This window comes from Ruegeria sp. N10 (assembly GCF_056531545.1).
The window spans coordinates 1-45,093 of record NZ_JBQFLY010000021.1 but is presented as its reverse complement, the minus strand read 5'-3'; the positions used below and the strand labels follow the sequence as shown (position 1 = coordinate 45,093).

The window sequence follows — 45,093 nt, the reverse complement described above, 5'->3', positions numbered from 1 at the left end:
CGCCGAGCCAATGATCCCAAACGCATGCTCAATTCCATGCATCTGCAAAACCTTAACAAAGGCCTCTTCCGTCGTCATCTTCATAGGGGTGTTTCCTTATCTTCAGAACGCTAAAGCGTTGGTAAATTACAGTATTTCGTCTCTGAGGTAATAGCCGACATAGGCTATGCGCTGACCCAGACGGCGGAAGGGTGTCAGGATGCCGTGACTCGGCAGCGGGGACGTGAAGATCGGCAGGGCAAAGGCCTTGTCTTTCTTGCCCGCGATCAGCTGTGCCATACGACGCCCGGCCTGAGCCGAGTACATCACGCCGTTGCCACCATATCCCATCGCGTAGAACACGCGCTGTTGCGGGTCCGGCTGGAAGATACGCGGCATCATATCGTGGCTGACATCGACCCAGCCCCACCAGGAGTAATCGAGGTTGATATCCGTCAGCGCCGGGAACTTTCGGGCGAGGCCCTTTTTCAGAAGCTCCAGGTGTTTTTCGTTCTCGGCGTCTCGTCCTGTTACCGCGCTGCGGCTGCCGATCTGCATCCGGTTGTCAGGCAATAAACGATAATAATGGCGCAGGGTGCGCGTGTCCGTCAGGGGCGATTTGGTCTGAATGCCACACTCATCCAGTTCGGCCTGGGTTAGGGGCCGTGTCACCATCGAGTTGGACAGGATAGGCATCAGGCGGTGCTTTGTGCGCGTGTTCAGACCCGGCGGGGTATAGCCCGCGGTTGCCAAGGCCACCGTTTTGGCGCGGACGATGCCGCCCGGTGTGCGCAGGTGATGCACGCCGTTCTTCGTCTGCCATCCCATGACCGGGCTGCCGGTGTGAATTTTCACCCCCAGACGACGCGCCATGTTGACGTAGCCGAACGCCAGTTTACCCGCATGGATGCAGGTCCCGTCAGGTTCCCACATGGCACCTGCGGCCTCCATATCGCGCACGTGCTTTTCATGCAGCTCTTCCCGAGAGAGGATGCGCGAGCCGTAGCCGAACACATCGTTGAGCAGCTTGCTCTCTTTCTTGAGGGACGGCATGACCTTGTCGCGATGCGCGATGTAGTAGTGGCCACCCGGCTGGGGGTCGCAATCGATATCGTCGGACGCAATCAGATCGTTGAACAGCTGAAACGCTTCTGTGACCTCGGCATGCATGCGCTTGGCCACGTCCGTTCCCCACCGTTCGATCCATTGCGACCGCTTGAGCCGCCCGGATGAGATCTGGGCCTGCCCGCCATTGCGGGTGGAGCAGCCCCAGGAGACGGTATTTGCTTCTAAAACAACGGCTTGAATGCCGTGTTCCTTGGCAAGATGAATGGCGGTCGACAGACCGGTATACCCCGATCCGATCACCACCACATCCGCATCCATATCGCTGGACACAGGTCCATCATCGGCCGGAGGTGTTCCGGCCGTTCCAATCCAATACGTGGGCGCGTGGTCGCGATTGTGACCCGGACCCGCATCAATGATCGGGTCATATTTGGGGTCATAACTGGCCTTGGGCCAGTGACGCGGGATGCTGTTATCCACCACTCTTGTTTTTCTCCGAGGCTGCGCGCAGGGCGGCGGATCAGGCTTTGAACATTGGGCGCGCTTTGCGAAGCGCCTGTTTTACAATGATTTTACCGTCACGAACGGTGAACAGATCCGCACCTTCGGCTTCGATCCGCATTCCGTTTGCGTCGGTTCCCGAGAAGGTCCACTCGGATACGGCACGATCACCGTGGACAAAGTGGCTGTGATGATCCCAATGGGCGTCTTTCATGCCTGCCCAGACGCCCGAAAACGCGGCGGCGATGGCTTCGGCACCTTCAACCTTGTTGCCGTATTTCTCGTCACCGGCCACGGTGTAGAACACGCAGTCGTCGGCGAAGTGGGTCATCACGCCGTCGATGTCGTGGCGGTTGAACGCGTCGAACGTGTCCGCCAGGTCCTGCGCGGTCAGGGTTTTGTTCATTTTGTACTTCCTTGTCAGTGGGGTTGTTACATTTCGTCCGGGTTTGGAACGATCAGTGTCGGGATCCTGGAGCGCCGCAAAACGCGTTTTGCGACCGTGCCCAGGAAGGTGTGCGAAAAGCCGTGATCATGCGCGCCCAGCACGATCAGGTCGCAACCCAGTTCGACCGAGCGGCGCAGGATCACTTCTGCCGGATGGCCGTCAGTCACCTCGACCGAGGTGACCTGATCGCGAATTTTCCCGTCGTCGCCGTCGAACTGCGCCCAGAACTTGGCTTGCCGTTCGGCCAGAACCTTGCGCACCATCTCGTGACGACGCTCAATGGCGGTCTTGCGGGTCTCTTCGTTCATGATGAAGATTTCCATCGTGATCTTGGCGTCGTCCGACAGGGGTTCATTCACGTGCAACACGTGAATCTCCGCCCCGGTGGCCTGAGCGATGCTGGCGGCATGGCGCATGGCGTGACCCGAGTTTTCGGACAGGTCGGTGGCAAACAGGATGTTGGAGACCATCTGTTTCATGTCGTCATCCTTTCAGATCAGTAGCCAAACAGCCGTGGGAGCCACAGCGACAGTTCAGGGAAGAAGGCGATTATGAAGATCGCCACCGTGTTTGCCGCCGCAAAAGGCAGCGCGCGCAACGAGATCTGTTCGATCGAGATGTTCGAGATACCCGATGCGATGAACAGGTTTTCGCCCAGCGGCGGGGTCTGGAACCCGATGCCCAGCGTACAGACCATCACCACGCCAAAGTGGATCGGATCGATACCAACCGAATACGCTACCGGCAGCATTACCGGAACAAGGATCAGGATGGTGGCCAGTGTTTCCATGAACATGCCGACGAACAGCAGGAAGAAGATGATCAGCGCCCAGATTACATAGAGGTTGTCGGTGAAGCTGAGCATCGAATCTGCGATGATCGCCGGGATCTGGTTTTCCACCAAAAGACGTCCGAACACCGTAGCGGTGAACAGGATCAGCAGGACGCGACCGGTCAGCCATGTGGTGGCTTCAAGCGACTGGAACAGCGACTGCCAGGTCAGTTCGCGATAGATGACTACCCCCACGAACAGGGTATAGAAGATCGCGACGATTGCTGCCTCGGTCGGGGTGAAGAAGCCGGTATAGATACCACCCAAGATCACCAGCGGCGCCATCAAAGACCAGAACCCGCGATACATTTCGCAGCCCACATGGCGGATCGACCAGCCTTCGGCGACGCCTTTGTAGCCGCGCTTTTTCGACATGAAGTAGTTCAGGATCAAAAGGCTAGTGGCGATCAGGAAGGCGGGTACGAACCCGGCAATGAACAATTTCGAAATCGAAACCGACTGGAAGGTGCCGAATTTCTCGACCGCTTCGGGCGGCGGGGCCATACCGAGCGCGGCAATGCCGAAGATCACCATCGGGATGGAGGGAGGAATGATAATCCCGAGGCCGCCAGAGGACGCAGTGATCGCCGAGGCATAGCCGCGCTCATAGCCGCGGTCGATCATTGCCGGGATCATCAGCATCCCAACAGCCGCGGTTGTTGCCGGGCCCGAGCCCGAAATTGCACCAAAGAACAGACAGGCCATGACCGTTGCGGCCGAAATACCACCGGTGAAAGGACCGGCCAGACTTTCGGCAACGTTGATCAGGCGTTTTGAGATACCGGCAGCCTCCATCAGGGCCCCGGCGAGGATAAAGGCTGGCAGCGCCATCAGCGGGAACGAGCCCACGGATGTAAAGGCGATCTGCACGAATTTGATCGGGTTATCGCCCAGATAGAGAAACGAGATCAGCGACGCGACACCCAGCGCCACCGTGATCGGCGCGCCAATGAGCAGCAAGAACAGAAATGATCCAAACAGGACCGTGACGATTTCGGATTCCATGATTTAACCCCCTGCCCTTAGGATTTCTTTGCTGCTTCGGTCGCAGCTTTGATTTCGTCGAGGTCGATCTGATCGGGATCGTGAATGTCCTCGCCTTTGACAAGGCGGAGGTAATTCACCTGAATGATGCGGACGGTCATCAGCGCAAACGCGATGGGCAGCACCATGTAGATATACTTCATCTCGACACCCAGGGTCTGGGATTTCCAGAACTTGTTCATCTTGTTGAAGACAAAATCTGTCGCCAGATAGAGGAAGTAGACATTGAAGAAGAGCCAGAAGAGATCGGCGAAGGCTTCGATGTACTTGATCGCCCCCTCAGGCAGGAACTTGAACTGGAATGTCACGCGGTTATGCGCCCCTTTCAAGGCGGCGTAACTTGCGCCGAAATAGACGAACCATACGAACATGTAGACCGAGAGTTCTTCGATCCAGCTGACCGAAAAGCCGAAGACTTCGCGCGCGATGATCTGCACGAATAAAAGGCAGACAAAGCCGGATAAGAGTATCCGGCAGATGACACTTTCTATGTTGTCCAGAAATTTCCAGAACATGTGGTTTCACTCCTCCCTGAGATGAGAAGAGCGCCGTGGCGCTCTTCCCGGTATCGCTCTGCGGCGATTATTGCTGCACCGGCTCGCGGCCAATGGCTTCCAGAACGGTGTTCAGTTTTTCGACGCCACCGATGGAGTCGTAGAACTGGGGCCATACGGCACCTGTCGCCAGTTCGATGAACTCGGCTTCGTCGTTTTCGGGATCGATGATCTCCATACCTTTGGCGGTCAGCTCTTCCTTGATGGCGGCTTCGGAATCCCGCAGGAACTGTGCGGAAGCCAGGGTGGCTTCCTGTCCCGCTTCAAGGATAATTGCCTGATCTTCTGCGGACAGGTCCTGGAAGACCGCTTCTGAAACGATCAGCGGTTCGATCGAGAAGATGTAACGCAGGTTGGTGACGTGGTCCTGAACCTCGTAGAACTTCATCGCGTTGATGGTCAGGTATGGGTTGTCCTGCCCGTCAACCACCTTGGTTTGCAGTCCGGTGAAGGTTTCCGACCAGGCCATTGGCGTCGGGTTGATGCCCCATGCCTTGTAGGTTTCGATCATGATCTCGTTCTTGGGAACGCGGATGACCAGATCCTGAAGGTCAGCAACCGATTTGACCGGTTTTTTCGAGTTGGTCAGGCGGCGGAAACCGGTATAGGTCCAGCCGATGATGCGCACGCCGGCATCACGGATGGTGTTTTCGACCAGTTCCTGACCGATTGGGCCCTGAGTCAGCTTTTCGGCATCTTCCAGGCTGAGGATCACGTAAGGCAGCGTGAAAACACCGACCGAAGGCGAGAACGGCGTGATGTTGTTGATCGCCAGCAGCGACATATCCAGCGTTCCGATCGCTGCCTCGTTCACGGTGTCCTGTTCGGACCCCAGCTGACCGTTCAGAAACAGCGTTGCGGTGTGGGCACCGCCCGATTTCTCTTCCAGCGCCTTGACGAAGGCGATGCCCAGAGCTTCCTGTGCGCTTCCTGCGCTATCGCCCACCGCGATCTTGAAGTTCTTCGCATCAGCCGTGCCCGCAACCATCAGTGCAGCAACGGAAACGGCGGCGCTGATGGTGCCAAGCTTTTTGATAAATGACATGGATGTCCTCCCATTTGTCGTGTTTCGAGGTGCGCGATGGCCTGGGGAGAAGGTGGCCAGTCCGATTCTGCCTCGGCCACAAGAGGCTATCTTGCCAACATGGTTTCGTCGTTGTTAATATTTGCGTGAAAGGTTTCACAAATGTCGAACTTATAATATGAGACAAAACCCACTGGCCACCCGCATCGGGGACACGGACATTCGCCTTCTTCGGGTTTTCAAAACCGTTGCGGAAAGCGGAGGGTTTTCGGCAGCAGAAATTGAGCTCAACATCGGGAAATCAACAATCTCGAAACACATATCGGATCTGGAGCTTCGGCTGGATCTGAAGCTGTGCAACCGTGGCCCGGCGGGTTTTTCCCTGACTGAAGACGGCGAGAAAGTGCTGGCCGCGACAGAAGACCTGCTGATTTCGGTTTCGCAGTTCAGAACCGAAGTCAACGAGATCAAGCAGCAACTGGCAGGAAGTATCCGCGTGGCGCTGTTCGATCAATGCACCACGAACCCCGAAGCGCGCCTTGCCCGCGCCATTCACAGCTTCAACGAAGCCGCCCCTGCCATCCAGATCGAGTTGTCGATTGAACCGCCTAACGTCATTGAGACCATGGTTATCAGCGGGCAGCTGGATGTCGGGATCATCGCCCTGCACCGCCCCTCGGCAAGCCTGCATTATGCGCCGCTTTATGGGGAAAACATGTTTCTGTATTGCGGGCAGGCCAATCCGTTGTTCAGCCAGTCCGCTGACACGCTGAGCTTGCGGGACATTCAGGCGTTCAACTATGCGGGTCTGAACGTGAACTCGCCCAACCTGATCTACGGCCAGCAACTGGGGTTTCGGCGCGCCGCCAAAGTGCAGAACGAACAAGCCCTTGCAATACTTATTCTGTCGGGCAGCTATCTGGGCTTTCTTCCGGACCATCTGGCGCAGGAATTTGTTGATAAGGGGCTTATGAGGCAGGTGATGCCGCAGGAAATCAAATACAGAACGCGCTTTGCGGCGGTGACGCGGAAACAGCCGGATCCGACACGCGCGGCCAAACTGTTTCTGGAAACCCTGCTGAGCGTCCATTCCGAAGTGCCCTGAGCCCGGCCTCGTCGCCTGTTTGCGCGAGGGCACTCCGTTTATTAACTGAAGACATGCGCCAGCCGGGGGCGCACGGCCGCGCTTGTCGTGTCCACTAGGGCGATAGGCACGGGGAAAATTGGTCGAAAACGTCTGATTGAAAACAAATTTGACTTGGCAATTCCAGTTTGATTTCAATCGGCGAAGACCATCACCTCTTGCCCCCAGATAACCGGAGAACTGCATGTCATCCGACCCTGTTGCCGCCTTGCGCAATCAAACTGATCACGAGGCGCAATCATGAGCCGCGATGCCTTGCTGCAACCTTATCAGCTAAAGCACCTGACGCTGAAAAACCGGATCATGACAACCAGTCATGAACCCGCCTATCCCGAAGGTGGGATGCCGACGGAACGCTATCGTGCCTATCACGAGGTGCGGGCCAAAGCGGGGGTTGCGATGACCATGACGGCGGGGTCGGCCGTTGTCAGCCGCGACAGCCCGCCTGCGTTCAACAATATCCTGGCATACAAGGACGAGGTGGTCCGCTGGATGGCGGAGCTGACGGATGCCTGCCATGCCCATGGCTGTGCGGTGATGATCCAGCTGACCCATTTGGGGCGGCGCACGGGCTGGAACAAGGGTGACTGGCTGCCGTCCCTGTCGCCGTCGCACGACCGGGAACCAGCGCACCGGGCCTTTGCCAAGAAGATGGAAGATTTCGACATCGCGCGGATCGTGACCGATTACGCCGATGCCGCCGAACGGATGCAGGCCGCCGGGCTGGATGGAATTGAATTGCAGGCCTACGGTCATCTGATCGATCAGTTCTGGTCGCCGATGACCAATCGGATGGAGGCGCCCTTTGGGGGCAATCTGGACAACCGGATGCGCTTTGGTTTCATGGTTCTGGACGCAATCCGCGACCGCGTCGGGAGCGATTTCATCATAGGGGTCCGTTACACCGCCGATGAGGTGGAAAAGGGCGGCATAACTGAAGCGGAAGGGCTGGAGATTGCCCGAAGGCTGCGCGACAGCGGTCAGGTCGATTTCCTGAACATCATTCGCGGGCGTATTCATACCGACCCGGCCATGACGGACGTGATCCCGGTTCAGGGCATGAAAAGCGCACCCCATCTGGATTTTGCCGGGCGGGTTCGGGCCGAGGTTGGGATGCCGACCTTTCACGCCGCGCGCATTCCCGATGTGGCGACGGCGCGGCATGCGGTGGCCTCGGGCCTGCTGGACATGGTCGGCATGACCCGCGCGCATATGGCAGATCCGATGATCGTTGCCAAAATCCGGGCTGGACGGGAAGAGGACATCCGGCCCTGTGTCGGTGCCACTTACTGTCTTGACCGCATTTATCAGGCGGGTGAGGCGCTGTGTGTCCACAACCCGGCCACCGGGCGCGAATTGTCGATGCCGCATCTGATCCCCGCCGCTGAAACGCGCCGCCGCGCGGTGATTGTGGGCGCAGGCCCCGGCGGGCTTGAGGCGGCGCGGGTCGCGGCCGAGCGCGGGCATGACGTCACCGTTATTGAGGCCGCCCCCGCACCCGGCGGTCAGGTGCGGCTGACCGCGCAGTCCCCGCGCCGGGCCGAGATGATCGGGATCATCGACTGGCGCATGGCCCAATGCGCCGCACGCGACGTGACATTTTGTTTCAACACCTTTGCGGACGCCGATGCTGTAACTGCGCTTGCGCCGGACATGGTGGTGATCGCAACCGGCGGATTGCCCGAGGTGACGGTTCTGGAGGCGGGTAACGATCTGGCGGTTACTGCCTGGGATATCCTGACCGGTGATGTGCGCCCCGGCGACAATGTCCTTATCTATGACGATGCAGGGGATCACCCGGCCCTGATGGCGGCTGAGGCTATCGCGCAAGCGGGGGGGCGGGTAGAAATCATGACCCGAGACCGCAGTTTTGCCCCCGAAATCATGGGGATGAACCTGGTGCCCTACATGCGCGCCCTGCAAAAGACCGGTGCCGAGTTCACAGTCGCCCGGACGCTGAAATCATTGGTGCGATCAGGCAATCAGCTGGAGGCAGCCATTGGTACGGATTACTCGGACCTGATAGAAAAGCGCCTGTATGATCAGGTGGTTGTCAATCAGGGTGTTTTGCCGCTGGATGATCTGTACTTCGATCTGAAACCGCTGTCGCGAAACTTGGGCGCCGTGGATTATGAAGCGCTGGTCGGCGGGTCCGGCCCCGTGTTTCCGCAATCGGTCCCAGAGGCGGGGTTTGATCTGTACCGGATCGGCGATGCCATTTCATCACGCAACACGCATGCCGCCATTTATGATGCGCTGCGCTTGGGGCTTCGATGGTGAGGCCATTGAAAAACCCCCCGGCCAAGCACGCCACAAACAGCTTTTCACCTGACAGTCAGTCAAAGGACCGGACATGAGCAATACAGAGGTCATCGAAACCGTTTGGATTCCCATGCCGGACGGCGCTAAACTTGCGGCACGGCTTTGGCTGCCCGGCTCGGCCCGAGCAACGCCTGCTCCCTGTGTTTTGGAATACATCCCCTATCGCCGCCGGGATCGCACCCGGATGCGGGATGAAAGCATGCATCCGCATTTCGCCGCTGCAGGCTATGCGTCGATCCGGGTGGACATCCGCGGCTATGGCGACAGCGACGGGATCCCCGAGGATGAGTATTCGCATCAGGAGATTCAGGACGGGCACGACATCATCCAGTGGATTGCCGATCAGGACTGGTGCGACGGAAATGTCGGAATGTTTGGCAAAAGCTGGGGGGCGTATAACGCCTTTCAGGTGGCCGCTACCCGCCCGCCTGCGCTGAAGGCGATTGCTCCGGTGATGGGAACGGATGACCGCTGGCGCGAGGATATTCACTTTTACGGCGGCTGTCTGGCCAATGACAATTTCTGGTGGGGCTCGATCATGCAGCTGTACAATGCCATGCCGCCCGACCCCGAGATCGTGGGCGCGGATCGCTGGATCGACATGTGGCGTGCACGGTTGGAGGGGGCTGAATTCTGGCCCGCCATGTGGCTGGAACATCAGACCCATGACGACATATGGCGGCGCGGTTCGATCTGCGAAAACTACGCGGATGTCGATGTGCCGGTGTATTTCTTTGGCGGATGGATGGACCTGTATCGCGACACTCCTTTCCGCATCGCGGAACACCTGAGCGGGCCGGTCAAGATCCTGATGGGCCCCTGGGCGCATCTGTACCCGCAAGAAGGGGTGCCGGGGCCCCGGGTCGATTTCGTCGGCGAGGTGATCCGGTTCTGGGACCATTGGCTGAAGGGGATCGACACGGGCCTGATGGACGAGCCGCCCTTGCGGTTTTTCCTGCAGGACAGTGCCGCCCCGTCCGGAACACATGTGCACCGCGACGGGCAGTGGATCGAGGAGCCAAGCTGGCCATCGCCACATGTCAAGGACCAGCCCTTGTGGCTGAATGACGGAACGCTGGACGCCTCCGCCGGGTCGGGCGGGGAGATGTCGGTTTGTTCGCCGCAGAATTTCGGGGCCGCAGCGGGCGACATGTGTTCCTTTGCAATACCCGGAGATATGGCGGCAGATTGCCGGATCGAAGCCGCAGGGGCGCTGCAATTCAAAGCAGAGCCACTTGGAGAGCCGATCGATATTCTGGGCCAGCCCTCGGTAGACCTGACAGTTTCTGCCGATCGGGCGCAGGGTTTTGTTGCGGCCTTGCTGGTGGATGAGGCCCCGGATGGCGCGCAGACATTGATTGCACGCGGGTTCTGCAATCTGACGCACCGGATCAGCGACACTGAACCAACACCGATCACACCCGGCGAAGACATGCACGTGACTGTCCCGCTTTATGGAACCGGTTATCGGGTGTTGGCGGGTCATCGCATCGTTCTGCAAATCGCGTCCGCCTATTGGCCGGTCCTGTGGCCAGCGCCCGAGCCGGTTACGCTGACGATCCAACCCGGCACATCGCGGCTGATCCTGCCCGTGCGCAGCCAGCATGATGACGCGCCAGCCCCACGCCCCTTGCCCGAACCTCGGGGTCCCGACGTCGCCCCGCGGAAGACGAACGTTCGCTCCGGTTCGATGGAGCGTTCGGTCCACACCGATCTGACCAATGGCGAGGTGACACACAGGTATTTCCTTGACGGGGGTGTCTTTGGGCCGGTGGGCGATATTCGCCTCGACGATATCGGCACGGTGCTGAGCGATATGTCGGATCGACGCTATACCATCCAGCCGGATGATCCGTTGTCGGCAGTAGCCACAATGGAGCAAACCGCCGGTTTCGACCGCGAGGGGTGGTCCGCCAAGATCTGGACCTGTTCCGAACAAAGGGCGACTGCGACCGAATTTCACCTGACCGCTCGCCTAAAGGCGTGGTCGGGTGACGACCTGATCTTTGAGGAAGAACAGTCTTTTGTCATCCCCCGCAACGGGATGTAGGCGCAGAATGGTTTACAGACCTGCCGTCTTGTGATGCGTGGGCTGGTGTTCCCCTCGCGGGATCGAAATTGTTCAGGGCTCTCATCCGGGGGCAACGTGCATCAATCGGAACCTATCTTTGAGCGGGATTGCAAAACCATGTAGCAATGACGAAAGAAAGCAGGACGAAGGAGAGTTGCCTTGACGAGTTTTTTTGAGAACCTGCGCGCCCTGCGGCATGAGTTTCACCGCAACCCCGAGCTTGGCTTTCAGGAGGACTGGACCAAGGCCCGGATCGCCGATCACCTGAGAAGCCTTGGCATCGAAGTGCATGAGGGTGTCGGCGTTGTTGGTGTTCTGCGAGCGGGCCATGGCAACCGGTCCATCGGTCTGCGCGCGGATTTCGACGCCCTGCCCATTACCGAGGCCAACAACTTTGCCTACAAGTCTCAGAATCCGGGCGTGATGCACGCCTGCGGCCATGACGGCCATACGACCATGCTGCTGGGCGCGGCCGAGCTTTTGGCCAGGGATCAGGGCTTTGACGGCACCGTTGTCTTCCTGTTCCAGCCCAATGAGGAGCACGGGCTGGGTGCGCGGGCGATGATTGATGAAGGCGTCCTGCGGGATTTTCCGATTGACGAAGTCTATGGCGCGCACAATCTGCCGGGCGAACCCGTTGGGCGGGTTTCAACCCGCGCCGGTGTTGTTTGTTGCAGCGAAAGCCTATTCGAGATCACAATCACTGGTCAGGGCGGCCATGCCTCGATGCCCCATGTCGGGCGCGAGACACTTACGCCCGCAGCAGAGCTTGTTCTGGCCTTGCAAACCATCGTTTCGCGTAAGCTTGCCCCGGCGTCTGGCGCGGTCGTTTCCGTGACCGAGTTCATCACCGATGGGCAGCGCAACGTCCTGCCAAGCCGAACGGTGTTGAAAGGGGACGCACGGGCGATGTCCCCCGACGACCGCGCGCGGATTGAACATCACATGCGGCAGATTGCAGCAGGCGTGGCGGAAAGCCACGGTGTCGCGGTGACGGTGGAGTTCCAGACCGAATTCATCGAGGCAATCAACGATGCCGACGCCGCAACCCATGTGGTTTCAGCAGCAAAAACGCTGGGTTTGGAGGTTGACGGCGACCGGACCGCCATGTCGTTTTCCGAGGATTTCGCGGAATTTGCGGCAGCGGTTCCGGGGTGTTTTCTGCTGATCGGCAATGGAACCGAGGGGTCGAATGGCCGCCCCCTGCACGCGAATGACTATGATTTCAACGACGCGCTGCTGCCATTGGGAGCAAACCTGTGGGCCGAACTGGTGCGGCAACGCCTGCCTGTGACCACCTGACTGTGCAGGACGATCCATAGATTTTCCGGATCGCCCGCTCAGGTCGTGCTGAAAATTCGCTATCGGATGCCGGTCTTTTCCAGAATGATCAGCGTGCTGCTTCGGTGGGCGCGCATGCCGAACCCGACCATTCAGCGCCGGATGCGCCGGTCAGGAACCCGTCGCTTAGCCTTATACCGGGATCGGCGGCGCGCAGCGCATGTTCCAGATCGCCCCGGTCAAGTTGCCCATCCAGCCGCTGTCGGTAGAGCGCGCAGAGCCTTGGGAACCCCTGAGATTGCGGCGACAGGCGCAGGGCCGCGACGCCAGCACTTTGCAGCAACTCGATCTGATGATCCGTGCAGGCATAGCTGTCTGACAGGGTCTGCACACCGTTCATGGCCATGAACGGCTGTCCATCGCCGGTCAGCACTTCCAGCCCGTCGGGATCGTTTTCGCAGGCAAACTGGCAATTATCCTTGCTGCGCTCATGCAGGCGCGCGTGGTAACACCGGCCGGAGATGGCCAGCGGCAGGCGACCGTGGCCCCAAACCTCGACCGCGACACCCAAACTGGCGGCGGCTTGTGCCAGAACCCTGACCGAGGCGATTGGCAGTTCCGGCGGCAGGCATATGCGACGCGCCCCACGTGACGCCAGCCATGCCAATGTGCCTTCGTTATAGACATTGATCAGCGGTCCGACATCGAAATCGGTGTTTTCGGGCAGATGCGCCAGCGCAGTCAGATCGTTGATCTCGACCGTGACCCCCAGATCCGCCAGATCGGCGGTCAGCTTGCGTTCACGCTTGAGCGTCACCAGTGCAAGACTGGTCAGCGCAACCTGTTTGCCTGCCTCAACCAGCCGGGCAATCGCGTCGGGAATCCGGTCCTGATAAAACGGCAGGCGCTTGGAACAAACCAGCTCGCCCAGCACGATGCGGTCGACGGGGGTTTGGGCCAAATCCTCGTAAAAGGATGTCCAGCTATCGGCGGGCCAGAAAAACTGGTTGGGGCCAACGGTCAGTTCCATCGCGCTATCTCCAGGTTTTTTTGTATGCGCCGGTTGTCATGGCCTGCCCTTCGGACAAACGGGCCAGCATCCCCTCGGGCAGAGGGCGCCCGGCCTCAAGCGCGTCGACAGCGGCACGGAAGTTCCGAACCACCTGCGCAACGTAGGATTTCGAGCGCTGGCGCCCTTCGATTTTCAGCGCGGTGACACCGGCCTTCTGCAATTGCGGGATCAGCCGTTCCGCATTCAGGCTGACGGGGTCTTCGAACAAATGGCCCGTCTTTTCACCTGCGGAAAAGCACCCTTTGCACAATGTCGGATAGGGTGCAGGCTGATTTCGTTCGACCCGGTGGATCAGGTAACCGCCCAGGCGCGTGTTCAACGCGCCCTGATCGTTCTGGTATTCGACATGGCTGGCGGGCGAACAGACGCCGTTCATGTTCGGAGACAGCCCGGTGGCGTAAGAGGACAGTGAACAGCGACCTTCGGCCATCACGCAGAGCCCGCCGAACACAAATACCTCAGTCTCGACTTCTGTTTCGGCGTTGATGGCGGCGATTTCGGGAACCGACAGCACGCGCGGCAGGACCACACGTTTGACGCCGAAGGTTTCGGCATAGAAGTTGATCACATCGGCATTCGCCGCCGCGGCCTGCACGGACAGGTGCCTGCGCAGCCCCGGATGGTTGCGCGCGGCATAATCCAGCAGCCCGATATCGGCGAGGATCACGGCATCCGCGCCGCAGGTTTCCGCGTCGGCCACCGCGCGATGCCAGATTGCTTCGCTGCCGGCGCGGGGAAACGTGTTGATCGCAACCAGTACCTTGGCCCCGTGGTCATGGGCAAAGGCAACACCCGCGCGCATTTCGGCCCGGTCGAAGTTCAGGCCCGGAAAGTTGCGCGCGTTGGTTTCGTCATTGAAGCCGCAATAGACTGTATGCGCCCCGGCCTTGACGGCTGCGCGCAAGGCGGCGGGCGTTCCTGCCGGGCAGACGATTTCCATCACCATAGTACAGCATCTTCCGGTCGAGTCAGGTACAGGCCGGTTCGACGTTCCACCAACGCGATCAGCTGCTTCAGCGGGCGCGCAAGCGGGCCGGAGAGGGCTGCGGCCTCGTGCGCGAGGTCCAGTTCCGCGTCGTCTATTGCGTTGCGCAGGGCCAGCGCCGCGGCCGTATCGCCCTCGATCACCAGATCACGTGAGAAGAACAGTGCATCGCCGTCAAATGCACCGTGAACCAGCCCAAGAAGGGCCGCCAGAGGGCCGGAAATACGCGCAACCCCTGACCCGCTGCGCCGGGTCAGTGTCACCTTTGGGGCACCGCCATTCGGATCAAGCAGCAGGACAACAGGCAAATCCGTCGGATCAAGAACGAAAACTGATCTTCCGTATGCGCCAAGCCGTTGAAACATTTCCGGGTTTTTCTTTGCGACCCGGCGCGTGAAGACCGTCAGCGACAGCGACAAGGGGCCAAGCGGCACTATCCGAAACATGGCCGCCAAAGCCGCCGGGCAGCGCGGTATCGGGTTCTGAGGAACGGGCAATGAGACCTCCTGCTGTCTCAACATTATGACCTTGGATGCCTTCCTAGGGCGATCGCGGCTGGGGTGACTTGACGGTTGTCAATTCGACCCCTCGCTTTCGTTGCTAGAGGGTGGAAACCACCGTCGGAGCAGTCCCATTCGCACCCTGCCGCAATATCCCAGCCTTCAGCATTTTCTGAAATGGTGCGAAGACACCGGACAGTTCAGGCGCATCCCTGATCCGGTTTCCGTACGCCATCAGATGACCGCTGTTCACCGCGCCGTGCTTGAGGCGGGTGGGCCGGTTCTGCAATTTGACCACCCGACAGACGTGTCCACTGATCGGTTCGATACCCCCGTCGTCGTCAACCTGTTCGGAACAGCGGAACGGGTTGCTGCCGGGCTGGGTGTCACACCCGCCGGGCTGGACGATCTGGGGGCCTTTCTGGCCGCGCTGCGGTCCCCGACGCCGCCGGACGGAGTGCGGGACGCGCTGGCCAGATGGCCGATGCTGAAGGCGGCCCTGTCGACCCGACCGAAACTGGTCAGAACTGCCCCGGTGCAAAGCCTCTGCCACAGCGGAGCGGATGTGGATCTGACCGCGCTGCCAATCCAGACCCACTGGCCCGGCGATGCGGGGCCGCTGATCACGTGGCCCGTGGTTCTTACCCGGCCCTACGGCAGCGATGCAAACGCGGCGCAAGGCTATAACGCGGGGGTTTACCGTGTTCAGGTGCTGGACCGGAACCGTGTCATCATGCGCTGGCTGCCTCATCGCGGCGGCGCGGCGCATCACAGGAGCTGGGCGAGGTGCGCCGAAAAGATGCCCGTCGCCATTGTGCTGGGCGCAAACCCCGCGACTTTGTTATCGGCGGCCTTGCCCTTGCCAGAAACGGTATCCGAGCTGACATTTGCCGGTGCCCTGAACCAGAAGCGCCCACATCTGATCCCGGCCAGAACCATCCCCATGTTGGTCCCTGCTGACGCCGAGATTGTTCTGGAAGGTTGGGTTTCACCAAGCGAGACCGCCCCCGAGGGGCCTTTTGGGGATCACACCGGCTATTACAACCCGGCTGAACCCTTTCCGGTGATGCAGGTCAGCGCTGTCACCCATCGGGACGCGCCGCTGTATCTTTCGACCTATACCGGGCGGCCACCGGACGAACCGTCAATCATTGGCGAGGTGTTCAACCGCCTGGCCCTGCCGACCATCCGTGCGCAGATCCCCGAAATCCACGATCTTTGGCTGCCGCCCGCCGCCTGTTCCTATCGCATGGCAATCGTTGCCATCGACAAACGGTATCCGGGGCAGGCCCGGCGCGTGATGATGGCCCTGTGGGGAATGCTGCCGCAATTCAGCTATACGAAAATGATCATCGCGGTCGATGCCGATATCGATCCCCGAAACTGGGAGGATATTGCTTGGGCGCTTGCCACTCGCATGGACCCGGGCCGGGACGTGATGGTGCTGGACAGGACACCTATGGATTATCTGGATTTTGCATCACCCGAACCCGGTCTGGCCGGAAAAATCGGCATCGACGCGACGACGAAACTGGGCAGTGAAACGCTGCGGGAATGGGGGACTGTGATGCACACCGCGGATGGAGATCACGCCTTTGCGGAAGACCTTGTAAACCGATTGATGCCGGAGCTGAGAGCATGACAAACGCCCGTGTTGTTTTGGGGGTATCCGGTGCGTCAGGCGCGGCGTTGAGCCTTGCCGTGGCCCGGTGCCTGGCGTCATCGGATATCGAGGCCGATCTTGTGGTCAGCGCAGCCGGGATGCGGACACTTGCGCAGGAATGCGGCCCGGACGCTTTGCAAAACCTGCGGCAACTGGTGACGCGGCATCACCCGAGCGCCGATATCGGTGCCAGCATTGCGTCCGGGTCGGTTCCGGTATCCGGCATGATCGTTGCGCCCTGTTCCATGCGAACGCTTGCCGCGATTGCGCATGGGCTGGACGATAACCTGCTGACGCGCGCCGCCAGTGTTCAGCTCAAGGAACGCAGGCCGTTGGTTTTACTGACACGAGAAGCACCGCTGACCCTGGCCCATCTGCGCAACATGACGGCGGCGGCAGAAATGGGGGCCATCATCCTGCCCCCGGTTCCTGCGTTTTATCTGAAGCCTGACACCCTGATGGATATCGTGTCCCAGGTCGCTGCACGCGCGGTGGACTGCCTGCGCATTTGTGACCCGGTGGCGCAGCAATGGCGCCCGCAATGCGCAGGTGAGTGAGTTCGGACGCCTCCGGCGGGAGTATTTGGAAAAAGATGAAGTCGCCTGAAGTGCCGAGACGAGACATCTTTTGGAGCGTCTTATTGGCCTTGCCTGCCTGTAGACGGGTTTTGAGCGTTAACACCGCAGTCTGGCGCCTGTCGGGTCAAACGGTGCCTCGGCCAGTACGCGCGCCTTGTGCGGTTTGCCGATGACCTGAATGACAACCTCATCGCCCGGCAGCGCGGTGTTTGGGTTGCGGAACCCCAGCGCCAGCGATTTCCCGACCGAGTAACCGAACGCCCCCGAGGTGACACGACCCACGGGCGCGCCGTCGGGGGTAAAGATCGGCTCACCCCCGGTTGCGTCGGCATCTTCGGTCACATCCAGCTCGAAGACGGACAGCACCTCGCGCGCGGGGTTGTCCTTGACGGACAGATAGGCGTCTTTGTGCAGGAAATCCTTGTCCAGTTTGATCAGACCCGCCAGCCCGACCTCTTGCGGCCAGTATTCCTGAGAATACTCGCGCCCCCACGAGCCATAGCCCTTTTCGATCCGCAGCGCCCCCAGCGCGCGCGCGCCCACCGGACCGCCACCACAGTCTTTGGCGGCCTCAAGCAGGGCGGTGTAGAGCGCCACCTGATCCCCCTCGGCGCAGTGCAGTTCCCAGCCCAGATCGCCGGTAAAGCTGACCCGGATGGCCACGCATTCGACGCCAGCGACCGTGATTTTCTGCGACCGCATGAAGCGGAACGCCTCGTTCGACAGATCGGCATTGGTCAGGCGTGCCAACGCTTCGCGTGACCTGGGGCCTGCGATGTTGAACCCTGCGATGCGGTCGGTGGCGACCTCAAGCGTGGTGCCTTTGGGCATATCGACCATGTTGAAGAAGCGCTGATGATAGCGTTCGGCCATGCCGGACCCGATCATCATGTATTCATCCTTGGCCAGCTTGGTGATGGTGAAATCGCCCGCCACGCCACCGCGAACCGAGATCAGCGGCGTCAGGCAGCTGCGCCCCACTTCGGTGGGCACCCGATTGGCCGCCAGACGGTCCAGCCAGTCATGGGCACCGGGGCCCTTGATCACGTAATTGGCGAAGTTCGAAATGTCGATCACGCCCACGCTGTCGCGCAGCATCTGCACCTCACGGCCCACGGGCACCCACCAGTTCTGGCGGGTAAAGCCGGTGGTCTCTTCCACCTCGGGCTCATCGGCGAACCAGAGCGGATGTTCCCAGCCGCAATTGAGGCCAAAGACGCACCCCATCTGTTTCTGCATCTCATAGGCGGGGCGCAAACGGGCCGGGCGGCCTGCGCTGCGTTCCTCGTTGGGGAAATGGATCTTGAAGCGGTGGGTATAGGCATCCTGAACGCGGGCCTTGGTGAATTTCTTGTCGGCCCAGTCGCCAAAGCGGGCCAGATCCCAGGCGAACATGTCATATTGCGGCTCGCCCTCGATCATCCATTGCGCCGCCAGCAGACCCAACCCACCGGATTGCGAGAAACCGGGGATCAAACCACCGCAGAGGAAATAGTTCTTCAGCTCAGGCACCGGCCCCCAGAGCATGTTGGCGTCGGGCGACCAGATCATCGGCCCGTTGATCACGCGTTTCACCCCGGCTGTGGCAGCAACCGGCACGCGTTCGGTGGCGCGGATCACGTTTTCCATGATCCGGTCCAGATCGTCGGGGAACAGATCATGGGCAAAATCCAGCGGCGTGCCGTCTTCGGCCCAGAATTTCATGTCTTTCTCATAAGCCCCGATCAGCAGGCCGTTGCCTTCCTGCCGGAAGTAGTATTCGCCGTCGCGGTCAGCGATCGAGGGCAGACGGCGCACCAGGCTGGCGACCTCGTCGATGCTTTCGGTCACGAAATACTGATGCTCGGTCGGTTGCAGCGGCAGGGTCAGACCCGCCAGCGCCGCCACCTCACGCCCCCAGAGACCGGCGGCGTTGACAACCCACTGGGTGTGAATGTCGCCTTTGGGCGTGCGCACGATCCAGCTGCCGTCGGGTTGTTGTTCGGTTCCCGTCACCGGGCAGAACCGTTCAATGGTGGCCCCCATGGCGCGGGCCCCGGCGGCATAGGCGTGCGGCACGCCCGACGGGTCGACATTGCCGCCATCGGGTTCGTACATGATGCAGCGGATGTCATCGAACTGCGCCAGCGGATGCAGTTCCTTGGCTTCTTCACGGCTGACTTCGTAGAAGTTCAGACCATAGAACCGGGCCTTGGCCTCTTGCAGGCGCAGCTGGTGCTCACGCTCTTCGGTCTGGGCCAGATAGAGCGAGCCGGGCTGGAATACGCCGCAGCTTTGGCCGGTTTCCTGTTCCAGCTGTTTATACAGATTCATCGTATAGTGCTGGATGCGGGTGATGTTGTTGTTATCGTGCAGCCCGTGAATATTCGCCGCTGCGTGCCAGGTCGAACCGGAGGTCAACTCGTTCCGTTCCAGCAGGACAACGTCGGTCCAGCCAAGTTTGGCCAGATGGTACAGGATCGAACAGCCGGCAAGGCCCCCTCCGATCACGACAGCTTGTGCATGGGTTTTCATGAGTGCTTGTCCCTTGGTCCGCCGCAGCTCAGGCGGCGATTTCTTTCATGACAGCCAGAAATTTGGCGACTTCGCCGATTGAGTTGTAGTGGCACATCGAGACCCGGACGCAGGCGTCATAACCCAGCGGCGTCAATATGTTGCCAGAATAGTGGTCGGCCTTGCGCAAATGGGTGCGAATACCTTCATCGTTCAGCCGTTTGACGACATCCGCCGAGGCCACGCCCTGTACGCGCAGCGACACCAGCCCTTCGCGTGCGGGGTTGTCGGCACCGCCCAGAATGGTGACCTTCTCCATCTCGGCCAGACCGCTCAGGTTGCCGGTGCCGTGGATCATCGCGTCGGTCAGTGCCTTTTCCTGCGCGTGAATGGCGTCACCCGCTGCCAGAAATCTGGCACGCCGGTCGGTGGCGTCGCTGACCTGACTGCCAAGCCATTCGAAATAAGACACAACGTCGGACATGGTCGCATAAGCCCCGGTGTCGCGCGTGCCCATTTCCCAGTTATCTGCCGGGCCGTCCAACAGGGCATTGTGTTCAAGCCGCGTCAGCCGGTCGGAAATCCACGCCACGCCGTAGCCATGGCGCGAAAACACCTTGTAGGGCGAGATCACGTAGCCGTCGACGTCATACGCGCTGAGATCGATCCGGCCATGGGCGGCGTGCTGGATGCCATCGACAATTATGAAACAGTCTGGCGCCACGGCGCGGATCGCTTGTGAAACTGCGGCCACGTCGACGCCCATGCCCGTCACGGGTGAGGTGTGCAGGATTGTCGCCACTTTGGTGTCGGGTGTAACAGCTGCGGCATAGGCCCCGGCTGTCACGGTGCCGGTGTTGTCATCGTGGGGCACCAGCACATGGGTCTGCCCGGCAATACGGGCCCAGCGATCACAGGCTGAGCGTGTGGCGGGGTGTTCTAGTGTCGACCCCAGCACAATCCCCGGACCGGTTCCGAGACAGGCGTTCATGATCAGCCGGAACAGAAGTTCTGTGCCGCTTTCACCCACAAAGAACTGACCACCGGGTGCATTCATGAAATCCCGCATATCGGCCTTGGCCGCGTTGATCGTGGAAACCAGAGCATGAGACCCCGGATTGTCACGCCCCTGATTGTCGGGAATTGCGGCGTGACGCGCCGAGCTGTCCAGCACGGATTTCAGTGTCAAAGCCCCACCGGCGTTTTCGAAAAATATCCGCTCGCCCTGTTCGGGGCAGTGATCGATCTGGGCAAAACGGTTGCGGATCTGGTTCAGCAGGTTTTCCGAAATTTGACTCATGAAAAGCGGCACCTTTGTGTTTTGTGAACGTATGATGTTTCAGACAAGCCTAAGATGGTTTCCCCGCAGGGCTGGCCAAATCTCCCGTAACCGTGCGGATGGTTCAACATGTGCTTCATTCCCGAGCGGCCCTTATTCCGACTATGGCGTCGAGGGCGCGGTATCTTGTTCTTTTGCGACGTAAATACAGTCACGTCTGCGACACGGCGCGTTGGGTTAGCCAGATTTCCCGCCCCATGTGTCGGGGCGAACCTGCCTTTGAGGCAGGCAGCCATCCGACGTGGGTTCCATGCTTTTGCCTGATCCGCGGCTATAGCAGATCAAACAACCGCCCCGGAACATTTCTGTGCCTTGGCAGGTCAAGCGCCCGCATTAGGGCAAACATCATGGCCTGATTGGACGTCACAACAGGTTTATCAAGGGCCGCTTCGATCCGGTCTATGGCCTCGACCGCGCGCATGTCGGTGCAGCTGAGTATGATGGCCTCGGCCTTTGGGTGGTCGGCCTGCATGGCAAGGTCGAAAACCTCGTCCGGGGTCAGTTCTCCCTGCCCGTAATTGCCCAGCTCGCGGCCGATATCGGCGCATTTCACCGTTGTGATCTGGTTTTGCGTCAGAAAATCCATGGCCTGCGTGTTGATCTCGCCCAGATAGGGTGAAGAAAAACCGACGCTGGACACGCCGAGCGCATGGATCGCACCAACCAGCGCCCCTGCGGCGGTAATACACACGGCCCCCGACGCAGCCCTGATGCCCTGCGCCAGCTGGTGATCAAAGAACGGGCCATGGGTCAGCGTGGCCGAGGTACAGCCATAGAGCACCACATCGGGCCGAACGCCCGAGATCATCTTGAGGTCATGGCTGATATCCGAGGCCCCCAGACCCGCCATCTGATCCGAGCCGGGGATCTCATCCACGTCATAGCCACCCATTCGCTGAAAATGCACCGTCGTGTCCGGGCAGCGCATCAGCATCATGTCAGCTTCGAGATTGGTGTTGGTAAAGGGCACCAGCACCCCGATTTTGGCCCGTGTCCGGGTTTCAAAGGTCATGACGTCACCTCTTTCAGAACAGTCAGGCAGCGCTCCATCACTGCCGTGTCGCAGATTGTGGCGCGCAGGCAATCCGCGAGGCAATAGCCGCCCATTCCGCGCATGAGCAAACCCGCTTTGCGCAACGCGGCATCCGCTTTTTGCGCGGTGGCGGCATCGGCAAATCGGATCAGGACAAAATTGGTGTGGCTGTGCGGAACAGATAATCCCAGCGCCCGGCACCCGTCGGCAAAGCGATCCCGGATGGCGGCGGTTCTGGCAACCGTGTTGCGCATGTGGGGCTGATCTTGCATCGCTGCCGTTGCCATGGCCTGAGAGGGGGTCGATACGTTGTTGGGGTTGAGCAGTTTTCGCAGCTCAATCGCGACCTCAGACGGGAACAGACCCCAACCCACGCGCGCGCCCGCCAGACCGTAAGCCTTTGAGAAGGTGCGTATGACCACAGTATCCCCACGTGCGACGAGGGCAAAGATTTCAGCCGGGTCGTGGTCGCGATCGGCGAATTCGGCATAGGCCTGATCGACCACCAGCAGCGCGTTCCCAGGCAGGGTGTCGCGCAGGCGGATGATCTCGGCATTCGGGATCAGGGTGCCGGTCGGGTTGCCGGGGTTGCAGACAAAGACGATCCGGGTTTCAGGCGTGACAGCCGCCAGAATGTCATCGACCGAGACGGTCAGATCAACCTCGCGGGCTTTCACATACTCTGCCCGCACCTGCGCCGTGGCTGAGGCCACATAGGCATAGCCGTAATCCGTGCCCAATACATGGTCGCCCGGCCCTGAATAGGCGCGGATCAGGCAGCCGATCAACTCCATCGATCCGGCACCGCACAGGATGTTGTCGGCTGGTACCCCGTGCCCCTGAGCGATGGCGGCGCGCAGGTCCGACCAGTCGGGATCGGGATAAAGCGGCATCCGGTGCAATGCCGCCTGCCCCGCCGCAATTGCGGCAGGGCTGACCGGAAAGGCGCTTTCATTCTGGGCCAGCGATACAGTGTCCTGCCCGCCCAGATCGGCCAGCGCATAGGCTGCCATGGCTCGAATGTGATCAACCGCGCGGATCATGAAGCACCCCCATAGGCTTTGGCCCCTTCTTCCGTGACCAGACCGCGCCTGAGGTCCAGCGCCAGCGCCTTTGGGTCGCGCACGGCCGGATCGCCAAAGCCGCCGCCGCCGGGGGTGTCAAAGATCAGGTAATCGCCGCTTTCCACACGTAGCTCGCCCTTGCCCGGAATGTCGCCGCCGCCATCGCGAAACCGGATACGTCCCGGCGCGCCGGGCAGGCCGCCCATACGACCCAGAGCCGGGAATTTCAGACGTTCGACCGACAGGAAGACGATGAAGGGGGCATCGTTCGCGGACGTCATCTCGATCCGCTGACCCAATCCGCCCCTGAACTGGCCTGCGCCGCCCGAGTCGGGCAACAATTCGCGTCGCCACATGATCACGGGTGCGACACTTTCGGTTATTTCGACCTGCGAGCCGAACACCCCCGAAGGGTAGGCTGTCGCAGACAGGCCATCCGCGTGGGGCCGCGCCCCGGTACCGCCATTGTGAACGGGTTCGATGGCAAATTCGCGCCCGCCATTCGCCGCCACTTCGGGCGCGTGGCGCATTGGCAGGTCGAACATGCACGACGCCCCTTCGGCGGGCACCTGATCGGGCAGCGCCTGATGCAGGCAGCCCAGAACCAGATCCGGTGTGACCTGACCCAGCGTATGCCGCATGGCCACCGGCACCGGATGCTGGGCGTTCAGGATGCAACCCTTGGGGCCGTCCACCGTGAAAGGTTCCAGCGAGCCCGCGTTGTTCGGGATATCCGGCCCGACGATGCAACGCAGGGCAAAGACCGTATAGGCGGTCGCATAGTTCAAAGGCACGTTGATGCCCTTCTTCGAACACCCTGACGTGCCCGTGAAATCGACATGCATCCCTTCTTTGGTCACAGTGAGCGTTGCGTGCAGCTCCAGCTCGGCCTCATAGCCGTCCATGCGCAGCACGTTTTTGTACACGCCCTCGGGCACCTCGGCGATGGCCTGCAACGCACCTTTACGCGAGGTGTCGATGATATAGGTTCCAAGCCTGTCCAGATCATCGATCCCGAACTCGTCCATCATCGCAACAAGGCGGTTCACCCCGGCCTCACAACAGGCGATCAGGGCGTAGATGTCGCCCTCATTGGCCACAGGCTCGCGCGAGTTGGCGCGGATGATATCCATCAGCAGCGCATTGGGCGTTCCGGCCTCGACCAGTTTGCAAGGCGGGATCAGCAGGCCTTCGTCATATATGTCCGAACCTTCTGGCCCCATGCCAAGACCACCCAGATCCACAAGATGCGAGGTGCAGGAGGTAAAGCCCACCACCCTGCCGTCCTTGAACGCGGGCATCATCAACAGGAAGTCGTTCAGATGCCCCGAGGCCAGCCACGGGTCGTTTGTCATGTAGATGTCGCCGGGGCGCATGTCCTGCACCGCGAAACGGGCGCGCAGGTGCAGCACGGCCTCGGCCATGGTGTTGATATGGCCCGGTGTTCCGGTCACGGCCTGCGCCAGCATCCGGCCATTCACGTCGAATATCCCGGCGGAAATGTCACCGCATTCGCGCACGATGGGCGAAAAAGCCGCGCGGATCAGGGTCTGGCCCTGTTCTTCGACCACTGCCAGCAGGCGGTTCCACATCACTTGCAGGCGGGCGGGGGACAGATCAGCGGTCATTATGCGCCTCCTTTCTGATCCTGTATCAGGACAAGGTTGCCGATTGCATCCATCTGGGCCGAGAAATCGGCGGAAACGAGTGTGGTTGTTTGTGGTTCATGGATCAGCGCGGGGCCTGCCACATGGTCACCGGGGCGCATATCGGCGCGGGCGAGAAAGGCGGCCTGTTTTACCGTGCCATCCAGATCACAGGTGATGGGGCGCGTCTGCGTGACCTGAAATGCGGTTTTGCCCGGCGTTTCCGACACTGTGGGCACCGCTTTGTCCGGGGTGGCAACGCGAACGGCCCAGTTGAGAACCTCGATCTTCATCCCCGGCACGGGGCGTGAGAATTGTTTGCGGTATTCCTTTTCGAATGCGGCCGTCAGCGGGGCGATATCCGGGCGTGTCAGGGCGCGGTCCGGCAAGGTAATCTCGATCTCATGCCCTTGCCCGCTATAGCGCATGAAGGCGGTGCGCAGGGTTTCGGTGGGTGCATCCCCTGCCCCTTGGGCGACGACCTCTTTTGCTTCGGCAATCATCGTATCGAACAGGGCGTTCACCCCGTCCATGTCCATGCTGTCGAGCAGAGAATAGCGCGAGCGGACGATTTCGAAAGATACCGGGGCAAACAGGAACCCAACCGCCGAACCGACACCGGGATTGGGCGGGATCACGATACGCGACACCCCGGCGGACCGGGCGACGCGGGTGGCATGCAGCGGCCCGTTGCCACCAAAGGCAATCATGGTGCGCGGGCCAAGGTCCTTGCCGCTTTCGACCGCGTGCATTCGCCCGGCGCTGGCCATGCTTTCGACAACGATGCGGCTGACCCCATCTGCCGCACCTGTTGCATCCAGCCCCAGTTTTTCCCCGATCACACGTCTCAGGGCGGCCTTTGCGCTATCGGGGTCCAGCTGGATATGCCCCTCGGCAAAGGTGTCGGGCACGATATAGCCCAGAGTGATGTCACTGTCGGTCACGGTCGGATCGATGCCGCCGCGCATGAAAGCGACCGGCCCGGGCTCCGAGCCTGCCGATTTTGGCCCGACCGTCAGACGCCCGAGACGGTCAACACCCGCGATCGAACCACCACCAGCACCAATTTCAATCATCTCGATCACCGGAATGCGCACCGGCATTCCCGACCCCTTGATAAACCGTGCCGCGCGGGCGATTTCGAATGAGCGCGAGGTCTGGGGGCGCGCCTTGTCGATCAGGCAGAGCTTGGCCGTGGTGCCACCGACGTCAAATGACAGGACCTGATCCAACCCGGCACGCGCCGCGATGCGGGCGGCCAGAATGGCCCCTCCGGCGGGGCCGGATTCCACCAGACGAATGGGGAAACGCGTTGCGGTGCCGATCGTGCACATACCGCCGCCTGCCGTCATCATCAGGATCGGACAGGTTACGCCCTCGGCCGTGAACTGATCCACAAACCGGGTCAGATAGCTATCCATCAGCGGCTGAATATAGGCGTTGGCCACAGTGGTGCAGAGCCGGTCAAACTCACGCGCTTCGGGGCTGACATCGGACGAGATCGAGACGGTCAAACCGGGGCGGTGTCGCGCGAGAAGATCGCGCAAACGCCGTTCGTGGGTCGGGTTGGCGTAGGAGTGCATCAGGCAGATGGCCACCGCCTCGGCCCCGCTGGCGTCAATCTCGGCCAGCAACCGGTCTACTTGCGCTTCATCCAGTTCAATCAGCACCTCGCCTTCTGCCGACATGCGTTCGCATATGGTCAACGAGCGTTCGCGCGGCACCAGCATGTCCGGCTTTTCAAGGTTGATGTCGTATTGGGAATACCGACGTTCGTACCCGATATCGAGAATATCGCGGAATCCTTCGGTGCAGACCGTGGTCACGACCGCCCCGCGCCGTTCGATCAGCGCGTTGGTTGCCAGAGTTGTTCCGTGAATGAATCCGGTGACATCTTTCAGCGACCGGCCAGTCTGCGCCATGACTCGCCGCGCGCCTTCCAGTGCGCCTTCTGCCGGGTTCTCGTGGGTGGTCAGGGTTTTGGTGGAGGCCAGTATCGTCTCATCACCCGAGACGAGGACCGTGTCGGTAAAAGTGCCGCCAATATCGATGGCGAGGCGCAGAGCGGTTGTCATGAGGTATTCCGTTGTCGTCTGAAAGCAGGCAGGCAGAACGGCCCCGAAGGGCGGTTACCGGCGCGTCGCGACCAGATCACAGCCGGTCGCACGGCGATCAAGACGGGTGGGGATACACTGACAGGTCATACAGTTTTGTCCCCTACTGCGCCCCGCTTCACTAGCAGATTTACGACAGATTGGCCCGCAAGCGACACATTTGTCGCCGCAGAGGGTTCTGCCCTGAACCTGCCTGGTGTCAGTCTAAGGGCGCTTTAGGAGAACCGTTTCGCCGGTTTGCAGGGCCTGCTGCGCTGCCAATCCCATTCGCACCGCCCACAAACCGTCATGCACTGTCACATCCGGTTCGGCCTTGTGCCCGCGCACCAGATCCAGAAACCCCTTGTGCTGATAATAAGTCGAGCCGTTGTGATCTCCGGCAGCCAGCAAACGGGGATCGACAGGGATATCCTGCGACATTGGCCCCTTGGGGTCCCGCGGGCTGACGATGACCTGCGGCACTGGCGGCGTTCCCAGATGGTCGGGCCAGAACCGCCCCGGCCCCGGCACCAGAGCCTCGACCTTGGCTTTGGGTCCGATGGCCGAAATCTCCTCCTGATAGCGGGCGCCTTCGGCGAACATGCACAGCTCGAGCATCGCGCGCGCGCCATTGGCGAAATCGACCAGAACATAGCCATGATCCAGTATATCGGGTGTTTCACCCCCGTAGGTTTCGTCCAGATGATTCACCGCCTGCCCACCGCTTGCGGTGATCCGCACAGGGTCAGATTGCAGGATCAGCCGCATCAGATCGAAGAAATGGCAGCATTTCTCGACAAAGGTGCCGCCGGTGTTGCGGTTGAACCGGTTCCAGTCGCCGACTTTCCGCAGAAACGGAAAGCGATGTTCCCGGATCGACAGCATCCTGACCCCGCCTGTGTCCCCGATCTTGTCGATCAGGGTCGCGATGGGCGGCATATAACGGTATTCCATCGCAACCCAGATCGGGTGTGGATAGTCACGCTGAACTTTCTCTAGCCTTGCGGCGTCCTGGGGGTTGGTGAACAGGGGCTTTTCCACCAATAGCGGCAAGGGGCGCGTTTGCGCGACTTCGCAGATCTGATCGACATGCAGATGGTTTGGGCTGGCGATGACAAGGCAGTCCAGGTCTTCGATATCCAACACCTCTTGCACCGATTGTACCATAACCGCACCCGGCGCAATCGCCTGCGCGGCTTTTGCCATCCCGGGATCGGGCTCGAATATCGCCGCGACACGCGTGCCGTCCAGCAGGGCGATGTTGTGCAGGTGTTCCTGCCCCATCATGCCACATCCGATCAGCCCGTAATTGATGGTCCGGGTCATGCGCGTTTCCTTTTACTTCAGACGTTGGACATAGGTGGCCCGGTCCGGGTCGAACCAGGTCTTTGAAAATTCGACAGGTTCGGCCTTGTCCGACCAGCTGAACCGTTCGATATAGCCCACCGTTTCACCGGCGGCTTTGGTGAACGCCGCGGGCGTCCAATCGGGCAGCTGGCCAATCGATACGCGATCTTCGGCCCGTGATATCCAGAAACCCAGCTGGTGCTGATAATAGCGGTAGAGCGAGTCCGACAGCAGGCTTCGCTTGATCAGGCCGGCTGATTCGTCCAGCCAGATTTCCTCGACCGCGATGATTGTGTCATTCAGATAGCGCATCCGACGTACGCGCGATCCGGTGTCTGAAGTGCCAAAATCCGGCAGATCGGAAGGTTTCTTCAGATGATCGACGGACAGGATATCCGCACGCGGCAACCCGCCCCCTTGGGGCAATTCCAGCCGGAACATCGCGTAGACGCTGTTCTGAGTTCCGGTCTCGCGGATGTAATTTCCTGACCCCTGAATACGCTCCAACATGCCTTTTTTCTCAAGCTCTGCGAGAGATTTTCGCAGCGTGCCGACCGACACGTTCAGCTCGGCCGCCATATCGCGTTCCGGGGGCAGACGCTCACCATCGATCAAGCGGCCCGCAGCGACATCGCGGATCAGCAGCTCGGCAATCTGAACGTAGATAGGCAGGGCATTGGGGTTTCGGGTGTTGGGGGGCATTTCAGGCGCTTCATTCGGTCGCAGGAAAAATTGATACACTATTGATCTACATCAATGTGATTGCTACGCAAGAGGAAAGTAAAAGATGCACGGAGCGTGAATCAAATGACCATCGTCCCCATCACATCCCCTGATCTGGATGCGGCCGAGGTTTCGTGGTTCGCCGCCTTGTGTTCGGACGATTATCAGTTCCTGGGTGTGCCTGATGGTGATCTGCGGTCCAGCTGGGAGCATTGCTCGGCCATCGTGAAGGAGGCCGAGGCACAGGGGTTCCGCAACATCCTGTGCCCGTCATCATATCAGGTTGGGCAGGACACGCTGAGCTTTGTCGCCGGTTGTGCGCCGATCACGCAAAAGATCAACCTGTTGGCTGCCGTGCGCTGCGGCGAGATGCAGCCGATCATGCTGGCCCGCACGATCGCAACGCTGGATCACATGTTGAAGGGGCGGCTGACCGTCAACATCATTTCATCCGATTTTCCCGGCGAAAAGGCCGACAGTGCCTATCGTTATCAACGGTCGCGCGAAGTGGTCGAGATCCTGAAACAGGCCTGGACGCAGGAGGAGATCAACCATGCGGGCGAGGTCTACAACTTTACAGGTCTGACAACGGACCCGGCGCGGCCCTATCAGACTGGCGGGCCGCTGCTGTATTTCGGCGGTTATTCGCCCTCGGCGCTGGAGCTGTGCGGCGAGCATTGCGATGTGTACCTGATGTGGCCGGAAACCAAGGATCAACTGGCCGAGCGGATGAAAGCTGTTCATGCAGTGGCCGAAAATTATGACCGTACGCTCGACTATGGCTTGCGGGTTCACATGATCGTTCGCGATACCGAAGCCGAGGCGCAGGAATACGCGGATTACATCGTTTCAAAACTGGATGACGACTATGGCCGCGCGATCCGCGAACGGGCGTTGGATGCAACGTCGCTTGGCGTAGCGCATCAGGCCAGGAATCGTGATCTGGCGGATGAATATGGCTATGTGGAACCCGGTTTGTGGACCGGCGTCGGCCGCGCCCGCTCGGGCTGTGGTGCGGCACTGGTTGGATCAACCGATCAGGTCATGTCAAAGATCGAAGATTACCGGAAGATGGGCATTCGCGCGTTCATCTTCTCAGGCTATCCGCACATGGATGAGGCCAAGCATTTCGGTGCTCGTGTGATGCCGCATCTGAAAACATGCTCGCTGCCCGAAGCCTACAGGCGTGTGCCCAAGACACCCCCAGCCACACCGCTGGGCAACGGAGTGCGCCGCTGATGCAACGCGTGAAACTATCCCCGACGCTGGAAATGAGCCGCCTTGTCTATGGCATGTGGCGGCTGGGTGACGATAGCGACACCTCGGCAGGGCATGTCGAGGCCAAAATTCAGGCCTGTCTTGATCAGGGCATCACCACCTTCGATCAGGCCGATATTTATGGTGGTTACGCGGCCGAAGCCGTTCTGGGCAACGCCTTGCGCGCCAATCCCGGCCTGCGCCAGAACATGGAGATCGTCACCAAATGTGACATCGTCGCGCCTGTGGGGCGGCATTCCGATGCGAAGGTCAAATACTATGACACCTCGCGCGCGCATATCCTGAAATCCATCGACATGTCCCTGTCGGAAATGGCCATCGACCACATCGATCTGCTGCTGATCCACCGTCCTGATCCGTTCATGGACCACCACGAAACCGGGGCTGCGCTGGATGAGGCTGTCGCCAGTGGCAAGGTGGGCGCGGTTGGTGTTTCGAACTTCCGCCCGTGGGACTGGACCCTGCTGCAATCGGCGATGAAAACCCGGCTGGTCACCAACCAGATCGAGATCTCACTGGGCGCGATCGCCCCTTTCACCAATGGCGATCTGGCGTTTCACCAGCAGCATGGGCACCACCTTATGGCGTGGTCGCCGCTGGGGGGTGGGCTGCTGATGGCCGGAAACCCGCCCGTCGGGGTTGTCGCTGATGAAATCGCGGAGGAGTTCGGTGTAGACCGGGCCGCTGTGGCCGTCGCCTTCCTGCTGGCTCATCCGGCGGGCATTCTGCCGGTTCTGGGCACCAACAACCTGAACCGTATCAAACGCATCTCGGACGCGCTGAAAGTCACAATTGATCGCGAAACCTGGTTCCGCCTGTACGAGGCGGCGCTGGGGCATGAGGTAGCATGATGAACGCAATCTCAAGGAACATGACCCACACCTTTGTGCCACATAAGGACGACACCCGGACCCTGCGGGATGCTTTTGGGCGGTTTGCAACCGGCGTTACCATTGTGACATGCGACAGCGGTGACGGCCCGATCTGCATCACAGCCAACAGCTTTTCTTCACTGTCGCTGGACCCGCCACTGATCATGTGGGCCGGCGACCGCAACTCGCGCCGGTTCCCTTTTTTTCGCGCGGCACGGCATTTCACGGTGCATGTGTTATCGTCGGCGCAGGCCGAGCTGTGTTTTGGATGCTCGAAAGATGCCCATGCACTGCGCGACATCCGGCATGAGCGCTGTGCAAACGGCACCCCGCTGCTGTCGGATTGCCTGGCACGATTTGAATGCGAACAACATGCCTATCACGACGCGGGCGATCACGTGATCGTGGTGGGCAAAGTCCTGAAGGCCAGCATGAGCGACGGCGACGCGCTGACGTTCTACGCCGGGAAAATGGGCCAATTCGCGCAGCACTAAGCGCGATCTGACGACCGCGGGACACACCTGCGGCTGAACAAGGGAGGATCCGCATGGGCGGACTGGCATCGGTGCTTGCGCCGATTGCATTCGTGAACGAAACCGCGCTGCGTCTGGGCCGCGCGGTTGGCGTTGTTGCGATTGCTTTCATGGTCATCGCAATCCTGATTCAGGTGTTCTTCCGATACGTTCTGGGCAACGCCCTGCCCTGGCCGGATGAGGCCGCGCGGTTCTGCATGTTGTGGATGACCGGGTTGATGGCACCGACGGCCTTTCGGCGCGGCGGTTTTGTAGCTATCGACATGCTGCAACGGTTTCTGCCGCGTATGCTCGGCCTGTCACTCAATCTGTTCCTCCTACTGATATCGCTGGCCGTGCTTTTGGTTGCGGTCAAAATCGGCTGGTCCGAGGTCACGGGCTTTGGCGGCAGGTTTGCAACCGCCGCCCTGTACCTGCCGACATCGCTTGGGTTTGACGAGTGGTACCGCATTCCGCGCAGCTGGATGATGGCCTCGCTGCTGGTGGGGATCATTCTGCTGATCTCGGTCAATATCGAGCTTATCCTGCGTTCCGTGGTCACCTTGCTTGGCGGCGCGCATCTGTTGCCGGACATTCCCGACGCAGCCGTGGGGGCCGAATAGATGCTGATCTGGTTCCTCCCTACGTTCCTGATTTTCCTGCTGATTGGCCTGCCGGTCTTTTTCGCGCTTCTAGCGGCACCCGGCATCTTGCTGTGGCTGAACGGACAGACGAACGACATCACCCTGCTTTATCGTAATGTCTACAACGGCATGGACAGTTTCCCGCTGATGGCCATCCCGTTCTTCATGCTGGCCGGTGAAATGATGAACCGCGGCGGCATCACCATCCGCCTTGTCGAATTCAGCCAGGCCCTGATGGGCCACCTGCGCGGCGGACTAGCGCATGTAAACGTGCTGAGCTCGATCCTGTTCGCGGGCCTTTCGGGATCTGCGGTGGCTGACACATCCGCCCTGGGGTCGATGCTGATCCCGGCGATGGAAAAACAGGGCTACACCCGCAAATTCGCCGCCGCCATCACAGCCGCGAGTTCGGTGATCGGGCCGATCATCCCGCCCTCGGGCATTATGATCATCTATGCCTATGTCATGGGTGAAAGCGTGGCCGCCTTGTTCCTTGCGGGGATCGTGCCCGGAATCATGGTGGGTGTCGGCCTGATGGTGATGATCAAGTTCATGGCCGACAAGTACGATTTTCCCGTCGCCAGCCGGAAATACACATGGGATGAGCGGCGCAAAGCCAGCCTCAAGGCGTTCTTCCCGCTGATGACGCCCGTGATCATTCTGGGCGGCATTCTGGGGGGCATCTTTACTCCGACCGAGGCCGCCGCTGTTGCTGTGGGCTACGCCTTTATCATCGGATTTTTCGTTCTGCGTACACTGACCCTGAGGGAAATTCCGGATGTTCTGAGCAATGCAGGTATGACGTCGGCCGTGGTGCTGCTGCTGGTTGGCGCAGCAATGGCGTTCAAGACCGTGGTCAGCCTGAGCCATGCCCCGGAACAATTGGCCTCGTTGATCCTCAGCCTGTCGGAAAATCCGCTGATCCTGTTGTTTCTGATCAACCTGTTGTTGTTTATCGTCGGTATGTTTCTGGACGCAGGCCCCGCGATCATCATCCTTGGCCCGATCCTTGGTCCCATTTTCACCGGCCTCGGCGTAGACCCGATCCATTTCGCCATCATCATGAGCGTCAATCTGACCGTCGGCCTTGCCACGCCCCCTATGGGGCTGGTGCTGTTCGTGGCCGCCGCCGTGTCGCGGGAGCGGGTCGAGACGATCGCCAAGGCGATCCTGCCGTTTCTGGCGGTCGAAATCATCGTGATCTTTCTGATCACCTACATCCCCGCACTATCCATGACGATCCCGAGGATAACGGGATTTGCAAACTGACTGAGTATCACAGGGAGGAAACGCATGCTCGGAAACTTCATCAAAACAGCGGCGATTGCCACATCGCTTGTGGCCGCGTCTGCGGTCGCTGCGGTGGCTGCGGACTATACGCTGCGCGCCACTGCCAATTCGAACGAAAATGACGAGGATTACGACGGTCTGATCGTTTTCAAGAACTATGTCGAGGCGGCGTCGAACGGCGCCATCGAGGTTGAGCTGTTCATCGGCACCCAGCTGTGTTCGAACGGTGCAGAATGCCTGCAAGGCGTGGCGGATGGCACCATCGATATCTATATCTCTACCTCGGGCGGGGCCTCGGGCATCTTCCCCTATGTGCAGGTTCTGGACCTGCCCTATCTGATGGCCGATGACCGGATCGCCGAGCATGTTCTGTCGGGCGATTTCACCCGTAAGATGCGCGACATGGCGCTGGAGGATTCAGGTGGCGCGATCCGCCTGATGACCATCGGCAACACCGGCGGCTGGCGCAACTTCGCCAACACAAAGCACCGCGTCGCCGAGCCTGCCGACATGGAAGGTCTGAAAATCCGTACCGTCGTCGCCGACCTGCCACAGGAACTGGTCAAGGCACTAGGCGCGTCACCTACACCGATCCCGTGGCCGGAACTTTTCACCAGCTTCCAGACCGGCGTCGTCGAGGGGTCCAAGAACGGCATCACCGACATCATGGGCATGAAGTTCCCGGATGCCGGCCTGCAATATGTCACGCTGGACGGGCACGCCTATATGGGTGCGCTGTGGTGGATGAACAACGCCAAGTTCCAGGCGATGCCCGAAGATATGCGCCGGGTCGTTGTCGATGGGTTCTACGCCCTGCAACAGGCCACTTTTGCCTCGCCCAAGCGCAAATCGATTCAGGCCTATGAGGACTTCGTCGCAGGTGGCGGTGACCTGTATGTCCCGACACCCGAGCAGAAGGCTGCGTTCAAAGCCGCGGCTTCACCTGTCTATGACTGGTTCCAGACCAATGTTGCCCGTGGTGATGAAATCTTTGCCGCGCTGACCGAAGCGGTCACGGCGGCTGAGGCGGACGTGAACGCCTCGCGCAATGCAGACCTGAACTAAACGGACGGGTCGGGCCTTGTGGCCCGGCCCTTATCGAAACGGGTACATCCACCCTTTGTAGTCGTTGACCAGAACATGCGCCTTCTCGATCTGCTCCGGCGACATTTTCTTGATCACTTCCTCAAGGCTGATCGCCGCATCGGGATCGCCGCCAATGGCGCTGAGCGTGTACCACATATAGGCCCGCACCAGATCGGGGGCGGGCAATCCCAGACCCAGTTCGTAGTACCAGCCGACCCCCGACTGCGCCCCCGGATGCCCCTTCATCGAGGCACGCAGATACCATTCAAACGCCCTTTCGTGGTCCTGCTCGACCCCAAGACCCAGCCCGTACATCACACCAATCAGTTCCTCGGCCTCGGCATTGCCCGACCGGGCGGCGGGCAGCAGTTCTGCGCGCGCGGCTTCAAACTCTCCGGCCTCCATCAAGTCACGGGCCTGTTCCAGCTCAGCCAGAGCCGGGGTCGCAAGAAAACAAAGGGTAAAGAGAAACTGGCGCATTGGGCGATTGTCCTCGTTTGGGCGGGGGCCGCGGTGGCGCAGGACCTGCCACGCCCGCTGACAGATGATGACTTTATCCCATTTGATATGGAACAGGCCACTATCGGTCATCAACTGTTTTACGATCCGATCCTGTCAGGCAATCAGAACATTTCGTGCGCCCATTGCCACCACCCCGATTTCGGCACCTCCGACGGGTTATCCCTGGGGATCGGCGAAGGCGGACAGGGTCTTGGACCGGAGCGCACACCGGGTACCGGGGCGGACAAGATCCGCAAACGCATTCCCCGAAATGCGCCGGGGTTGTGGAACCTCGGGGCCAAGGACATCCGTACCGTTTTCCACGATGGCCGCCTGAGCATCTCGGACCTCTATGGCAACGGGTTCAATTCGCCTGCACAGGAATGGCTGCCCGGGGGATTGAACTCGCTTCTGGCGGCGCAGGCCTTGTTCCCGCTGACCGCGCAATTCGAGATGGCCGGTAATGTCGCTGAAAATCAGGTGACCGGCGCGGTTCACGACAGGATCGACAAGGGCTGGCCGATCCTTGCCAAACGCGTGCGGACCGATCCGCGCTATGGCCCTGCCATAGTCGCGGCTTTTGACAACATCGAGACCACCGAAGACATCACGATCACCCAGATCGCCAACGCGCTGGCGGCCTTCATGGCCATCGAGTGGCGCAGCACCGACAGCCCATTCGACCGGTACTTGGCCGGGGACAAGGATGCGCTGTCAGACATCCAGAAAGACGGGATGAACCTGTTTTATGGCAATGCGCGATGCGCGACCTGCCATGCGGGTCCGTTGATGTCGGACCAAGAGTTTCACGCGCTAGGTTTGCCCCCTTTCGGGCCGGGCCGGACCCGGCAATGGGACCCATATGCGCGGGACGTTGGACGGATGGCGGAAAGCAACCGTCTGGAAGACGCCTATCGCTTTCGCACGCCGATGCTGCGCAATGTCGCCCTGACCGCGCCCTACGGGCATAACGGTGCTTTTGCGGACCTCGAAAGCATGATCCGTCACCATCTTGACCCACAGACCAGCCTTGCCAAATGGAAACCCGACATGGCTGCGTTGCCCAAGGTCCCCTGGTTGCAAGAGGCGGATTTCGCGGTGTGGGAAGACCGGTTCGAAATGGAACGCCAGCGCAGCAGGATCGACATTGTGCCAGTGACACTTTCGGATGCGGAAATCGGCGCCCTTGTCGCATTTCTGCATTCCCTGACGGGCACTGGTGTTGGCTCTCCTCCTTTCGGGGTGCCTGCCGATTTCAACCCCTGAAGGCGGTTGCGCCATAATGCCAATTGATCCGACATAATGTCGGCATATCCGATCACTTCGTCAAATTGCGGTCTATGAAATGTCTGGCCAGCCCTGCACCATAATATCAGGAACAGAAATTTACGGAGACGTTGATGTCCTGGAATATTTGCGTAATCGGGGCAGGCAAGATCGGTCAGATGATCGCGACGCTGCTGAGGGCCTCGCCAAACTATACAGTGACTGTGGCCGACCATGACCTGAAAGCACTGGGTGATATCACAAGGCTTGGTATTGGCACGAAACAGATTGATGCCCGGGATGCTGACAGTCTGGCAAAGGAACTGACCGGGTTTAACGCCGTGGTTTCAGCGGCACCGTTCTTTCTGACCCCGAACATTGCCAAGGCCGCCAAAGAGGCGGGCGCGCATTATTTCGACCTGACCGAAGACGTTGCGGCCACAGAGGCCGTACGCCAGCTGGCCGAAGGCAGTGAGACAGCTTTCATGCCGCAATGTGGTCTGGCACCTGGTTTTGTGGGTATCTCCGGAGCCGCGCTTGCAGCGGAGTTCGATGAGCTGGACAGCCTGCATATGCGGGTGGGGGCACTGCCGCTTTATCCGACCAATGCGCTGAAGTACAATCTGACCTGGTCGACCGATGGGTTGATCAACGAGTACTGCAATCCTTGCGACGCCATTGTGAACGGCAAACTGGTCAAGACAGCACCACTGGAAGATTACGAGATTCTGGGTCACGATGGTGTGGAATACGAGTGTTTCAACACCTCGGGCGGGTTGGGCACGCTGCCGGAAACGCTGGAAGGCAAGGCGCGGGCCGTGTCTTATCGCACGATCCGGTATCCCGGCCATTGTGAAATCCTGAAGCTGCTGCTGCACGATCTGGGGCTGGAACGCCGCCGCGATCTGCTGAAAGAGATCTTCGAGACCGCCCTGCCCCGCACCGATCAGGACGTGGTGCTGGTCTATTGCACGGCCAAGGGTATGATCAATGGCGTTCTGCGCGAGAAATCCCTGATCAACAAGAGCTTTGCCCGTACCATCAACGGACAGGTCTGGAGTGCCATTCAGGTCACCACAGCTGCGGGTATTCTGGGCGTCGTTGACCTGATGCGTACCGGCACGCTGCCTTCGAAAGGGTTTGTCCGGCAGGAACAGGTCAAACTGAACGACTTCCTGAAAACAGAATTTGGCCAGCTGTATCGTGCTGGTGACGTGACCCGGCAAAACAAGGCGGCCTGAGATATGAAAGACATCGTAATGACAGCCCAAACCACGCTTGCAAATCTGGATCTGACGGGTGCCGCATTGAAGGGCGGCACCCTGAAAGTGACGTCGCCGATTGACGGCAGCCTGCTGGCCGACGTGCATGAAACTCCGGCCACCGAAATGGACGCGATCATTGCCCGCGCCAAAACCGCGTTCAAGGCGTGGCGCGTTGTGCCGGCCCCGCGTCGGGGCGAGCTGATCCGCCTGTTGGGCGAAGAGCTGCGCGCCGCCAAGGACGATCTGGGCGCGCTTGTCAGCTGGGAGGCCGGCAAGATCACGTCCGAAGGTCTGGGCGAAGTGCAGGAGATGATCGACATCTGCGACTTTGCCGTTGGTCTGTCGCGTCAGCTTTACGGTCTGACCATCGCATCGGAACGTCCGGGGCACCGGATGATGGAAACCTGGCATCCGGCGGGCCCAGTCGGGGTGATCTCGGCCTTCAATTTCCCGGTTGCCGTCTGGTCGTGGAACGCCGCTTTGGCACTGGTTTGTGGCGATCCGGTGGTCTGGAAACCGTCCGAGAAGACCCCGCTGACAGCGATGGCCTGCCAGAAGATCTTTGAACGCGCGCTGGTGCGGTTTGGCGATGCCCCCGAAGGGTTACTTCAGGTCCTGATCGGTGGCGCGGAGTTGGGCGAGGCGCTGGTGGCCAGCGAAGATGTTCCGATCATCTCGGCCACGGGTTCGACACGTATGGGTCGTGCAGTTGCGCCCATTGTAGCGGCACGCTTTGGCAAGTGCATTCTGGAACTGGGTGGCAACAACGCGATGATCGTTGGCCCTTCGGCGGATCTGGAAATGGCCGTGCGCGCCATTGTCTTCTCGGCCGTTGGGACCGCCGGTCAGCGCTGTACCACGCTGCGCCGTCTGATCGTGCACAACTCGATCCGCGAGGAACTGGTGGGCCGCCTGAAAAAGGCTTATGCCGGTTTGCCCATCGGCAATCCGCTGTCTGAGGGCACGTTGATCGGGCCACTGGTAGATGAGGCATCGGGTGCCGCCATGACAGCCGCACTGGAAACCGCAAGGGCCGAAGGCGGCACCGTGTTTGGCGGCGCGCGCGTGACCGCAGGGCTTCCTGCGGGTGTCTATATGCAGCCCGCAATCGTCGAAATGCCCGGCCAAAGTGCGGTCGTGAAAACCGAGACATTCGCACCGATCCTTTATGTCATGGGCTATGACGATTTTGACGATGCGATCCAGATTCAAAACGATGTGCCGCAAGGGCTGTCATCCTGTGTGTTCACGCTGAACATGCGCGAGGCCGAGCAATTCCTGACTGCGGCGGGGTCGGATTGCGGTATTGCCAACGTCAACATCGGCCCCTCGGGCGCCGAGATCGGTGGCGCATTCGGAGGCGAGAAAGAAACCGGTGGCGGACGCGAAAGCGGCTCGGACGCGTGGAAGGCCTATATGCGCCGCCAGACCAACACCGTGAACTACTCGGCAGAGCTCCCGCTGGCGCAGGGTGTCAAATTCGACATCTGAACCAGCGCGCAAACTGACGGACATTCTGATCCCCCCGGAGCTTTGATGTTTCGGGGGGATTGCTTTTGTCGCGCAGGGTTTGGCACTGGCAGGCTGAAGCAGGCACAAAACCGGTGGTTCTTGACGAAATCCCTGCCGTGCGGCATGTGATGTCGCTGGGGGGAACGGCATGTCCGATAAGGTCAGATGGCCCGACACGGCATGTATGAACAGATTAAGCGTCCGAGTGGCCCCGATGGCTGGCTGCTTTTATACCGGAAGGTAAGTAAGATATGTGCCCTGCACCCGTTGATGCAGAGACCCCGCGCGGGTTCATCATCCCGATCGGCGGCGGCGAAGACCGCGTCAAGGAAATGCAGATCCACCGTAAGTTCGTAGAGCTTTCAGGTGGTGAGAATGCCGATATTGTCGTGATCCCGACAGCCTCGATGCTGGAAGAGACCGGACCGGATTACAATCGCATCTTTTCCGAACTGGGTGCGGGCAAGGTCGAATTTCTGCCCATCTCACGTCGTGCCGATTGCGATAATCCCGATTATGCCGAGATGCTAGACCGCGCCACAGGGGTTTTCATGACCGGTGGCAATCAGCTGCGACTGTCGGCGATTCTGGGTGGCACGCTTGTTGCGCAGAAAATTCGCCGTCGGAATGCGGCCGGTGTGCCGGTTGCCGGCACTTCAGCCGGGGCATCAATCATGTCCGAACACATGGTGGCCGGGGGCAGCAGCAACTCGGCCCCGGCTGAGGGCAATATCACGCTGGCTCCGGGCATGGGCTTGACCAACGCCGTCATCATCGACCAGCATTTCACACAGCGCAATCGGCTGGGACGTTTGTTAACTGCTTCATCTTTCAACCCTTTTTTGATCGGACTGGGTATCGACGAAGACACGGCAGCCTTCATCGGACCCGATAATGTCCTTGAAGTCGTGGGCAGTGGATCGGTTACCGTCGTTGACGCCAGTCATCTGACTCATTCGTCGATGTGGGACGCGCGCCGCGGTGAAGCACTGAGCCTGCTTGGACTTCGGCTTGACGTTCTGGGCGAAGGGTGCCGTTATGATCTGACGGCTCGCCAGGCTTTTCCGCCGGATGAGCATATGGCGTTCTGCACATTGCCGGACATGTCCGGTCAAGAGGCCGCCAGCGGGGGGAATAATAGCTAACCAACGGGGAGCCTCATGAAAATAATCTCGACCAATGTCTTTGTCGGCCCAAATGTCTGGGCAAGTTTTCCGGTCATTCGCCACGTCATCGATCTGGGTGTTCTGGAAGAGTGGCCCTCGGCAAAAATTGGTTCCGAGTTTATTGACGCCTTGATCAAGGCGCTTCCCGGTCTGGCGGAACATGGCTGCTCCTATCGCGAACCCGGCGGCTTCATCCGCCGCCTGCGCGAGGATGAAGGCACCTGGTTGGGGCATGTGCTGGAACATTGCGCCATCGAAGTGCAGAACGTGGCCGGGTCCGACGTGACCTTTGGCCGTACGCGCGGCACAGGTGAGCCGGGCCAGTACAATATGGTCTATGAATACCGCCAGCGTGACGTCGGTCTGGATGCGGGCAATTTGGCGATGCGGTTGCTGATGCACCTGCTGCCGCAATCCCTGAAAGATCAGGTGGATTACGAATTCGACCCGGACTTCAACTGGGATGAAGAACTGCGCAGCTTTGTGCTGAGGGCGCAACGCAAGGAATTTGGCCCGTCGACCGGATCGCTGGTCAAGGCGGCGCAGGAACGCGACATCCCGTGGATCAGGCTGAATTCCGGCTCGCTTGTGCAATTCGGACACGGCAAGTTTCAGAAACGCATTCAGGCGACAATTACGTCCGAGACCAAGCATATCTCGGTCGAGATTTCCTGCGACAAGGAAGACACCCATAATCTGCTGAACGATCTTGGCCTGCCGGTACCGCAGCAACGCATGGTCTATTCGGCCCGCGAGGCCGTTCGTGCGGCAGCGCGGATCGGGTTTCCGGTGGTGGTCAAACCGTTGGACGCCAACCATGGGCGCGGCGTGTCGATCAATCTGAATTCCGATGCCGAGGTCGAGGCGGGATTTGCCGAGGCCAAGGAGCATTCACGCAGCCGCGCCATTCTGGTTGAAAGCTTCATCACCGGCTTTGATCACCGGATGCTGGTCGTGAACGACAAACTGGTTGCGGTGGCCAAACGCGTCCCCGGCCATGTAATAGGCGACGGCACCCATACGATTGCCGAACTGGTCGACATCGTGAACCAAGACCCGCGTCGGGGCATCGGGCATGAAAAAGTGCTGACCAGGCTCGAGCTGGACAATCAGGCTAACCGCCTGATGGAGAATGCGGGCGTGACGGAAGACACTGTCTTGCCCGAGGGCGAGGTTTTCTATCTGCGCTCGACCGCGAACCTGTCAACGGGTGGCACCGCCATCGACCTGACCGACGTGGTGCATCCCGACAACCGCGACATGGCCGAACGCGCCATCATGGCCGTCGGGCTGGATGTGGGCGGTGTCGATTTCCTGATCGACGATATTACCAAATCCTACAAAGATATCGGTGGCGCGATTGTCGAAGTAAACGCCGCCCCCGGTTTCCGGATGCATGTGGCCCCGTCCGAAGGTCAGCCGCGCGATGTGGCGGGCAAGGTCATCGACATGCTGTTCCCCCCCAATGAACAGACCCGCATCCCGATTGCGGCCATAACCGGCACCAACGGCAAGACGACCACGTCGCGGATGCTGGGTCATATCATGAAAACCAGCGGCAAGATCGTTGGCATGACCTCGACCGACGGCGTCTATGTGGATGGCAAGCTGAGCGTCAAGGGGGACATGACCGGCCCGAAATCGGCACAGATCGTCCTGCGTGATCCGATGGTCGATTTTGCGGTGATGGAAACCGCGCGGGGCGGGCTGGTGCGCTCGGGTCTGGGCTATCAACGCTCGAACGTGGCGGCCTGTCTGAACGTCTCGGCAGATCATCTGGGTCTGGGCGGGATCAACACGGTAGAGGAGCTGGCCGTCGTCAAACGGGTGGTGGTGGAAAGCGCGACCGATACGGCCGTGCTGAACGCCGACGACATCAATTGTCTGAAAATGGCCGATTATGCCGGGGCGGATCAGATCTTCTATGTCACGACCAACCCCGGTCACAGTCTGGTCAAGGAACATATCAAGACAGGGGGCAAAGCCATCGTGCTGGAAAAAGGCATGAATGGCGACATGCTGACCATCTATGACAAAGGGCTTCACATCCCGGTTCTGTGGTCGCATCTGATCCCCGCCACCCTTGAGGGCAAGGCGATCTTCAACGTGCAAAACGCCATGGTCGCGGCGGCAATGGCCTATAGTTTTGGGGTCGATCTGGACAATATCCGGCATGGTCTGCGCACTTTCGACACCAGTTATTTCCAAGCGCCGGGGCGGATGAACGTCTATGATGAACATCCCTTCAAAGTGATTCTTGATTACGGCCACAACCCAGCCGCGCTGAAAGCGATGGCCGCATTGGCCGATCAGTTGGACGTCAAGGGCCGCAGGCTGTGCGTTGTTGCGATGCCCGGCGACCGCCGCGATGAAGACATCGTTGATGGAGCCGCAGCGCTCGCCGGGCATTTTGATCATTTCATCTGCAAGGCCGATGACCGCCGCCGGGGTCGCGGGCATGACGAAGTGCCGCAAATGATGCGGCAGGCCCTGATCGATTGCGGGACACCGGATGAGGCGATCACGATCATCCCGGATGAGGTTGAGGCCGTGACCGCCGCGCTTGAGATGGCGGCACCGGGCGATCTGCTGGTGATCTTTGGCGATGACACCACACGGTGCTGGAAACAGATCATCTACTTCAATTCCGATGGCGAAACCTCTGAAACCGAGGCGGCACCCAGGACCAGCCCCGCCGACACCACGTTCGAGGACATGTTCGACAGCGACCAGAACCTGATCCGGGACGAACGCGGCGTAAGACTGGCGCGTGAAGTCAGCGAAGACGCGGATTGAGCGAGGGCACCGGAATGGACCGGATCGAAGAGCTTGAAACCGCGCTGATCATCGAATGCGCGACCGCTGATCATATTCAGGTGGATGACGCGCGGCGTCTGACCGGCCCCGGCCTGTTATGGGATCACCCCGGCGCGGTGATGGATGTGTTTTTCACGGATATCGACCCCGCGCAGGTCATTGCACTGTGGGAAAAACATGCCCGGCGCGTTCTTGATGCGCTTGGCTGGCAGGATCAGGCACTGACCCACCGTACCTTCACCGGTGGTGTCAATCTGGCAATCTCGGCACCGATGGATCAGCTTTATTCCGCGATCTTTGCAGCGCAGACCGCCTGGCATTTCTGTGCGGCAGAGTTGTTGGCGACGACGCCGGGCGATTTTGATCAGATGATCCGGGACGTCAAAGGCGTCATGGCGAAGGAGGCCAATCCTGCGCTGATCGCCCTGATCGCGGCAGCCGAGGCGCATGGCGTGGATATCCTGTGCGACGATGACGAAATTTCCATCGGGCATGGCACCGGCAGTCAAACCTGGCCTGTCGACGCATTGCCCGCCCCGGATGACGTGGACTGGCCCGACCTTCACAACATCCCCGTCGCCTTCATCACCGGAACAAATGGCAAGACCACGACGACACGGTTGCTGGAGGCCATCGCTCGCGCCTCGGGCAAGGTCGCGGGGCTGACCTCGACCGAGTTTGTGCGAGTGGGCGACGATATTCTGGATCGCGGCGACTATTCCGGCCCCGGCGGAGGACGGATGTTACTGCGCGACAAGCGGCTTGAAATCGGCTGCCTTGAAGTGGCCCGTGGGGGTATCTTGCGCCGCGGCCTGCCGACACGTGCCGCCATGGCCGCCACTGTCACCAACGTGGCGAACGATCATCTGGGGCAATACGGCGTCAACACGGTGCCCGAGCTGGCTCAGGCGAAATTCGCCGTGCACCGGACACTGACCAAGGGCGGCGTTCTGGCCCTGAATGCCGATGATCCTTTTGTCCGTGCCGAGGCTGAAAACACTACGGCAAATATCTGGTGGTTTTCTCTGGATGCCGGGAATGATCTGATCCGTCGGGCACGGGACGCGGGAACATGCTGCGCCTATGTTTCGCAGGGCAATGTCGTCTTTTTCGACGGCCGTTCCGAGCAGGTGGTCATAGCTGTGTCCGACGTGCCCCTGACCATGGATGGGGCCGCGAAATACAACATCCTGAACGCCCTGGCGGCTATGTGCCTTGCGCTGGCTTTGAAGCTGACGCTTGAGGCGGTGCGGAATGGGTTGGCCGGGTTCAAACCGGATGCCAGGGACAATCCGGGTCGCTGTAACGAATTCCTATACAACGGCGCTCAGGTTTTCGTGGATTTCGCGCATAACCCGCATTCGATTTCTGCCGTGTGCGATGCGCTGTCGGCCCTGCCGGCAAAACGGCGGTTCATCATGCTCAGCCATGCCGGAGACCGCTCGGATCAGGACATTCGGGACGTCACCGCAACCGCGTTGAACTTCCAACCCGACGTGGTCGTTGCTGCTGAACTGGAAGGGTATCTACGGGGCCGCTCATTGGGAGAGATACCGGACCTGATCGAAAAGTCTGCCCTGGAACAGGGATATGACAAGACCCAGATCCAGAGGGCCGCGTCCCCGTCCGAAGCCTCTGCGATGATCCTGAAACAGGTGGAACCGGGCGATCTAGCCTTGCTGCTGGTTCTGTCGGAACGCGACGCCGTGCTTGAGATGCTGAACCAGCAGGCGACCTAGCGGGTTGAGGAATCAGCTAAGCAACGAACCACCATTTCCGTCTGCGATCATCTGAGCAGCAAATCGCGCATCACCCTTGCATTGACACCCAGCCTGACAATACTCGCCTAACACAGGCAACAGACGGTTGAGGTTAGGTGTTATGGAGATTGAGCGGACGGGGTTGTCGGGTGTGTTGGTTATCCGCCCGCAGCGGCATGGGGATTTGCGGGGGTTTTTTTCTGAAAGCTGGAACAAGGCGCGGCTGGAAGAGGCTGGGGTTGTGTTGCCGGAATTTGTGCAGGACAACCATTCGCTGTCGTCCGCGGTGGGGACATTGCGCGGCCTGCATTTTCAGGCGC

At 60.1% G+C, this 45,093-nt stretch carries 37 protein-coding genes; 19 read left to right on the top strand and 18 right to left on the bottom strand.

Annotated features, from left to right (window positions below):
* Window positions 1-126: 126 nt before the first annotated feature.
* The 6 genes from ACR0JI_RS19555 to ACR0JI_RS19530 all read right to left on the bottom strand — a co-directional run bounded on the left by ACR0JI_RS19555 (window position 127) and on the right by ACR0JI_RS19530 (window position 5,471).
* Complete coding sequence (locus ACR0JI_RS19555; RefSeq protein ID WP_480880276.1) at window positions 127-1,527, bottom strand: NAD(P)/FAD-dependent oxidoreductase; 1,401 nt, start codon at window positions 1,525-1,527, stop codon at window positions 127-129.
* A 40-nt stretch (window positions 1,528-1,567) separates the two neighbouring features.
* Complete coding sequence (locus ACR0JI_RS19550; protein ID WP_480477499.1) at window positions 1,568-1,954, bottom strand: nuclear transport factor 2 family protein; 387 nt, start codon at window positions 1,952-1,954, stop codon at window positions 1,568-1,570.
* A 26-nt stretch (window positions 1,955-1,980) separates the two neighbouring features.
* Complete coding sequence (locus ACR0JI_RS19545) at window positions 1,981-2,475, bottom strand: universal stress protein (RefSeq protein WP_480496051.1); 495 nt, start codon at window positions 2,473-2,475, stop codon at window positions 1,981-1,983.
* 17 nt (window positions 2,476-2,492) lie between these two features.
* A complete protein-coding gene (locus ACR0JI_RS19540) occupies window positions 2,493-3,833 on the bottom strand; it encodes a TRAP transporter large permease (protein WP_480496053.1) in 1,341 nt (446 codons plus the stop codon).
* Between the two features lie 17 nt (window positions 3,834-3,850).
* On the bottom strand, window positions 3,851-4,387 hold the full coding sequence (locus ACR0JI_RS19535) for a TRAP transporter small permease (protein WP_480496055.1): 537 nt from the start codon (window positions 4,385-4,387) through the stop codon (window positions 3,851-3,853).
* A gap of 67 nt (window positions 4,388-4,454) precedes the next feature.
* A complete protein-coding gene (locus ACR0JI_RS19530) occupies window positions 4,455-5,471 on the bottom strand; it encodes a TRAP transporter substrate-binding protein (RefSeq protein WP_480496057.1) in 1,017 nt (338 codons plus the stop codon).
* 157 nt (window positions 5,472-5,628) lie between these two features.
* On the opposite strand from ACR0JI_RS19530, the gene ACR0JI_RS19525 reads away from it, so the two are divergent.
* The 4 genes from ACR0JI_RS19525 to ACR0JI_RS19510 all read left to right on the top strand — a co-directional run bounded on the left by ACR0JI_RS19525 (window position 5,629) and on the right by ACR0JI_RS19510 (window position 12,289).
* Window positions 5,629-6,555, top strand: coding sequence for a LysR family transcriptional regulator (locus ACR0JI_RS19525; RefSeq protein ID WP_480496059.1), 927 nt, complete (start codon window positions 5,629-5,631; stop codon window positions 6,553-6,555).
* 279 nt (window positions 6,556-6,834) lie between these two features.
* Window positions 6,835-8,874, top strand: coding sequence for an oxidoreductase (locus ACR0JI_RS19520; RefSeq protein ID WP_480477509.1), 2,040 nt, complete (start codon window positions 6,835-6,837; stop codon window positions 8,872-8,874).
* A 73-nt stretch (window positions 8,875-8,947) separates the two neighbouring features.
* Window positions 8,948-10,966 (top strand): CocE/NonD family hydrolase, encoded by a 2,019-nt coding sequence (locus ACR0JI_RS19515; protein WP_480496061.1) that lies wholly within the window; start codon window positions 8,948-8,950, stop codon window positions 10,964-10,966.
* 180 nt (window positions 10,967-11,146) lie between these two features.
* Window positions 11,147-12,289 (top strand): amidohydrolase, encoded by a 1,143-nt coding sequence (locus ACR0JI_RS19510; RefSeq protein WP_480496063.1) that lies wholly within the window; start codon window positions 11,147-11,149, stop codon window positions 12,287-12,289.
* Window positions 12,290-12,377: 88 nt separating this feature from the next.
* Here ACR0JI_RS19510 and ubiV read toward each other — a convergent pair whose 3' ends face one another.
* From ubiV to ubiT, 3 genes are read right to left on the bottom strand one after another with little or no spacing between them, the layout of a single operon-like run.
* Window positions 12,378-13,298, bottom strand: a complete 921-nt coding sequence (gene ubiV, locus ACR0JI_RS19505) for a ubiquinone anaerobic biosynthesis protein UbiV (protein ID WP_480496066.1) — start codon at window positions 13,296-13,298, stop codon at window positions 12,378-12,380.
* Window positions 13,299-13,302: 4 nt separating this feature from the next.
* Window positions 13,303-14,280: a ubiquinone anaerobic biosynthesis protein UbiU gene (ubiU, locus tag ACR0JI_RS19500; RefSeq protein WP_480496099.1), complete on the bottom strand. Its 978-nt coding sequence runs from the start codon at window positions 14,278-14,280 to the stop codon at window positions 13,303-13,305.
* Window positions 14,280-14,822, bottom strand: coding sequence for a ubiquinone anaerobic biosynthesis accessory factor UbiT (gene ubiT, locus ACR0JI_RS19495; protein WP_480496068.1), 543 nt, complete (start codon window positions 14,820-14,822; stop codon window positions 14,280-14,282). Before ubiT ends, ubiU begins: the two co-directional genes overlap by 1 nt.
* Window positions 14,823-14,958: 136 nt before the next feature.
* On the opposite strand from ubiT, the gene ACR0JI_RS19490 reads away from it, so the two are divergent.
* A complete protein-coding gene (locus ACR0JI_RS19490; protein ID WP_480496101.1) occupies window positions 14,959-16,467 on the top strand; it encodes a UbiD family decarboxylase in 1,509 nt (502 codons plus the stop codon).
* Complete coding sequence (locus tag ACR0JI_RS19485; RefSeq protein WP_480477519.1) at window positions 16,464-17,045, top strand: UbiX family flavin prenyltransferase; 582 nt, start codon at window positions 16,464-16,466, stop codon at window positions 17,043-17,045. The genes ACR0JI_RS19490 and ACR0JI_RS19485 overlap by 4 nt, the downstream gene beginning before the upstream one ends.
* Window positions 17,046-17,162: 117 nt before the next feature.
* Here the strand turns inward: ACR0JI_RS19485 and ACR0JI_RS19480 are convergent, their stop codons facing one another.
* The 8 genes from ACR0JI_RS19480 to ACR0JI_RS19445 all read right to left on the bottom strand — a co-directional run bounded on the left by ACR0JI_RS19480 (window position 17,163) and on the right by ACR0JI_RS19445 (window position 28,783).
* On the bottom strand, window positions 17,163-19,580 hold the full coding sequence (locus ACR0JI_RS19480) for a GcvT family protein (protein ID WP_480496070.1): 2,418 nt from the start codon (window positions 19,578-19,580) through the stop codon (window positions 17,163-17,165).
* Window positions 19,581-19,608: 28 nt separating this feature from the next.
* On the bottom strand, window positions 19,609-20,859 hold the full coding sequence (locus ACR0JI_RS19475) for an aminotransferase class V-fold PLP-dependent enzyme (protein WP_480477523.1): 1,251 nt from the start codon (window positions 20,857-20,859) through the stop codon (window positions 19,609-19,611).
* Window positions 20,860-21,169: 310 nt separating this feature from the next.
* Window positions 21,170-21,910 carry a maleate cis-trans isomerase family protein gene (locus ACR0JI_RS19470; protein ID WP_480496071.1) on the bottom strand — a complete coding sequence of 247 codons (741 nt, stop codon included), beginning with the start codon at window positions 21,908-21,910 and terminating at the stop codon, window positions 21,170-21,172.
* Window positions 21,907-22,974 (bottom strand): pyridoxal phosphate-dependent aminotransferase, encoded by a 1,068-nt coding sequence (locus ACR0JI_RS19465; RefSeq protein WP_480496073.1) that lies wholly within the window; start codon window positions 22,972-22,974, stop codon window positions 21,907-21,909. Before ACR0JI_RS19465 ends, ACR0JI_RS19470 begins: the two co-directional genes overlap by 4 nt.
* Entirely contained in the window at window positions 22,971-24,623 is a 1,653-nt protein-coding gene (locus tag ACR0JI_RS19460; protein WP_480496076.1) for a hydantoinase B/oxoprolinase family protein, read from the bottom strand. Before ACR0JI_RS19460 ends, ACR0JI_RS19465 begins: the two co-directional genes overlap by 4 nt.
* Window positions 24,623-26,716 (bottom strand): hydantoinase/oxoprolinase family protein, encoded by a 2,094-nt coding sequence (locus ACR0JI_RS19455; protein WP_480496078.1) that lies wholly within the window; start codon window positions 26,714-26,716, stop codon window positions 24,623-24,625. Before ACR0JI_RS19455 ends, ACR0JI_RS19460 begins: the two co-directional genes overlap by 1 nt.
* Before the next feature lie 243 nt (window positions 26,717-26,959).
* Window positions 26,960-28,060 (bottom strand): Gfo/Idh/MocA family protein, encoded by a 1,101-nt coding sequence (locus ACR0JI_RS19450; protein WP_480496080.1) that lies wholly within the window; start codon window positions 28,058-28,060, stop codon window positions 26,960-26,962.
* 12 nt (window positions 28,061-28,072) lie between these two features.
* Window positions 28,073-28,783, bottom strand: a complete 711-nt coding sequence (locus tag ACR0JI_RS19445) for a GntR family transcriptional regulator (RefSeq protein WP_480477535.1) — start codon at window positions 28,781-28,783, stop codon at window positions 28,073-28,075.
* Window positions 28,784-28,888: 105 nt separating this feature from the next.
* Between ACR0JI_RS19445 and ACR0JI_RS19440 the strand changes: the two genes are divergently transcribed.
* The 6 genes from ACR0JI_RS19440 to ACR0JI_RS19415 are packed head-to-tail and all read left to right on the top strand — an operon-like array spanning window position 28,889 to window position 34,465.
* The gene (locus tag ACR0JI_RS19440) at window positions 28,889-30,043 is read left to right on the top strand and encodes an LLM class flavin-dependent oxidoreductase (RefSeq protein WP_480496081.1); all 1,155 of its coding nucleotides are present in this window, start codon (window positions 28,889-28,891) and stop codon (window positions 30,041-30,043) included.
* Complete coding sequence (locus tag ACR0JI_RS19435) at window positions 30,043-30,933, top strand: aldo/keto reductase (RefSeq protein WP_480496083.1); 891 nt, start codon at window positions 30,043-30,045, stop codon at window positions 30,931-30,933. Before ACR0JI_RS19440 ends, ACR0JI_RS19435 begins: the two co-directional genes overlap by 1 nt.
* Window positions 30,933-31,448, top strand: coding sequence for a flavin reductase family protein (locus ACR0JI_RS19430; RefSeq protein ID WP_480496085.1), 516 nt, complete (start codon window positions 30,933-30,935; stop codon window positions 31,446-31,448). Before ACR0JI_RS19435 ends, ACR0JI_RS19430 begins: the two co-directional genes overlap by 1 nt.
* Before the next feature lie 53 nt (window positions 31,449-31,501).
* Window positions 31,502-32,089 (top strand): TRAP transporter small permease, encoded by a 588-nt coding sequence (locus tag ACR0JI_RS19425; protein ID WP_480477543.1) that lies wholly within the window; start codon window positions 31,502-31,504, stop codon window positions 32,087-32,089.
* The gene (locus tag ACR0JI_RS19420; protein WP_480477545.1) at window positions 32,090-33,379 is read left to right on the top strand and encodes a TRAP transporter large permease; all 1,290 of its coding nucleotides are present in this window, start codon (window positions 32,090-32,092) and stop codon (window positions 33,377-33,379) included.
* A gap of 24 nt (window positions 33,380-33,403) precedes the next feature.
* The gene (locus ACR0JI_RS19415) at window positions 33,404-34,465 is read left to right on the top strand and encodes a TRAP transporter substrate-binding protein (protein WP_480477547.1); all 1,062 of its coding nucleotides are present in this window, start codon (window positions 33,404-33,406) and stop codon (window positions 34,463-34,465) included.
* Between the two features lie 30 nt (window positions 34,466-34,495).
* Here ACR0JI_RS19415 and ACR0JI_RS19410 read toward each other — a convergent pair whose 3' ends face one another.
* The gene (locus ACR0JI_RS19410; protein WP_480496087.1) at window positions 34,496-34,966 is read right to left on the bottom strand and encodes a tetratricopeptide repeat protein; all 471 of its coding nucleotides are present in this window, start codon (window positions 34,964-34,966) and stop codon (window positions 34,496-34,498) included.
* Window positions 34,967-34,999: 33 nt separating this feature from the next.
* Here ACR0JI_RS19410 and ACR0JI_RS19405 point away from each other — a divergent pair, with 33 nt between their 5' ends.
* The 7 genes from ACR0JI_RS19405 to ACR0JI_RS19375 form a co-directional block, all read left to right on the top strand.
* Complete coding sequence (locus ACR0JI_RS19405) at window positions 35,000-36,253, top strand: cytochrome-c peroxidase (RefSeq protein WP_480496089.1); 1,254 nt, start codon at window positions 35,000-35,002, stop codon at window positions 36,251-36,253.
* Between the two features lie 134 nt (window positions 36,254-36,387).
* Window positions 36,388-37,494: a saccharopine dehydrogenase family protein gene (locus ACR0JI_RS19400; protein WP_480496091.1), complete on the top strand. Its 1,107-nt coding sequence runs from the start codon at window positions 36,388-36,390 to the stop codon at window positions 37,492-37,494.
* 3 nt (window positions 37,495-37,497) lie between these two features.
* On the top strand, window positions 37,498-39,009 hold the full coding sequence (amaB, locus tag ACR0JI_RS19395) for an L-piperidine-6-carboxylate dehydrogenase (RefSeq protein ID WP_480496093.1): 1,512 nt from the start codon (window positions 37,498-37,500) through the stop codon (window positions 39,007-39,009).
* 272 nt (window positions 39,010-39,281) lie between these two features.
* Window positions 39,282-40,175, top strand: coding sequence for a cyanophycinase (locus tag ACR0JI_RS19390; RefSeq protein ID WP_480477557.1), 894 nt, complete (start codon window positions 39,282-39,284; stop codon window positions 40,173-40,175).
* Between the two features lie 15 nt (window positions 40,176-40,190).
* Window positions 40,191-42,992, top strand: a complete 2,802-nt coding sequence (gene cphA / locus ACR0JI_RS19385) for a cyanophycin synthetase (RefSeq protein ID WP_480477559.1) — start codon at window positions 40,191-40,193, stop codon at window positions 42,990-42,992.
* A complete protein-coding gene (locus tag ACR0JI_RS19380; RefSeq protein WP_480496095.1) occupies window positions 42,989-44,752 on the top strand; it encodes a Mur ligase family protein in 1,764 nt (587 codons plus the stop codon). The genes cphA and ACR0JI_RS19380 overlap by 4 nt, the downstream gene beginning before the upstream one ends.
* A gap of 142 nt (window positions 44,753-44,894) precedes the next feature.
* Window positions 44,895-45,093 (top strand): dTDP-4-dehydrorhamnose 3,5-epimerase family protein (locus ACR0JI_RS19375; protein WP_480496097.1); only part of this gene is annotated, 199 nt, incomplete at its 3' end.

What these genes read in the sequence shown, in the direction of transcription:
- ACR0JI_RS19550 (WP_480477499.1), bottom strand. Translation starts at nt 1,954, where the DNA reads ATGAACAAAACCCTGACCGCGCAGGACCTGGCGGACACGTTCGACGCG.
- ACR0JI_RS19545 (WP_480496051.1), bottom strand. Translation starts at nt 2,475, where the DNA reads ATGAAACAGATGGTCTCCAACATCCTGTTTGCCACCGACCTGTCCGAA.
- ACR0JI_RS19540 (WP_480496053.1), bottom strand. Translation starts at nt 3,833, where the DNA reads ATGGAATCCGAAATCGTCACGGTCCTGTTTGGATCATTTCTGTTCTTG.
- ACR0JI_RS19535 (WP_480496055.1), bottom strand. Translation starts at nt 4,387, where the DNA reads ATGTTCTGGAAATTTCTGGACAACATAGAAAGTGTCATCTGCCGGATA.
- ACR0JI_RS19530 (WP_480496057.1), bottom strand. Translation starts at nt 5,471, where the DNA reads ATGTCATTTATCAAAAAGCTTGGCACCATCAGCGCCGCCGTTTCCGTT.
- ACR0JI_RS19525 (WP_480496059.1), top strand. Translation starts at nt 5,629, where the DNA reads ATGAGACAAAACCCACTGGCCACCCGCATCGGGGACACGGACATTCGC.
- ACR0JI_RS19520 (WP_480477509.1), top strand. Translation starts at nt 6,835, where the DNA reads ATGAGCCGCGATGCCTTGCTGCAACCTTATCAGCTAAAGCACCTGACG.
- ACR0JI_RS19515 (WP_480496061.1), top strand. Translation starts at nt 8,948, where the DNA reads ATGAGCAATACAGAGGTCATCGAAACCGTTTGGATTCCCATGCCGGAC.
- ubiV (WP_480496066.1), bottom strand. Translation starts at nt 13,298, where the DNA reads ATGGAACTGACCGTTGGCCCCAACCAGTTTTTCTGGCCCGCCGATAGC.
- ubiU (WP_480496099.1), bottom strand. Translation starts at nt 14,280, where the DNA reads ATGGAAATCGTCTGCCCGGCAGGAACGCCCGCCGCCTTGCGCGCAGCC.
- ACR0JI_RS19485 (WP_480477519.1), top strand. Translation starts at nt 16,464, where the DNA reads ATGACAAACGCCCGTGTTGTTTTGGGGGTATCCGGTGCGTCAGGCGCG.
- ACR0JI_RS19480 (WP_480496070.1), bottom strand. Translation starts at nt 19,580, where the DNA reads ATGAAAACCCATGCACAAGCTGTCGTGATCGGAGGGGGCCTTGCCGGC.
- ACR0JI_RS19475 (WP_480477523.1), bottom strand. Translation starts at nt 20,859, where the DNA reads ATGAGTCAAATTTCGGAAAACCTGCTGAACCAGATCCGCAACCGTTTT.
- ACR0JI_RS19470 (WP_480496071.1), bottom strand. Translation starts at nt 21,910, where the DNA reads ATGACCTTTGAAACCCGGACACGGGCCAAAATCGGGGTGCTGGTGCCC.
- ACR0JI_RS19465 (WP_480496073.1), bottom strand. Translation starts at nt 22,974, where the DNA reads ATGATCCGCGCGGTTGATCACATTCGAGCCATGGCAGCCTATGCGCTG.
- ACR0JI_RS19460 (WP_480496076.1), bottom strand. Translation starts at nt 24,623, where the DNA reads ATGACCGCTGATCTGTCCCCCGCCCGCCTGCAAGTGATGTGGAACCGC.
- ACR0JI_RS19455 (WP_480496078.1), bottom strand. Translation starts at nt 26,716, where the DNA reads ATGACAACCGCTCTGCGCCTCGCCATCGATATTGGCGGCACTTTTACC.
- ACR0JI_RS19450 (WP_480496080.1), bottom strand. Translation starts at nt 28,060, where the DNA reads ATGACCCGGACCATCAATTACGGGCTGATCGGATGTGGCATGATGGGG.
- ACR0JI_RS19445 (WP_480477535.1), bottom strand. Translation starts at nt 28,783, where the DNA reads ATGCCCCCCAACACCCGAAACCCCAATGCCCTGCCTATCTACGTTCAG.
- ACR0JI_RS19440 (WP_480496081.1), top strand. Translation starts at nt 28,889, where the DNA reads ATGACCATCGTCCCCATCACATCCCCTGATCTGGATGCGGCCGAGGTT.
- ACR0JI_RS19435 (WP_480496083.1), top strand. Translation starts at nt 30,043, where the DNA reads ATGCAACGCGTGAAACTATCCCCGACGCTGGAAATGAGCCGCCTTGTC.
- ACR0JI_RS19430 (WP_480496085.1), top strand. Translation starts at nt 30,933, where the DNA reads ATGAACGCAATCTCAAGGAACATGACCCACACCTTTGTGCCACATAAG.
- ACR0JI_RS19425 (WP_480477543.1), top strand. Translation starts at nt 31,502, where the DNA reads ATGGGCGGACTGGCATCGGTGCTTGCGCCGATTGCATTCGTGAACGAA.
- ACR0JI_RS19420 (WP_480477545.1), top strand. Translation starts at nt 32,090, where the DNA reads ATGCTGATCTGGTTCCTCCCTACGTTCCTGATTTTCCTGCTGATTGGC.
- ACR0JI_RS19415 (WP_480477547.1), top strand. Translation starts at nt 33,404, where the DNA reads ATGCTCGGAAACTTCATCAAAACAGCGGCGATTGCCACATCGCTTGTG.
- ACR0JI_RS19410 (WP_480496087.1), bottom strand. Translation starts at nt 34,966, where the DNA reads ATGCGCCAGTTTCTCTTTACCCTTTGTTTTCTTGCGACCCCGGCTCTG.
- ACR0JI_RS19400 (WP_480496091.1), top strand. Translation starts at nt 36,388, where the DNA reads ATGTCCTGGAATATTTGCGTAATCGGGGCAGGCAAGATCGGTCAGATG.
- amaB (WP_480496093.1), top strand. Translation starts at nt 37,498, where the DNA reads ATGAAAGACATCGTAATGACAGCCCAAACCACGCTTGCAAATCTGGAT.
- ACR0JI_RS19390 (WP_480477557.1), top strand. Translation starts at nt 39,282, where the DNA reads ATGTGCCCTGCACCCGTTGATGCAGAGACCCCGCGCGGGTTCATCATC.
- cphA (WP_480477559.1), top strand. Translation starts at nt 40,191, where the DNA reads ATGAAAATAATCTCGACCAATGTCTTTGTCGGCCCAAATGTCTGGGCA.